This window comes from Nostoc sp., from assembly GCF_036917355.1.
Classification (GTDB): domain Bacteria; phylum Cyanobacteriota; class Cyanobacteriia; order Cyanobacteriales; family Nostocaceae; genus Nostoc.
The window spans coordinates 1-50,543 of sequence record NZ_JBALDP010000076.1 but is presented as its reverse complement, the minus strand read 5'-3'; the positions used below and the strand labels follow the sequence as shown (position 1 = coordinate 50,543).

Annotated in this window: 44 protein-coding genes and 2 pseudogenes; 23 read left to right on the top strand and 23 right to left on the bottom strand. The window is 40.9% G+C overall.

Features of this window, described 5'->3' with window-relative positions:
- Positions 1-198 precede the first annotated feature (198 nt).
- From V7K53_RS25030 to petN, 4 genes are all read right to left on the bottom strand, one after another.
- Positions 199-525 carry a hypothetical protein gene (locus V7K53_RS25030; RefSeq protein WP_322697434.1) on the bottom strand — a complete coding sequence of 109 codons (327 nt, stop codon included), beginning with the start codon at positions 523-525 and terminating at the stop codon, positions 199-201.
- A gap of 416 nt (positions 526-941) precedes the next feature.
- Positions 942-4,091, bottom strand: coding sequence for a GAF domain-containing protein (locus V7K53_RS25025; RefSeq protein ID WP_335200227.1), 3,150 nt, complete (start codon positions 4,089-4,091; stop codon positions 942-944).
- A gap of 152 nt (positions 4,092-4,243) precedes the next feature.
- Entirely contained in the window at positions 4,244-4,405 is a 162-nt protein-coding gene (locus V7K53_RS25020) for a hypothetical protein (protein ID WP_094350864.1), read from the bottom strand.
- 7 nt (positions 4,406-4,412) lie between these two features.
- Positions 4,413-4,502, bottom strand: coding sequence for a cytochrome b6-f complex subunit PetN (gene petN / locus V7K53_RS25015; RefSeq protein WP_012408302.1), 90 nt, complete (start codon positions 4,500-4,502; stop codon positions 4,413-4,415).
- Between the two features lie 258 nt (positions 4,503-4,760).
- On the opposite strand from petN, the gene V7K53_RS25010 reads away from it, so the two are divergent.
- The 5 genes from V7K53_RS25010 (at position 4,761) to V7K53_RS24990 (ending at position 10,584) form a co-directional block, all read left to right on the top strand.
- The gene (locus V7K53_RS25010; protein ID WP_335200226.1) at positions 4,761-6,647 is read left to right on the top strand and encodes an ATP-binding protein; all 1,887 of its coding nucleotides are present in this window, start codon (positions 4,761-4,763) and stop codon (positions 6,645-6,647) included.
- A gap of 30 nt (positions 6,648-6,677) precedes the next feature.
- On the top strand, positions 6,678-7,940 hold the full coding sequence (locus tag V7K53_RS25005; RefSeq protein ID WP_335200225.1) for a sensor histidine kinase: 1,263 nt from the start codon (positions 6,678-6,680) through the stop codon (positions 7,938-7,940).
- Between the two features lie 320 nt (positions 7,941-8,260).
- Positions 8,261-8,695: a hypothetical protein gene (locus V7K53_RS25000; protein ID WP_335200228.1), complete on the top strand. Its 435-nt coding sequence runs from the start codon at positions 8,261-8,263 to the stop codon at positions 8,693-8,695.
- 189 nt (positions 8,696-8,884) lie between these two features.
- Positions 8,885-9,448 (top strand): 3'-5' exonuclease, encoded by a 564-nt coding sequence (locus tag V7K53_RS24995; RefSeq protein ID WP_335200224.1) that lies wholly within the window; start codon positions 8,885-8,887, stop codon positions 9,446-9,448.
- Positions 9,449-9,786: 338 nt separating this feature from the next.
- Positions 9,787-10,584, top strand: coding sequence for a superoxide dismutase (locus V7K53_RS24990; RefSeq protein ID WP_335200222.1), 798 nt, complete (start codon positions 9,787-9,789; stop codon positions 10,582-10,584).
- A gap of 299 nt (positions 10,585-10,883) precedes the next feature.
- On the opposite strand, the gene V7K53_RS24985 is transcribed toward V7K53_RS24990, so the two are convergent.
- The 4 genes from V7K53_RS24985 to V7K53_RS24970 form a co-directional block, all read right to left on the bottom strand.
- The gene (locus tag V7K53_RS24985) at positions 10,884-12,230 is read right to left on the bottom strand and encodes a hypothetical protein (protein ID WP_335200220.1); all 1,347 of its coding nucleotides are present in this window, start codon (positions 12,228-12,230) and stop codon (positions 10,884-10,886) included.
- Between the two features lie 104 nt (positions 12,231-12,334).
- Complete coding sequence (locus V7K53_RS24980) at positions 12,335-13,033, bottom strand: hypothetical protein (protein WP_335200219.1); 699 nt, start codon at positions 13,031-13,033, stop codon at positions 12,335-12,337.
- A gap of 1,164 nt (positions 13,034-14,197) precedes the next feature.
- A complete protein-coding gene (locus V7K53_RS24975; protein WP_099101964.1) occupies positions 14,198-14,470 on the bottom strand; it encodes a GlsB/YeaQ/YmgE family stress response membrane protein in 273 nt (90 codons plus the stop codon).
- Between the two features lie 409 nt (positions 14,471-14,879).
- Positions 14,880-15,380, bottom strand: a complete 501-nt coding sequence (locus V7K53_RS24970; RefSeq protein ID WP_335200218.1) for a DUF4174 domain-containing protein — start codon at positions 15,378-15,380, stop codon at positions 14,880-14,882.
- Positions 15,381-15,411: 31 nt separating this feature from the next.
- Here V7K53_RS24970 and V7K53_RS24965 point away from each other — a divergent pair, with 31 nt between their 5' ends.
- The gene (locus V7K53_RS24965) at positions 15,412-15,609 is read left to right on the top strand and encodes a hypothetical protein (RefSeq protein ID WP_292730559.1); all 198 of its coding nucleotides are present in this window, start codon (positions 15,412-15,414) and stop codon (positions 15,607-15,609) included.
- 172 nt (positions 15,610-15,781) lie between these two features.
- On the opposite strand, the gene V7K53_RS24960 is transcribed toward V7K53_RS24965, so the two are convergent.
- The gene (locus tag V7K53_RS24960; protein WP_335200217.1) at positions 15,782-16,762 is read right to left on the bottom strand and encodes an aldo/keto reductase; all 981 of its coding nucleotides are present in this window, start codon (positions 16,760-16,762) and stop codon (positions 15,782-15,784) included.
- 590 nt (positions 16,763-17,352) lie between these two features.
- Between V7K53_RS24960 and V7K53_RS24955 the strand changes: the two genes are divergently transcribed.
- The gene (locus V7K53_RS24955) at positions 17,353-17,535 is read left to right on the top strand and encodes a hypothetical protein (protein WP_292730563.1); all 183 of its coding nucleotides are present in this window, start codon (positions 17,353-17,355) and stop codon (positions 17,533-17,535) included.
- 81 nt (positions 17,536-17,616) lie between these two features.
- On the opposite strand, the gene V7K53_RS24950 is transcribed toward V7K53_RS24955, so the two are convergent.
- Positions 17,617-17,805 carry a hypothetical protein gene (locus V7K53_RS24950; protein ID WP_334703386.1) on the bottom strand — a complete coding sequence of 63 codons (189 nt, stop codon included), beginning with the start codon at positions 17,803-17,805 and terminating at the stop codon, positions 17,617-17,619.
- Positions 17,806-18,031: 226 nt separating this feature from the next.
- Complete coding sequence (locus tag V7K53_RS24945) at positions 18,032-18,265, bottom strand: NADPH-dependent FMN reductase (RefSeq protein ID WP_335200216.1); 234 nt, start codon at positions 18,263-18,265, stop codon at positions 18,032-18,034.
- Between the two features lie 412 nt (positions 18,266-18,677).
- On the opposite strand from V7K53_RS24945, the gene V7K53_RS24940 reads away from it, so the two are divergent.
- Complete coding sequence (locus tag V7K53_RS24940) at positions 18,678-19,961, top strand: MFS transporter (RefSeq protein ID WP_335200215.1); 1,284 nt, start codon at positions 18,678-18,680, stop codon at positions 19,959-19,961.
- 67 nt (positions 19,962-20,028) lie between these two features.
- Here the strand turns inward: V7K53_RS24940 and V7K53_RS24935 are convergent, their stop codons facing one another.
- From V7K53_RS24935 to V7K53_RS24910, 6 genes and pseudogenes are all read right to left on the bottom strand, one after another.
- Entirely contained in the window at positions 20,029-21,318 is a 1,290-nt protein-coding gene (locus V7K53_RS24935; protein WP_335200214.1) for a glycosyltransferase, read from the bottom strand.
- A gap of 8 nt (positions 21,319-21,326) precedes the next feature.
- Positions 21,327-21,965, bottom strand: a complete 639-nt coding sequence (locus V7K53_RS24930; RefSeq protein WP_335200213.1) for a YybH family protein — start codon at positions 21,963-21,965, stop codon at positions 21,327-21,329.
- A pseudogene (locus V7K53_RS24925) lies at positions 21,962-22,372 on the bottom strand (GNAT family N-acetyltransferase); the annotation flags it as partial. The pseudogene V7K53_RS24925 and the gene V7K53_RS24930, both read right to left, overlap by 4 nt.
- 128 nt (positions 22,373-22,500) lie before the next feature.
- Positions 22,501-23,199, bottom strand: coding sequence for a glutathione binding-like protein (locus V7K53_RS24920; protein WP_335200212.1), 699 nt, complete (start codon positions 23,197-23,199; stop codon positions 22,501-22,503).
- A gap of 71 nt (positions 23,200-23,270) precedes the next feature.
- On the bottom strand, positions 23,271-24,047 hold the full coding sequence (locus V7K53_RS24915) for a class I SAM-dependent methyltransferase (RefSeq protein ID WP_335200211.1): 777 nt from the start codon (positions 24,045-24,047) through the stop codon (positions 23,271-23,273).
- Between the two features lie 96 nt (positions 24,048-24,143).
- On the bottom strand, positions 24,144-24,287 hold the full coding sequence (locus V7K53_RS24910) for a DUF559 domain-containing protein (RefSeq protein ID WP_335200210.1): 144 nt from the start codon (positions 24,285-24,287) through the stop codon (positions 24,144-24,146).
- A 369-nt stretch (positions 24,288-24,656) separates the two neighbouring features.
- Between V7K53_RS24910 and V7K53_RS24905 the strand changes: the two genes are divergently transcribed.
- A complete protein-coding gene (locus V7K53_RS24905) occupies positions 24,657-25,346 on the top strand; it encodes a CPBP family intramembrane glutamic endopeptidase (protein ID WP_335200208.1) in 690 nt (229 codons plus the stop codon).
- A gap of 30 nt (positions 25,347-25,376) precedes the next feature.
- Here V7K53_RS24905 and V7K53_RS24900 read toward each other — a convergent pair whose 3' ends face one another.
- The gene (locus tag V7K53_RS24900) at positions 25,377-26,564 is read right to left on the bottom strand and encodes a helix-turn-helix domain-containing protein (protein ID WP_335200207.1); all 1,188 of its coding nucleotides are present in this window, start codon (positions 26,562-26,564) and stop codon (positions 25,377-25,379) included.
- A gap of 1,055 nt (positions 26,565-27,619) precedes the next feature.
- Complete coding sequence (locus V7K53_RS24895) at positions 27,620-28,912, bottom strand: hypothetical protein (protein WP_335200206.1); 1,293 nt, start codon at positions 28,910-28,912, stop codon at positions 27,620-27,622.
- A gap of 527 nt (positions 28,913-29,439) precedes the next feature.
- Here V7K53_RS24895 and V7K53_RS24890 point away from each other — a divergent pair.
- Positions 29,440-29,682, top strand: a complete 243-nt coding sequence (locus tag V7K53_RS24890; RefSeq protein WP_335200205.1) for a hypothetical protein — start codon at positions 29,440-29,442, stop codon at positions 29,680-29,682.
- A 249-nt stretch (positions 29,683-29,931) separates the two neighbouring features.
- Here the strand turns inward: V7K53_RS24890 and dps are convergent, their stop codons facing one another.
- Together dps and V7K53_RS24880 are read right to left on the bottom strand one after the other, a co-directional pair.
- Entirely contained in the window at positions 29,932-30,504 is a 573-nt protein-coding gene (gene dps / locus V7K53_RS24885; protein WP_335200204.1) for a DNA starvation/stationary phase protection protein Dps, read from the bottom strand.
- Between the two features lie 114 nt (positions 30,505-30,618).
- Complete coding sequence (locus V7K53_RS24880) at positions 30,619-31,668, bottom strand: aldo/keto reductase (RefSeq protein WP_335200203.1); 1,050 nt, start codon at positions 31,666-31,668, stop codon at positions 30,619-30,621.
- A gap of 441 nt (positions 31,669-32,109) precedes the next feature.
- Here V7K53_RS24880 and V7K53_RS24875 point away from each other — a divergent pair.
- From V7K53_RS24875 to V7K53_RS24845, 7 genes and pseudogenes are all read left to right on the top strand, one after another.
- A pseudogene (locus V7K53_RS24875) lies at positions 32,110-32,716 on the top strand (Uma2 family endonuclease).
- Between the two features lie 104 nt (positions 32,717-32,820).
- Positions 32,821-33,228: a thiol-disulfide oxidoreductase DCC family protein gene (locus tag V7K53_RS24870; RefSeq protein ID WP_335200202.1), complete on the top strand. Its 408-nt coding sequence runs from the start codon at positions 32,821-32,823 to the stop codon at positions 33,226-33,228.
- A gap of 270 nt (positions 33,229-33,498) precedes the next feature.
- Entirely contained in the window at positions 33,499-35,346 is a 1,848-nt protein-coding gene (treZ, locus tag V7K53_RS24865) for a malto-oligosyltrehalose trehalohydrolase (protein ID WP_335200201.1), read from the top strand.
- A 190-nt stretch (positions 35,347-35,536) separates the two neighbouring features.
- Positions 35,537-38,335: a malto-oligosyltrehalose synthase gene (gene treY / locus V7K53_RS24860; protein WP_335200200.1), complete on the top strand. Its 2,799-nt coding sequence runs from the start codon at positions 35,537-35,539 to the stop codon at positions 38,333-38,335.
- A gap of 145 nt (positions 38,336-38,480) precedes the next feature.
- Positions 38,481-39,992, top strand: coding sequence for a trehalase family glycosidase (locus V7K53_RS24855; RefSeq protein ID WP_335200199.1), 1,512 nt, complete (start codon positions 38,481-38,483; stop codon positions 39,990-39,992).
- 169 nt (positions 39,993-40,161) lie between these two features.
- Positions 40,162-41,040: a DUF6615 family protein gene (locus V7K53_RS24850; RefSeq protein ID WP_335200198.1), complete on the top strand. Its 879-nt coding sequence runs from the start codon at positions 40,162-40,164 to the stop codon at positions 41,038-41,040.
- A 61-nt stretch (positions 41,041-41,101) separates the two neighbouring features.
- A complete protein-coding gene (locus V7K53_RS24845) occupies positions 41,102-41,722 on the top strand; it encodes a Uma2 family endonuclease (protein WP_335200197.1) in 621 nt (206 codons plus the stop codon).
- A gap of 229 nt (positions 41,723-41,951) precedes the next feature.
- Here V7K53_RS24845 and V7K53_RS24840 read toward each other — a convergent pair whose 3' ends face one another.
- Both V7K53_RS24840 and V7K53_RS24835 read right to left on the bottom strand, forming a co-directional pair.
- Entirely contained in the window at positions 41,952-42,278 is a 327-nt protein-coding gene (locus tag V7K53_RS24840; protein ID WP_335200196.1) for a hypothetical protein, read from the bottom strand.
- 388 nt (positions 42,279-42,666) lie between these two features.
- The gene (locus tag V7K53_RS24835; protein ID WP_335200195.1) at positions 42,667-42,819 is read right to left on the bottom strand and encodes a hypothetical protein; all 153 of its coding nucleotides are present in this window, start codon (positions 42,817-42,819) and stop codon (positions 42,667-42,669) included.
- Positions 42,820-43,274: 455 nt separating this feature from the next.
- Here V7K53_RS24835 and V7K53_RS24830 point away from each other — a divergent pair, with 455 nt between their 5' ends.
- The 6 genes from V7K53_RS24830 to V7K53_RS24805 all read left to right on the top strand — a co-directional run.
- The gene (locus V7K53_RS24830; RefSeq protein ID WP_335200194.1) at positions 43,275-44,690 is read left to right on the top strand and encodes a nicotinate phosphoribosyltransferase; all 1,416 of its coding nucleotides are present in this window, start codon (positions 43,275-43,277) and stop codon (positions 44,688-44,690) included.
- An 88-nt stretch (positions 44,691-44,778) separates the two neighbouring features.
- Positions 44,779-45,378 (top strand): nicotinate-nucleotide adenylyltransferase, encoded by a 600-nt coding sequence (locus tag V7K53_RS24825; RefSeq protein WP_335200193.1) that lies wholly within the window; start codon positions 44,779-44,781, stop codon positions 45,376-45,378.
- Entirely contained in the window at positions 45,339-46,085 is a 747-nt protein-coding gene (locus V7K53_RS24820) for an NUDIX hydrolase (protein WP_012411955.1), read from the top strand. The genes V7K53_RS24825 and V7K53_RS24820 overlap by 40 nt, the downstream gene beginning before the upstream one ends.
- Before the next feature lie 87 nt (positions 46,086-46,172).
- Positions 46,173-47,891 (top strand): NAD+ synthase, encoded by a 1,719-nt coding sequence (locus V7K53_RS24815; protein ID WP_335200191.1) that lies wholly within the window; start codon positions 46,173-46,175, stop codon positions 47,889-47,891.
- 258 nt (positions 47,892-48,149) lie between these two features.
- A complete protein-coding gene (locus tag V7K53_RS24810) occupies positions 48,150-48,893 on the top strand; it encodes a toll/interleukin-1 receptor domain-containing protein (protein WP_335200190.1) in 744 nt (247 codons plus the stop codon).
- A gap of 38 nt (positions 48,894-48,931) precedes the next feature.
- On the top strand, positions 48,932-50,543 hold a 1,612-nt coding region (locus tag V7K53_RS24805), incomplete at its 3' end, for a tetratricopeptide repeat protein (RefSeq protein WP_335200189.1).

Here is a 50,543-nt window from a genome sequence, read left to right as displayed (position 1 = left end):
CCGCTTTTGATCCACCACAACATAATAAGTTTTTCTTTCTGGTTTCCCCAGTTGGCTGTTTGCAGACGTTTTTTTAGTTCTTCTTCGCTCTCTGCAATTTCAATCTCAAAAGGACGGCTCATGAGTATTCAAATTTATCAAGTTTGCTTCCCTCTATTATATGCAGCTTCATATTAAATTGGTATTACTCATCCTATTTTAAATAGAAATACCTTTCATAGATTCAATAATTTCTAAAGTTTGTTGTTGTTCTTCTTGTTCATCTAACTCATTCCATGACTCAAATATTTTTTTGATGTTTGTTTTCCTTTCTTGTTGTTTGACGGCATCACTCTGATTAATTTCATTAAGAGCATCTTCCCAGTTATTTAATGATGTCTGTTTCATCCTCACACTTTGGCGAAATAGACGTACAATTTGTAGTAATTCTGGTACATATTCTTCTGGAGTTTGTTGAATTTCTAATAATAGTTCAGCGCGGGGTGTAGTTGATGATTGTGCTGTGAGCGGTTGATTATTGTTCATAAATACCTTGCAAGTAGATAATTTAAAAACACGAGTAGATATTAATCAGTTTTAGCACTGGTAGTTATATTATATTTTAGCGTGAATAGCTATTTTAGTTTACTGAGAACGTCCCGACGCTTACATGGTATTGAACCGATCAAGAATCGGAATTGAGTGTGGCTATTGCGTGAGATAAAAAAGCATTACAGGGTTGATTCAGCTATCTGTAGGCGATCGCTTATGCTCAAGTTTGGGAGTCCTCGGAGAATTTCTTTAGTTTCCATATTAATTCATAGAGCAAATTATATTACTAATGTTAGTGAAATTATGATAAGCGATCGCCTGCAAAAATCTCTACAGTGCGATCGCCTTTTTCTCCTTCCTCTGTGTCCTCTGACGTAGCCTCTCATAGAGAAAGCATCGCCTATTTTTTCCTAACTAATTGTCCGTTTCATTGGAATTTGTATCGAGAACTCACAGCCATTACCAGGTTCAGAAACACATTTGATATTACCGCCGTGTTTTTCTACAATAATTTGGTAACTAATAGATAATCCCAAACCAGTCCCTTGTCCAGGTTGTTTGGTAGTAAAAAAAGGTTCAAAAATGCGCGATCGCACAATCTCTGGAATCCCACAACCATTGTCAGCAATCCAAATCAGAACAGTATTTTCTTCTATAACTTCTGTACGTATCCAAATTTTAGGATTGTCAATTCTTTTTCCACTAATTGCTGAGTTTTCCAGTGCATCAATCGCGTTGTTGAGAATATTCATAAACACCTGATTCATCTGGGCTGCATAGCAGACTACTGGAGGCAATTCACCATATTGCTTAACTACCTCAATAGCAAAAGAATTAGTTTGTGGTTGCAGTCGATGTTGTAAAATTAGCAAAGTACTGTCGATACCTTCATGAAGGTCAACGGGCTTCATTCCTGATTCGTCAAGCCGAGAAAAACTTCGTAACGACAAGACTAATTGAGAGATCCGCTCTGCACCCATCTTCATTGAAGCAAGAATTTTGGGCAAGTCATCATTAATGAAATCTAAATCTAATGCTGCTACTTGCTTTTTAATTTCCTCTGTTGTCTTAGGATACTGTTTTTGATAAAGGCGCAGCAATTTAAATAAATTTTCGGTATGTTCAGTCACATAAGTAATATTCCCATAAATGAAACTAATCGGGTTATTAATTTCATGTGCTACGCCAGCAACTAACTGCCCTAAGCCTGCCATTTTTTCACTTTGAATTAACTGGCTCTGAGTGTCCTGCAATTCTTTCAAAGTCTGGGTCAGTTCTTCTTTTTGACATTGAGTTTGTTCTAGTAATTCCGCTTGTTGAAGTCCTACCCCTAACTGAGTACCAATCTGCATCAGCAAATCTACCTCATCTTCTTGCCAATCACGGGGTTGGATATTTTGATAAGCTGCTAGCAATCCCCAAAGTTTCTCACCCTGAAAAATCGGCACAATCATATATGCCCTAGCTTCCATTAGTTCAATCAGGGCAATATAAGAAATAGACTCATCGGTGCTGTAAATATCCTTAATAACAAGAGTTTTACCATTAGCAAAATCCCCGCCTTGGGTTTCTTGCAAGTAATTACTTGCGTAGGTATAGCCCGTCGTAGACATCGCAGGTACAATTTCCTTTACTGGTGTCCAACCTTGGGCTAAAGACTCAGCAACAAATTTCCCACTCCAATCAGTTCCGAATCTATAGATTGTCACTCGGTCAACTTCCAACAACCGTCGGACTTCTTCTGTACTGGTTGCAAAAATGGTGTCAATATCAAGAGAGTGGCGGATTTTCTCCACTGTTGCAGCTAAAGCCTTCTGTCTTTCGGCTGCTTTCCGTTCTCGCTCGGCCGCTTGAGCCAGTTTTTGGGCTTGCACCTGCATCTGTGTCAAGGATTCAGCTTGCTGTAATGCTACCCCCAATTGAACGCCAACTTGTGCTAGCAAGTTGATTTCTTCATCTTGCCAATAACGGGGCTGGGAGTTTTGATAAGCTACTAGCAATCCCCACAGCTTTTCACCCTGAGAAATTGGTACAAAAACTTCATTACGTGCATACTTACCCGCTTGTTTTCCTTGCACAAGAACGCGTTCCGTTACTGGCTGCGGCTTAACCATTGGTGTCCAGCCATCAACGATGGAATCAGCCACAAATTCGCCACTCCAATCAGGATAGAAGCGATAAATTGCGACTCGTTCCACTTCTAATAACCGACGAACTTCTTGAGTAGTGGTTTTAAATATGGCTTCAATTTCAAGAGACTGACGAATTTTTTCTACTGTGTGCGCCAACGCTCTTTGCCTTTCAGCAGCTTTGCTGATATCTGCTGCTTGAATCTGCATTTGTTGGATAAATTCCGCTTGCTGCAAAGCCACACCTAGTTGGGTGCCCACTTGAGTAAGCAAGTAAACCTCATCTTTTTGCCAATCACGAGATCCAGCATTTTGGTATGCTGCTAGCAAGCCCCAGAGCTTCTGACCGTGGTAAATAGCAACGATCGCATAAGCTGTTGCTTGATATATCTCTAAAATTTTAATGTAGCAATCGCTAAAGCCTGAATTGTAAATATCATTACAAATTCGGTACACTTCACACTGAGTGAAGCTCCCACCTTCTGTATCTTGTAAATAGGTATCAGCGACTGGGGGTTTAGCTAAATCTTTGGCGCTACATTCGCTGACGTTCTCTTTCAATTCCGGGCGTTGCGACTGTTGCTCTATGAGGGAAACCCAACCCTCTGCCACTGATTCAAACACGAATTCACCACTCCAATCGGGATTGAAGCGGTAGATAGCGACGCGATCGGCATTTAGCAGCTGCCTAAGTTCTGCGGTGGTTGTGTGGAAAATACTTTCCAAATCTAGGGACTGGCGAATTTTCTCAATAGTGATAGCTATAGTTTTCTGCCATTGGGCCGCTTTTTCTCTGGCTTTTGCTTGTGCTAGTTCTGCTGATTGTAGTTTGACTTGTTCCAGGAAATCTGCTTGCTGTAAAGCAACTCCTAGATGTTCGGCGATTAATTGCACAAACTCAATTTCTGATGCTTCCCATTGTCGAGGATTACCACACTGATGAATACACAACAATCCCCATAAATCTTTACCTTTGATCAAGGGGGCAATTATACTGGCACGTACTTGGAATTTTTCCAGAATCTGGATATAGCAATCACTGGCATTAACTTGATAAATATCAGTTATTGCTCTAATTCGACCTTGCTGATAAAGTCCTGCGAACTCCTCACTAAAGCAGCGATCGCGCAGTTTGGCTGCTAATGCCGAATCCCATTCGGTTGCCACATCTTCATAGATAAATTCTCCTTCCCATGCCAATTCAGGATAAAAACGAAACACGCCAACCCGATCGCTTTTCAGAAGTTGGCGGACTTCAGTGACTGTAATTTTGAAGATAGTTTCTATGTCTAGAGACTCCCGAATACGGGCAATAACTCCAGATAAGGCTTTTTGTTGCTCATTCTGACGCAAGGAGCATGTTACATCTGAATGAGATTCTTGCCGTTCTGAATTTGGTTGTATGGGTTGAGTAGTAGAGGAGTTTTCCATTCCCAGTGGGACTTTAAATATTGAAAGTCTTCTATTTCATGATTCCCGTTGCGATCGCAAAGGTAACAGTTATTTCTTGGGAATGTCATAAAAACAATGTAGGGACACGATTGTATCGCGTCCCTACAAAAAGATTTTCAATCACGAGAAAATTATCGCCGCTTGGGAGTGGCGCTGCGGGTGGTACGTTTCTCTTCATCTCGACGACGGCGATCGCGCCAATCTGCCAGGGTCAAATAACCAATACCACCAGTGACTACTACAAGCAGCACTACAGCAAATAAAGCCAAAATACTCAAGAATGGACTTTCCACAATGCCTCTACAGTCCGTTACGTCCCCACACTACCATTGCAATTGACCAAGTAAACACAACTAGCAACGATACCCAACCTAGTGTCAAAATCTCCATAGTCCCATTTTTCAAATAATTACAAAAGGTTTCTAATATTTATCATACAGGGATTGGGCAGACTGAGATTTTTTTATCAATGACATTGTAAGTTTTGCGTGCGGTCGTAAATCAGATACTATCTTTTTTTGATACTTCAGTGCTGTACGTAATAATGAAAACTAATATAAATAAAGTAGCGATCGCGCTTTCTGATTTAATGCTTTGGGAATACTAGGGCTATGGGTATATATTTCCAATCCAGCAACCCTTAATATCATGCCGACATTTTTCAACCATCCTTTCCACTCCAACGGTTTTATTCCCCACGGACATTGTTATCTCTGGCAAACTGGATTAGTTTGGCTGCACATCATTTCTGATGCCACGATCGCTCTAGCTTATTATTCTATTCCTTTCCTACTGATTTACTTTATTTCTAAGCGTAAAGACGTTCCTTTCAATGGAGTATTTTTGTTATTTGGTGCTTTTATCATTGCCTGCGGTACTGGACACTTGATGGATATTTGGACGCTTTGGCATCCAGACTATTGGGTTGCAGGTAGTTTAAAAGCTCTAACTGCCATTATTTCAATATATACAGCATTTGCGTTATTTTATCTCATGCCTCAAGCTCTAACACTACCTAGTCCAACCCAGTTAGAAGTTATCAATCGAGCGCTTTCAACTGAAATTGTCGAGCGCAAGCGCATCGAAAAAGAATTACGCCTTGCAGAAGAAGTTGCTCAAAACTCCAGCCAAGCCAAGAGTGAATTTCTCGCCAATATGAGTCATGAACTACGCACACCTCTTAATGGTATTTTGGGCTATACACAAATTCTTCAACGCACAGAATCTTTGAGTGAGAAAGGACGTAAAGGGGTCAGCATCATTTATCAATGTGGTTCTCATCTTTTGACCCTAATTAATGATGTTCTGGATCTCTCCAAAATAGAAGCCCGGAAACTAGAATTGTATCCTGTTGATTTCTACTTACCTGCCTTTATAGATAGCGTAACTGAAATTTCCCGCATCCGCGCAGAACAAAAGGTGATCGCATTTCACGTCCAACTCGATCCTAATTTACCAACCGGCATTCATACTGATGAAAAACGCTTGCGGCAAGTACTGATTAATTTACTTAGTAATGCGATTAAATTTACTAATGAAGGTAGTGTCACCTTCAAAGTTAAGGTCATTGCTAAACAATCAAACACCAATGGACACACTAACTATAAAATTCGCTTTGAGGTAATAGATACTGGTGCGGGGATAATTCCTGAACAAGCGCAGAAAATCTTCCAACCCTTTGAACAAGTAGGAAATCAAAAACGACAATCTGAAGGTACAGGTTTGGGATTAGCAATCAGCCAAAACATTGTTTTATTGATGGGTGGTCAGATTCAAGTACAAAGTGAATTTGGCAAAGGAAGTACTTTCTGGTTTGAGGCAGAATTTCCAGAATCTAAAGATTGGGCAAAGGTTTCTAGAGTGGTTGAGCAAGGAACTATTATTGGTTATCAAGGACAAAGCCGTACCATTTTGATTGCGGATGACAAATGGGAAAATCGATCGGTAATTGTAAATTTACTAGAGCCAGTTGGGTTTACTGTTGTAGAAGCTAGTCAAGGTCAGGAAGGATGGGAAAAGGCTCTAGCTCACAAACCAGACTTGATTATTACTGACCTCGTGATGCCTATATTGAATGGATTTGAGTTGATCGAACGTTTGCGTCAGTCTGAGCAATTTAAAGAGATTGCAGTCATAGCTTCCTCAGCTAGTGTGTTTGCAGCCGACCAGTACAAGAGTATTGATGTAGGTGCAAATGCATTTCTACCAAAGCCTGTAGAAGCTGAAACGCTGCTGGAAATGCTACGACAGTTTTTGCAACTGGAATGGATTTTTGACGTGAAGGTAGATGAAATCAAAAAAACCAATATAGATGCTTTGGATCGACCAATTGAGATGATTCATCCTGCGCAAGAGGTTTTACAAGATTTACTCGAACTAACGCAAGACGGTGATATTCAAAAAGTTTTGGAACTGGCCGAAGAACTTTCTAAATCTGATGAGCATTTAAGCATTTTTGTCCAGCAAATCGTCCAGCTTGCTAGTAATTTTCAACTCAAGCGTTTGGAAACTTTTATTCAAGAATACATCAATTAATTTGAGTTAATTTTCAATTATTAATTCATTATGCTTAAGACCTCAGATACCGGATTTATTTTGATTGTGGATGATAATCCCACAAATTTATCTCTCTTGTGTGAAGCACTCAATAGTGAGGGTTTTCGTTTTCGGGTTGCAGTCGATGGAGAAAGTGCGATCGCTCAAGCCGAACGCAATCAACCAGAGTTGATTTTGCTGGATGTACAAATGCCCGGTATTGACGGATTTGAAACTTGTCGCCGTCTCAAAGCCAATCCTGTTACCCAAAACATTCCGATTATTTTCACCACTGCCTTATCGGATACAGAGAGCAAAACCAAGGGATTTTCCCTTGGCGCAGTTGACTATATCCCGAAACCATTTGCCCAAGAAGAAGTGATTGCAAGAGTACGCGTACATTTACAACTCAAACAATTGACTGAATCTTTGGAACAACAAGTTAGCGATCGCACCAGGGCTTTGCAAAAAGCCCAAGTCCAACTAGTACAGCAAGAGAAACTATCAACACTCGGAGAGCTAATCGCTGGTATTGGCCATGAAATCAATAACCCGATCAACTTTATTTCCAGCAATATTCCACCCTTGCAAGAACATATTACAGCAGTAACCGAGTTGCTTCTACTATATGAACAAGAGTATCCAAATCCAACAGCCAAAATTACCAATACTATTGAGAACTTGGATCTAAACTTTGTTCTCGAAGATATGGGAAAAATCTTGAACTCACTCCACATAGGAAGCGAACGAATTCAAAACCTTTCTAGTTCACTCCGTAGCTTCTCTCGCTCGGATAGTGATACCAAAATACCTGCTGATTTGCACCAAGGAATAGATAGTACACTGGTGATTTTACAACACCGCCTCAAGGCTAATGGCGATCGTCCCGGTATTGAAGTGATTAAAAGTTATGGAATATTACCAGAGGTAAATTGCTATCTAGGGCAGATGAATCAAGTATTTATGAACATTCTCGCAAATGCAATTGATGCCCTTGATGAAGCTATAATGGAAGGCAAAATGAGCAATCTAATTCCTAAGATTAAAATTGCCACAGAAATAGATTCTGAACAATCGGCTATAATTCGGATTGCTGACAATGGAATTGGTATTCCTGAACGGCTTAAAAAACGCTTGTTTGAGCCGTTGTTTACGACAAAAACTGTCGGCAAAGGTACTGGACTTGGCTTGTCGATTGCATATCAAATAGTTGTAGATAAACACAAAGGTGTATTAGAAGTGAATTCTCAACCTGGTATGGGAACTGAGTTTATTATCAAAATTCCTACATGAGAACAACATTTGATTAATTACAAAACAGCTCTAGCATTTATCATATTGGAGACTGGGGAAAAGTTTTCCCAATACAACTCTTGGAGAGGCTGCACTTCTCTACGAGACGCTGCGCTTGCTTCCACAAAGTGGTACGACTACGCCCTTCTCTACGAGAGGCTGCGCCAACGGCTACGCTCAGGACAAGCTCAGTGACCACGCCAACGGCAACACGGTAGTTGAATCTCGACTTCGCTCGATTTCCGTGCAGTCGAAACTCAGTACAAGTACCCAACCCCTAATTTATATATAGAGTGAACTTAACTTTAGATCCTCAATTAATGGCAGAACGCATAGAATCCCTCAAAGCTGGAATAATTGGGGGATTATCTGTGTGTTTTAGCTTCGCGATCGCCAATCTTTTAAATACTTTAGTACTGGCAAAGTATTTTCAGACACTCGCAAGTCTGCAAAGTGATGTTAATTGGCACTTATGGGTGAGTGGTGCAGTTGCAACTTTTACTGGTTTCCTATTTGGTGTCACCTATCGTTATATCATCCGCTCCGATCGAAATCCCCAACTCAAAGCTGGTGGCGTGTTAGCCTTTGGCTTAGTACGCGGATTAACTCAGATAGAACTTGGGTGGAATTCTGATAGCACAATTTGGCCTTTTTTGGTGTTGGCGGCAGAAAGTTTGTTATGGTTTGCGCTGGCTGCGATCGCTCTTGATATCGCTATCCAATTCCGTTGGGTTAAACCTTTTTCATCAATCTAAATTCCCTTTGCCTAAGTTGCGAAGTTGTGGTCTTACAGCTAGCTGTAGTTCAAATAAATCAAAAAGGCTGTAAGCATTACGTTTTTGTAGTATGATAAATACAATAAACCTACAAAATTACTTATGCAATTATTTAAACTTATGTATAAATAATTACTAAACTTAATAATTATTACTCTATTACATAATATGAATACTAAAATATCTGACTATTATCTGATAGTCGATTTGGAAGCTACCTGCTGTAACAATAAAACTATTCCCCGTCACCAAATGGAAATAATTGAAATCGGTGCAGTGATTCTCAATCGGGCAACGTGGGAAATTGATTCCGAGTTTCAGCAATTCATCCAACCTGTGAGACATCCGCAACTAACAGGTTTTTGCACTGAATTGACTAGTATTCGGCAGCAAGATGTTGACGAAGCACCAAAATTTTTCGAGGCAATTTCTCGCTTTAAAGAATGGATTAATTTATTTCCCGACTATATTTTTTGTTCTTGGGGTAATTACGACAAAAAGCAGTTTATTCAAGATTGCGCGTTTCATAATTTTCCTTATCCTTTTACTTCAGAACACATAAATATCAAAGAGGAATTTTCAGAATATCTTGGTGTCTCTAAAAAATTTGGCATGGCACAAGCTCTCGATGAGTTGGGGATAGAATTAAAAGGCACACACCATCGTGGCATTGATGATGCCCGCAATATTGCAGCGATATACAGACAGATTAAAAGCAAAAAAATCAGGTGAATAAATAATATAAAAATTGTAGTAGCGTAGCCTAGTTAAAATAGTGGATAAAATCTAGCTATTATGCTGTAAACAAGATGTTCATACAGGCGAATGAGACTTCGATAACATAATAAAATTAGAATTTGTATGAATAATTGTTATTCTTAGTCCAAGAGATTTATTGTGTGCAAGGTTTGAATTATCGGTTTAAAAAATAAAATTTCAGCTATATCTATTTTTGTTTTAATTAACTGACAGCTAAGGTAATATATATAATATTTGGCTTAATATAACTGCAAACTAACAGTCTAGGAGCGGGTTATAAGCCAATAATATTGATTTTGAGGCTACAATTTATGATCGGATTTTGGCGAAAAAAAATAGTTTTTTTCTTCACAACAATTGTGTTGGCAATTCTGCTAATTTCTCACGAACCAGTACCAATAGCTGAGGCACAAACTTCTACACCAACAATAGCTAGACCGTTTGCCACTGTAGCTTATCCTAATAGGTCATTAAGTGCTTCTCCCGCACAACTAGCACCATTGCCTTATGCTTATGGGGCACTAGGAAAAGCTATTGATGCTGAAACGATGAAATTACATCATGATGCACATCATGCTAGCTACGTCAAAAACTTAAATGATGCATTGAAGCAGTATCCAGATTTGCAAAAAAGAAGTGTTGAAGGTTTACTAGTGAATTTGAACAGCGTACCTGAAGTTATTCGGACAAAGGTACGTAATAACGCTGGTGGTCATCTCAACCATACGATTTTTTGGCAACTGATGAGTCCTCAAGGTGGTGGACAACCATCAGGCGCGATCGCTCAAGAAATTAACAAAACTTTTGGCAGCTTTGATGCCTTTAAAAAACAGTTTAATGCAGCGGGTACAGGTCGTTTTGGTAGTGGTTGGGTTTGGTTAGTACGCAATCCCCAAAAGCAGCTCCAGATTGTCACCACAGCAAATCAGGATAACCCGATTATGGAGGGTTCATATCCGATTATGGGTAACGATCTATGGGAACACGCTTATTACCTGAAATATCGCAACCGTCGGGCTGAGTATTTGGATAATTGGTGGAATGTGGTGAATTGGCCGCAGATTAACAGGCGATACCTTTCCTTCTCTACGGGACACTCCCCGAACTGAACGCTACGCGAAGGGCTAGTAATAGAAATTGACGAATAATTATGACAATCAATCTTGTTTTGCTGACATTGGAAAGAGTTGATAGATTTAATTACAACAACCCAATATGACAGCTTTCTCTTTGTCCGAATTACAAAATTGTAATAATAGCGATTCTCGTTTGAATGAGTTACACGGTTAGGGTAGCACAGCCAGCTGTGCTACCCTAAGTGGCTAATTATTTATTTTTAAGCCTGATGCTTGTAGACATCGCTGGAAACTAGCGCTCTAACTCTTCGCTAAATCCCCTTATGTAACAATTACGAATGACGGATTTTTAAAGTTCGGTGTTTGTTACCGACTATCCATAGTAGAACAATTAGCAATACAAGCGCTTTGATCGTTGATGGCTCCACTACTTTCTTCACTTCTGTGTGGGTTTGAGGAGTAACATTACACGGAACCTCAATGATCTGTGTGCGATCGGAACCATTACCACTAGGAGTCAGATCGCATTCGCCTTTACTGGTCAGAGACAAAGGTGTATTTTCTGGAGAAACAGGTACAGGTGGTTGAACTGGAGAAACAGGTGCAGGTGGTTGAACTGAAGAAACAGATGGTTGAGCTGAAGAACTATCGCCACTCAGTAGTAGAAGCAGAATTAAACCAAGACCCCCAACGCCGATTATTGGCCAAAGTGGAAAGGAATTAGAACTGTCTGGTACCAAGACATCTCCCGTAGAGCCAGGGAAAGCATCAAAAGCTATTGTTTCTCCATCCAAGGCTAGTGGATTGTCACTCAGCAAAGTATCTCCTGCGATATCTTCTCCTAAGAGCTGATTAAATTCCGCTGGAATCGCATTGTTGGGGCGTCCGAGCTCCCCACCTTCTTCAGAGTATGGAAAGGATAGGACTTCAAAAATCTTCTGTTGCAGTTGGTTCTGATTTCCAGAACTCAACGCATCTAAGCCTGTAGAGATTTTATCTAAATAAAAATTTGTCATCTCTGGCGACAGACCTAGAGACTGAATCTGCTCTTGAATATTGGAAATTTTTGAGGCCTCTTCAAACAGCAGTCGTCCGTATGACAATTTCAGGTCTAGTAATCCATTACGAAGGCTAACAGAGTCATTAACTCCTGAGTATGGTGCCCAGTAGAACTGCTTGGTTACAAGTCCGAGTCCTTCTACTGGATTACGACCAAAAGGTTGTCCAAGAAGGTATTGAGATCCATCCATGATTGCAGGAGATGCGTTTCTCCAAAATGAGGCGTAAGGCACCGCAGAGAGATTAGGATTATTGCCGTAGAAGCTAGCGAAATTCTGGAAGTTTTTTTCCCCACCGGCTGCTCGGATCAGAAGGTTTTGATAACTAGTCCCATTGTTTAACTCCACCAATCGTTGGATTACCGATCCAGTCTTATTGCAGGTCAGACCAAATCCTACATCACATCCAGGAATGACTCGCATCCGGCTCAAATTCTGGTTATTAAGTTGGTACTGGAGATACTCAGGCTCCAGTCCTTGTTGGATGCCATAGCGTCCAACATTTAGCTGTGCAAAAGCAGACTGACATGTAGTGAGTACTACGGCAACAGATGAAAATGCGATCGCTGCAAAGCGAACTACCTTCGGCATCGCAATTCTTTGAACAATTGATTTAGACAAGATGCACCTCCACTAAACGACAGCAATTTAATTGGGGATTGGGCACAAGAGGCAGAGGGGAAAGACTTACTGCTACTTCTCCCCTGCTCCCCTACTTCCCCAATTCAACTCTTAGGTAAATAAATATTGATCGTGATTCCCGTACCTCTAAGGTTTCCTGATGAGAGTGTGTGATACAAGACCATAGCCCGGTTTGGTTGGTCAAAAAGATACCCACGACGTGTAGGTTTGATCTTCCCTTCCTTGACTAAAGAAACGAAGGCTTGTAGATATCTACGTATACCTTGACGGTTCTCTTTAGTAGTATTCGTATGATGCTCAATCAGCATCATAAAGAAGTCCAAGCTACGATTTTCCTGACCTTGAATTAGACTGCCTTCATCTAGGAAAGAACTTGCTATGAGCCTGTTATTAACTTGTTTGACCTTAAATAAAGTAAAATAACGTCCTTCTTTTTTAGGATCGTTCGCATAACAGACCCAGGAACCCTCTTTATTTTGTGTAAAACCCTGTTCAGCAAGGTAAGAAAGCAAAGAATTACTTGCTTTAGTTTGTGGTGGAGGTAATAAATCTTCAATGGGATCTAAAGAGCAAATCCTCTGTGTTGTTTTTCGTGGATAAACAGCAGGAGTCTGCTGAGTATTGACGCGAAAAGGCTGTGTTGTTTTTCGTGGATAAACAGCAGGAGTCTGTTGGGTATTGACGCGAAAGGGCTTGTCATCAGACATTGCCATGCTAGACATTGCAGCCAACGCAGATACTTGGAGAACGATCGCTCCAAACAAACGAACTATGATATTCATGTTTTTCTTGTTACTCTTACTGACTTTGTGAATAATCGAATTTTTACTAGATCGAGATTATCTAGCAGTCCGAAATTATTTATTAAATTTAAGTGTTTGCCTGATTTGATTGAGGTAGCTTAAGTTTTCACTAATCAAATAGGACTTTTATATATAGGTAACAAACACAAAGAGAATCAATATCTAAATAAAACACACAATGCTAATGTCTTCTTGACAATACAAATTAGGCTTTTTGATATTTTTACATATACAAAAAACTATTGACATTGTGTCAAAACTTTTCTATTTACTCTTGTCTAATTTTTTGCCATCTTAAGAGGGTTTTATGCCTTTATCCTGGCTATGATGATTCCTAAAAAAGAGCTTTAGTTAGCTCTTTAGTACCTTATATAAGCAGAGTTTAAAAAGCTCTGTGCTTTGCACGTTAGGGCTTTTGTTGATTTCCTGGGTAGGTTGAATAATTTTTTGTTTTTTGGAGGTAGCGCACCTAACTAACTCTTTCAGCATGGTTACAAATTAATGTATAAATAATATCTCCCTGACAGTAAAATAATATTACCATGAGCTTGAGACATGCAACAGTATTGTGGACAGTTGTCAAAGTTGTACACTAGGAATCGTAACTACCTCTTGATTAAATTTAATAGCAAATAGGTGAAAGGCAAGCTTAATATATTTACACACTACTAGTATTTAAGAACTTAATACAAGTAGTGGGTAAACCAGTACTTGTATGTCTTAAATGTAACGTTAACTGAAATAAAACACGTGTAACTAATAGATTGCGATCGCTAACCCAAGTTTTTAATTATCCTGCCAAGTAATGCCTATGACGGGCTATGCCTATGCACCAAACAAAGTTAAGTTAGATTACAAGTATTAAAATTTGTGATTTAATGTGTTGTTGCTGTTGTTGCCGCAGAAATTATAAGTCTGTAAGGTAGAAATTTACGACTTATCTAATACCAATTCAAAAAATGTTTGCGACAGATAGGGCATCCAAAATAAAATTATAGCCTCAACATTATTCAGGTCGATAATGTTGAGGCTATGAGCATGACAAGCAGCAAATTCTGTCAAGAATTGTTGATAAATAGAACTTACGCATTGACAGTTAAGACAAAAAGTGCGTAAGTTCTAAATTAGTTAATTTTAAATTTATTACAAAGCACTGCGGCTAGTTAATGCGTTCCACAAGAAGACTGCAACAATTGCACCCAGAACTGCTACTGCAATACCGGGAATACTCAAAGAGGGAGCCGCTAGAGCAAAGCTTCCTGTACTGAAGAATACACCCAAACTACCACCAATAAAAGCACCAACGATTCCTAATAAAATAGTTCCTAAAATTCCGCCGCCTTGATGACCTGGGTAGATAGCCTTTGCGATCGCACCAGCAATTAGACCTAAAACAATCCAAGCAAGAATATTCATTGTTTTTATCTGATAAACGTTTTTTAGTGACAAATACACAATAGCAATCCAAATATTGACATTCAATCTACCAACAGAAGCAATGATCGATAGCCTTGAGGATGAACGCTATTACTTCTCATGATGAACTCTCTTAATTGAAATGGATAATAAAAAAAGCTCCTAGTAGGTCTGAAACCAGGAGCTAATAAATTCATTGCTTGATAATTGCAGTATATGCTTTTTTAATGATTGTTCTCATCTACTTGAAGAATTAAGCTCAGGTTTGAAAGCAGGTACTTTTGTAGGAACTTGTAGAATTCTAGCGCTTAAGAGGTTTGTGCTTAGGCATTGGCGTAGCGTTTGTAGTAAAGAGCAATTACCTGTACTTGCATTAGTGTTAAACAAGAAAACCAACTGCTTTACAAATTTATCGTTCTTGCATTTCTTGCTGACGCATGGGCATAGCGTCAATTTGCTCAAAAATTGCTGTCGCTTTGACTGGTGTACTTTCTTGGCGCTTAACACCACCATCTTTGCCGATCAAAATGACGCGAAAATTTTCTTTATCAACTCCAAAGCGATTTCGCAAATTGGCAACAGAAGACTCATCTATTAACTGTCCATTGGCATAGCTTTTATCTGTTGCCAAAACTTGAACGAGAACTAAATCCCGATCTTTAAAATCGTTTTGTTGCTGGTTAAATAACTGCATTTGTTGCTGATAGTTATGGTTATCAACAGATGGTGCAAAGACTAGCAGCACTCGATTTTGCCATTTTTGGGAACTGAGGTTAAATGAAGACATTTTGATCGTATGGGTTGAACTTTGGACAGTACCAGCAATACTAACAGGCGATAGGGCTATAGATGCGGCGATCGCTAGAGCGATTAATACTGAGTTATTCACTTCGGGGCTTGTTAGGCTCATAATGACAATGGCATAAACGAGGTTTGATGAAATGTCAGAAGCTTTTCCAGACTCTTCTCAACTACAACAGTGGCATCAAGGTATTGAAATGGCTAACCGCAATAACATTTTCTGTCATTGTCGTAGTTGTAGCTATGAATGGGTAGACTCTGTGATTGATGCAGTCTGTAGTAAATGCGGCAGCAAAGATATTGAACATATCTCGTGCTGGCAGTTTCCAGATGATTGAATGAGTATCCAGAGATATAGCCGATAAAATAGCGATGTCTACGACGGGCTGCGCCTACGCTACTTTTGACATTTCCTTAGATAATTCTGGGTGATTACTTTGTTAAGCTGCGGTAATGTCTGCTTGTGTATCTAAAACGGAATTTGAAAAAATACTCCAGCACTCAGAGGGATCAACGGTTAACAGTACTCATATCAGGATAGCGATCGCCAGTTGCCACATTTTTTGGTGCAACTGTTTCCAGTTGATTCAAATCTTGTTCAGTCAGGATAATTTCGGTAGCTGCAATATTCTCCTCCAAGTAAGTACGGCGTTTTGTACCAGGAATTGGGACAATATCTTCTCCTTGAGCCAATAGCCATGCTAAAGCAAGCTGACTAGAAGTTACGCCTTTTTCGCTGGCGATCGCTTTGACTTGCTCTACTAATTGCAGGTTTTTATAAAAATTCTCACCTTGAAAGCGAGGAGAATTTCTTCGATAGTCATCCGGTGCAAGATCGTCAGGGCTAGCGATCGCACCTGATAAAAATCCTCTTCCTAATGGGCTATAAGGAACAAACCCAATTCCTAATTCCCGCACGGTGGGTAGAATTTCATCCTCTGGTTCTCGACTCCAAAGAGAGTATTCTGTTTGCAGTGCAGTAATGGGGTGAACTGCTACAGCTCGTCGAATCGTCGCCGGGGCAGCTTCTGAAAGCCCTAAATAACGCACTTTTCCCAGCTTGACTAACTCTGCCATTGCCCCCACAGTATCTTCAATGGGGACAGTTGGATCTACTCGATGTTGGTAATAGAGGTCAATCACGTCCACTCCCAGACGTTTTAGCGAGGCATCGCAAGCTTGATGGACGTATTCTGGTCTACCATCAACCCCTTTAAAGCCACCATCTTCAGTACGGACATTGCCAAATTTAGTTGCTAAAACTACTCGATCTCGGCGATCTTTAATTGCTCTGCCTACTAGTTGCTCGTTGGTAAACGGCCCATACATATCAGCAGTATCCAGAAAATTCACTCCAAGTTCTAATGCTCGATGAATTGTCGCGATCGCCTCAATTTCATCACGACCGCTATAGAACTCAGACATTCCCATACAACCAAGCCCGATAGTTGAAACTTCTAAGCCTTGTTTGCCTAGCTTTCTGGTTCTCATAAAATAATTTCCTACTCAGTAATTGGTCTTAGAATATGACACCTTTCAGCATTATCCCTTTCCCTTTTACCAAGTCATCTATTATTAGAAGTATTTACTTATATAAGTACGTTGATTTGCGGGTACTTCACATTTATTTTACCAGCCGTGTTAAGACAGCTTTCTAGCCTACGCACTTTTACTATGGGTTTTCTAGTGAATTACTAGCCAGTTGTAGCGAGGCGATGACCAAGCGCTGTGAATTGGCTGCTGAGTTATTTTACAGCGTTGGGTCAACAACTGGCAATTTGTGGTTGTTCTGTTCTGTTGATATCTCATTTAAACTGCAAAATACAGAGTTGTAATGCCAAATTGCCAGAACCTTTGAACATGGTATCGTCATTTCAACTTTGTCTTAGAGGAGAAGTGGATAGAGTTAATGACAGTTTGGTCAAATACCTCCACCAATTCAAGAGACAACTTTTAGCAAAAGTTCGTTAAGCACACACAATAATGGTCGGTTGTTACATACACTAGTCTGATTGTGATTAGTCAGAATATAGTAGTGCGAGATATTGCACTCTTACAAAAGTTAAATTCAGAGGTAAACTATGTTTCCTTTTTGGGGCAATCCATGTTATGGAAGCGAACCCATTTCGCACAAAGCTAGCTTAGAGCGGAAATTAAAATTCTTGATTTGGCTACGAGATGATTTAGAGTCTAAACTGGCTGGTATTAATGCTTCTATTGATACCGTTCGTCAGCAAATAGAACGTTCAAACTCATCTACTTAGAACTTAGCTAATACAGCAATTCATCTCATCACCTACCCAATAAGCAGGTGATGAGATGAATTGCAAGTGAATTGACGACTATTAACCAGTCAACTTAATAACACCTTGGCTAACTAGAGATTCAAGCTGAGAATGATGCTGTGTTTGCTCTCGTAGCAACTTGAGTTGCTCGTAACTGAGAATGTGTAATCCAGGTCGGACAACATAACCTTCAATGGTAATGCTTTGTGGCTGCTGGCTGTCGGTGCGATTGTAGCTAATTGAAGGCATATTTACAAAGGGTAATTCAACTGATTAGTAGAGAATTTGATTCTTCACTCTCTTACAGCTTCACACAAGTTTCTCTTAAAGGGTGACTAAGGGTTGAGTTTGTCCCTCAGTATTGAAAGAACCTATGGCAGTTTTCGCCGAAGATATATAAAAAACTTTAGTTAATTAATCAGTTCGTCATAACTAATAATTGATTGCTGACCGACTCTTTTGGTTAAAGCAGCTATTAGTTATAACGGACTGATTCCTGTGTAGCACCTGCTTCATCCAGGGAGTTTCCAATTTTAGAAATAGCAAAAATGCTTGAAATAGTAGGCATTTCTATCTCTGACAGAAAAGCGCGTAACTGGATGGCTGCCCGCACTCCTCCAAAGCTCCCCGCTGAGTAGCAAACAATACCAGCAGCAATCCTGTCGGTCAACAAACCAATAAATACACTTTCAGTTTTCCTTCGACTCAACCCAAAGAGTCCAGCTTTAAATCAAACTTTATCAATAACTTTTAGGCGATGTCTACAACGATCTACGCCTATGCTTTAGCTATTTTATTGTCAAGTCATCTCTGTGATTAATAGGTGTGAGCTTTGTGAGGGCATCATCTCCAATTACGCACCACTTCAAGGTTAACCTACACCTGCCACTGACCCAGGACTCCGTTGCAGTCAAGTTCACCATCAAAAATTGGAATATTTTACAAAAATATTTTTCAACGGTGATTTGAGAACAACATTTGGGAACAATTTATGGAACTCAGATTTTTGTAGGTACTTAGGTAATTTCTAAGTATCTACAAAAAGGAGATAAACCTGTTCAAAATACAGCCTGAGTTTCCCCAAAAGGGAATAAATCACTAAACTGGCAATATCTATAAAAATGCTTAATTCTGAAATTCAAAAAGACCTTCGCCATAACTTTACTGTCAATATTATTGAAAGTGGATTTTTTGGTTTTGGGAGTGGTTTTGCTTCATTTTTCACGATTCTTCCGCTATTTGTTAGCACTCTTACCGATTCTGCATTGCTCATCGGCTTGATCCCAGCTATTCCACGCTTAGGCTGGCAATTACCTCAGCTATTAACAGCTAATAAAGTAGCTCGTCTACAGTGTTACAAACCAACTGTAATGTTGTTGACAATTCATCAGAAGCTTCCTTTTTTGGGATTAGCACTGGTGGCTTTATTACAACTAGAACTCAATCACCAAACTATCTTACTGTTGACATTTGCCATACTCATTTGGCAAGGGCTAGGTGGTGGGGTTAGCGCCACTGCTTGGCAAAGCATGATTGCTAAAATTGTTCCCTCCAGAAAGCTTGGTATTTTTTACGGTACCTTAGCAGCATCTGGTAATTTTATGAGTATTTGTGGTGCTGCGATCGCAGGTTTACTGCTTAAGGAAATTGCTCAACCATTTAACTTTGCTCTGTGTTTTTTGTGTGCCAGTTTGGCAATGGCTCTATCTTGGTTTTTTATGTCTAGGACGCGAGAGCCAGTAAACACCACATCATCAGCCTTTGAAACTAGACGTGAATTTTGGGACACTCTGGGTGTAATTCTCCGGTGCGATGAGAATTTCCGTTGCTTTGTGATCGCACGTATGATCTCACAGTTAGCACTGATGCCACTTCCCTTCTATACACTCTATGCCGTACATCAATATGGGATAGGAGAAGCTTCTGTTGGGTTAATTACGACTCTATTGATGGTTACGCAAACTATTGCTGGATTGGTTATGGGTTGGTTAGGCGATCGCACTGGTCGTAAGTTAGTCTTGGAAACTGGTTGTATCGCCTGTGCATTCAGTTCGGTTTTAGCTTGTTTAGCACCCAATGCAAACTGGTTTTACTTGGTATTTATAGGAGCGGGAATAGGTATGATGGCTCTGCAAAACATTGCTGCGGTAATGACTTTAGAGTTTGGCAACCAGTACCAACGACCAGCCTATATTGGTCTTGGTAATACCCTTGTTGCCCCTGCCACCATCCTTGCTCCCCTACTAGGTGGATGGATAGTGGAGAATATTGACTATAGAACTACCTTCTTAGTAGCAGCTATCGGTGCATTAGTTACAGTACTGCTTTTGCACGTAGGAGTAAGCGATCCACGCTATCTTGAAGAAAATTTTAGTAACGACTCAGTTAACGTTTTGCCTGAGTAGTAAGCATCTGATATTAGTTCGTAATCTCTAGTGCGAATAACTATGCTAAGACAAATTATCTGATTCTTTAACCATAATTTTTTCCACCACGATGCTCAGTTTTCACCCAGTGCGATCGCTCCCTTTGCACACACATCTTTAAAGTTGTCACAATCATCACAGGAATCCAATGCACCATGTATAATGACCCTTGAATTGTTGCCCACATCAAAGACCATCCTCGTAAATTTTGAAATTGGTAAAGTCCAGCAATAAAGGCAATTGTCAGAATGATGCTGAGTAGGGTTTGGAGGGGAAACAGAACTGGATGATGGCTATAAAATATAGTCCAAAGTAAGTCGGGAATTAGTCCAATGGGTAGAAGAAATTGCAATATAAAAAATAATAGTAAATCAATTTCTTTTGCCCAACCTAAAATCAGAATTTGCGGGAAATAATCTAGGTAACGCTGATAGCCACCTTCAGCCCAACGACAGCGTTGATTCCAAAGTTTTTCCCAAGTAGTTACCCCTTCTTCCTGAATTGATGTAACTGTAACAAACTCAATTTCCGCACCTGCTAAATACAGTTTGAAACAAAGATCCAAATCATCGGTGACAGTGTTCTCGTTCCAACCTTGACACTTTTCTAACAATTTCCGACTAACTAACATCCCATTACCCCGTAGTTCAGACATTCCACCAATAGCAATGCGATGGGTTTGCAGAAAGCTATCACAGCACATTTCCATTTGCTGGCAACGGGTTAAGAAATTAGTCTTAGCATTAGAAATCGCTTTTCGCACTTGCACTGCACCGATCGCTTGCTTCTGAAACAGAGGTACTATTTGCTGAAGAAAATTGGCTCTTAACTGAGCATCTGCATCGCAGACTAGGATAATCTCGCCTTGAGTAAAGGGAAACACCGCATTCAATGCGCCTGATTTACCACCTTTTGATTCCCGTTGATGAACTTGTAAAGATGGAAATCGAGTTTGTAATTCTTTCAAAACTTGGGGGGTTTCATCGGTACTGCCGTCATCAACAACCCAGATATCTAGGGAATCGCTGGGATAATTCAATTGGCATAAGCTGTAAACGAGATCGGGCAAGACTGAACTTTCATTTTTAGCCGGAACTAAAATCGAGACTGGCGGTAAATTAATCTCACTCTCCATCACCGCCGCCACTGGTTTTGCTAACAGCATCCGTAATGTTTGCACAGTCAGGATTGCCGTTAATCCGAGCATCAACCATTGTGTTTCTGGTAGCCAGTGCAGCAAACTCACGCCAGCCCAAACTAATAAAACTACTATGCTTGCTTTCAGACGACGATGAAAGCTAATATTTTTACTGGACTGATAAATACTTCTTCCCACTTTATTTGCTATATCCTTTCGGTTCGTTGCTGAGTGCTGCGACGTAATAGTAACATCGTCACTGCTCCCAGAAGGAAACCGCCTATACCTGCTGCAACTGCTAGAATCCGCCCCAATTGTTGAGCAGCATTTAGGACTGGGTTATTTAGCAGATTTGAGGAAAAATGCAGCGATTGAATCATCCATTTATCTTGGAGTTTTTGCAGCACTGCTGTCCATCGCAAGCCCATATCAGCTGCTTTGCCATCTTTGAAAGAGAAGGATGCGATCGCTTCTCCAGAGGCAACATCTATTTCTGAAGTAAGAAATGTTCTGATAGTATCTCCTTTTAGTTGCATTTGGATATCTTTAATGGAACTGGAAAACTGCTGATTCCAGTACTTTTCAAACTCAGGAACTTTGTGAAAAATCTGATTATCAACTGTTGTGATTGTGAAGTTTGGGTGCAAGTAAGGCTGTATTTTGGCAAAATCGCGAGTGTTTAGGGCTTGCAGGGCAATATCCCGCGTGCGAATAATTGCATTTATCTCCTGTGGGTTGACATCTGCTAGAGCGTATTGAGGTAGATTCCAAATTACCAATACTAACAAAAAACTCCCAAGTAGCTGAGTGCATTTGTATATGCTTGCCCATCTCTGTTGCATCATCTAAAAAACCTGTAGATTGGGTGATACTTACCGATAATTGTTTTAATCTTAATACCCACATTTTGCCACTTATATTGACTAGGGCTGATTAAATGAATTTTTACAAAGATGTTTCGACTACACTCAACAAACAGGCAGAAGGCAGTGTTTCGGCTACGCTCAACAATCAGATAGAAGGTTTCCGCAGATACCCACCGCAAATCTGGTACACTATCTTTTAGTTGGCGCTGTCGCAAAATCTCAACTCCCGCGACTGTCGCCACTCTATAAATTTTTTCCATCATATCTAGCATGACTTGGGCAACAACGAAACGCAAACTCATTTTCTGAAACCCAAATTGCAAGATAGTATCCAGCGCCTCAGTCATGATGCCTTGTCTCCAAAAAGTACTGACAAGCTCATAACCTACCTCAGCTGCGTGTTCTTAATTGAGGAAAGGAAGATGGTGAGAAATTTTTGCTCATAGTTGCAACTGGCGATCTGGGGTTAGAACTAATTTAGCGATCGCCACAGTGACAAGATAACTCAAAAAGCTCAAGGCTGAATAGTCTTCGCCGATTGGTTAAATAACAAATCTCGTAACTTATTTGGATCGAGCGCTTCAGTTTTGAATGCTTCTGCTTTTTCGTAGGCGCGAATTGTTGCTGGACGAGCTTTAATTGTCTCAAACCAGCGCTTGAGGTGAGGAAAATCCTCTAGGTTTTGACTTTGGAGTTCATGGGGCACTATCCAAGGATAAGCAGCAATATCGGCGATGGAATAATCGCCAGCCACAAATTCTTTATCTGCTAGTTGCTTATTTAGTACTGCATATAAACGTCCTGTCTCATTCACGTAGCGGTTAATGGCATATTCAATCTTTTCGGGAGCATAAGTACTAAAGTGATGATTTTGTCCCGCCATTGGTCCTAATCCTGCCATTTGCCAGAACAACCATTCTAAAACTTGAGTACGATTACGTAAATCTTGGGGAATTAATTTCCCGGTTTTTTCTGCCAAATATAGCAAGATTGCTCCAGACTCAAATATCGAAATTGACGCACCTCCATCTGCTGGTTCGTGGTCAACGATCGCAGGCATACGATTGTTAGGAGATATCTTCAGAAATTCTGGCTTAAATTGATCCCCAGCCGCAATATTTACAGGAATTATAGTGTATGGTAAGCCGACTTCTTCCAAGAAAATTGTGATTTTATGACCGTTTGGAGTTGCCCAATAGTAAAGTTCAATCATGGTTATTTTCCTAAAATTGCGCGATTGTTTTGTAGGTTAATAGTGTGTTACAGACATCTCTTAATTACGAATTACGAATTAGATTGTGGTGCTTTTGCGATCGCAGCCCAAACTCTATGGTGAACCTGAAGAATTGGTGTAGGATATTGTGTTTCGAGCAATGTTGCCAATTCCTGGTCAAATACTTCTACTTTTTCTGGTGTCAAACTGGCTCCCACACCAGCACTCGCTCGAATTCGTCCCCGCCAGTCTTCGTGTGTATAAGAGACAAATACATCGTAAGAAAATGTGCGGATTTCTCGGAATCCTCCTTCGCCAATATCTTGTAACCACAGGGGATACAATCCATTACCGCCGTCCAAATTCCACACGGGATTATGAGCTTTTATCAGTCGTTCTGTTGCTTGAACTACATTACCTTTTAAGGGTATCCAATCAAAATGTGCGATCGCGAGCAAGCCATTTCCTCTCAATATACGAGTAATTTCCTGGACAGCACGCGGGCGGTCAAACCAATGCCAACACTGTCCAGCTGTCACCACATCCGCACTGGCGGCTGGTAACTCGGTATCCTCAGCAGTTGCGACTCGATAATCTACTTTAAGTTGCACAGCTTCGCTTAACAGTCTCGCTTGTTCTAAAAGTGAGGCTGATGGGTCTATTCCAATTACATCAGCACCTCTATCGGCAAAGCCTCGTGCTAGTGTTCCTGTTCCTGTGCCGAGGTCAACAATATTCTGCCCTGGTAAACCTATACCATATTCAGAGAGTTTGTTAAATAATGAACTGGGAAAACCAGCGCGATGTTTTGCATAATCAGTAGCAGTTGCACCAAAATCAATTTTCATACCTACAAAACTATTCTTGTAACAATTGTTTAGGTTAGAAGTTCTCTACCCACGGACGTAGTTCTACTTCCCTTTCTCCCCAAGGGAGAGGAGGGGTTAGGGAATGAGGGCTTGAGCAATTGTATGTAAAACTAACTCGATATCATTAAATATTTGCTCATTACTAAAGCGAATCACAGTAAACCGATCAGATTTTAACCAGTTTTCTCTGATAAATGCGATCGCAGGAATATTACACACAAATTTATACAAGTTTTAGTATTAAATTTATGTGGCAATATACAAAGTGTCACTTTATTCAAGTCTGATTACGATCCTCATGTTTTATAGTTTGCATATAAAAATTAATAGCAAAACCAATACGGTTTTGTTAAGGTTTTTTGATGAAAATTCTAGTTCGCAAAGACGCAAATCGCCGTCTCTCAAAAGACTAATTATTGTAGAGACAGCGATTCATCGCGTCTCTTGCTTAACCGAACAGTATTGATAGTAAACCTCGTTAATATAGATTTTATTATAAGTAATCATCCTAACTTGATATAAAAACTATGGATTTAAAACTAGATGTGTTTAAAAGTTAAAACCATCGAAATACAATAAAATCTCCCCATGCTAAAAGCTAACCAAAATCAAAATGCACTACTAGCTCTGTTGTTACTTGTGCCAGTTCCGAGCATTGGTATTACAACTCAACTATACATACTCCCTGGCTTTCAAGGACATTTAGTAGCTTTATTAGCTAAAATCTGGTTGTTGATACTACCCATTATTTGGTTATTATTTGTTGATAAAGAGAGCTTAAAATTTGAATATCCTAAAAGACGCGATTTATTGGCTGGAGTCGGATTAGGGCTATTAATGCTAGGCATCATCTTGATTGTTTATTGGTTGCTAGGAGCAAAATGGATAGATGTTGAATATGTTCGCGATCGAGCAACGCAAGTTGGATTGAACAGTTTTGTGATTTACTTAGTAGGTGCAGTGTATTGGATATTTGTCAACTCTTTACTGGAGGAATTTGTCTGGCGTTGGTTTGTCTATCGTAAATGTGAAATTTTGGTATCAAGTCCTTTAGCTGTAGTACTATCTGCACTGTTTTTTACGATTCATCACATTGTTGGTTTGACAGCTTACTTCGACTGGCGTGCGACAATGTTATGCTCATTGGGGGTGTTTATAGCAGGGGCGGTTTGGTCATGGTGCTACTTAAATTATTCCTCAATTTGGCCTGGATACATCAGCCATGTTTTTGCAGATATAGCAATTTTCCTGATTGGCTGGCAACTTATATTTGCTTAAGAAAAATGTAATCAATATACAGCGAACTAATTAATCAATATCTCTCAAGATGATGTGTTTTTTGAAGTCGAAACTGATTATACCTTCTTCTTGTAATTTACCCATCAATCGTGTAATTGTCACTCTTGTGGTGCAGCAGGCGCTAGCAAAATCTTCGTGAGTAAAACGAACACTTAGGCGAGTTCCCTCTGGTACAGTTTCACCCACTTCTCGTTTCAAAAGTTGTAATAGGTGGTGCAAGCGTTCTTGTACTTTCCGTCTTCCACAAATGACCAAAAAAGATTCTGTTTGCTGTAACCGCTGATTAATTTTTGGTAAAAGCGTATGGCTCAGTGTTGGAGAAGCTGCTATCTCTGCCGCGTAAATTGACACTAACTCAACATCAGCGAGAACTGTTGCTTGATAAATGTTTAAAGATGTCAAACTAGAACCAAAAATCATTCCTGCTGTTGCCAATCCTATCAGCACTTCTTCACCCGTTTCACAGTAGGTAGTGAGTTTGACTAAACCCTGAGAAACATACCAAATTACTAATGGGTTGAGGGGAATAGTTTCTCCTTTAGCATATTTATGTATGGGGCGTAGTTTACCACCGTAGGCATCGCTGAAGATGTGATCGTCGTTCTTGACTATTGTTGATTCTAAATGCTGACGCTCATTTATATTACGCACCATCCAGTGCAAAGAGATTGCCTTACCTTGGTGATTGCGGATAACTGCCATTGTCAAAGCCGCATCAAAGAACTCGCCATAACGTTGCTGCAAACGTATCAATAACTCTCTAACTCTGTCTGATTGCGATAGCTGCATCAGTTCGTTGCGAATTTGCTGACGTTCTTCTAGAAGGACAAAGTTAACTATTGGTTTACCTACTAAAAAATGCTTGGAAACATTCAACAACTTAGCTGCGGTGAGGTTAGCTTCTTGGATAATTCCTTCTGTATTAGTCACTAAATAGCCGTCTGGCGCCAACTCGAATAAATCTTGGTAGTGTTGGCGTTCTGCCTCTAGCCAATTTCGTGTTTTTATTAGTTCCTCGTTTTGCTGATAAAGTTCCTCCGCCGCTAACTGTACTATCTTTGAAGTGTTATAGAGTTCCTTGAAAGCTTGCGGCAGCAGGTCTGGGGAAATCCAAGGTAGTACGCTAGCAGTTTCGTATAAATCTGCTAAACGCTTGTGCAATACTTCTGCGCGTTGGATAAATTTTTCTATGTTCACCTTAAATACCCGCTACTTGCTTGCAGAGGTTGAGCAAAAAAATCTACTAGGTAAATCCTTAAAAAAATTGCACCATTCCTAATTTTATTGAGTAATAAATTTAACTGGTTGTAAACTACAATTTTTATCCAATTGAGCTTATAAAACTACATTTATTTGAGGTTTTCAACAATTTATATCCCACAGTTGCTACAGATGGGCTAGTTTTTAAATGGCACGTTTAGCATTCAATCTAGATGCTCAAAGTAAATTGAATCTAGCAAATGACAAAGTGTCCATTGATAACTTTACGACACCCAGATACTTTTTTACAAGGGATCTTACGGTGTTTTGCTAAGTATTACTTCTACCTTTGGTGGTAAACTCAGCTAAATATAAGTGCCAACATCTGCTGATTTAAGATTATGCTAATTTTTTACTAAACTGATAAGCCAGTCCAAATAATGACTAGCAAAGAAATTAGCTCGGATACCGCAGTCAAAAAGCCCTGTATCTCAACCTTAATTTCTGGCTGTTATTGTTTAACCTGCTTTGTCATTTCCCCAATGAATGATTTAGTGCTAATGATAATTGTTTCCATTGTTACTAAGAATAACTGATAAGACTTTCCCAAACTTCCATCACAAGAATCAAGCCAGTACCACCAAAGACATAGAATCTAAGTTAAGTTTGTTTGTGTTCCTGAATACCTTGTCTATTAATAAAATTCACAACTTCTTAAAAAGTTCGGAATCTGAGCCTTTAGATTTTCAAATTCATTATGGGGCTATCTGGCATAGGCAAGAGTAAAACTACCCAGAACAAGCAATAGTCGAACTACTATATCTAGAATTGCAAAGATAGATATTAATAAGTTAAAAATATTTGTATACAAAAGCACGTATTAACTTAATAATTATCCGCCTCTTTAGTTAGAGGATAAATGAAGTAGTAAGCTGGTGTAATTTAACAATGCGTAACAGCTAATCAACGCGCAAGTTATGAGGAGTGATGGGTGAGGTGTCAATGCTATAAAATCTCATCACTCCTTTTTACTTACATCAGTTTATGAGCTACTAACGAATGCCATCATTATCAATGGCGCTGTAGCTATCGCTGGGAAAAAGCCCCAACCAAGGGTCAGAACTAGGAGTTAAAAATAGTTGTCCGTATACTTGTTCGTTGAACGCTTCCACACTCCTTGTTTGCTTACCCTGCATAAACCATTGATGAATTTGGCTGTGCAGCATATATTCATTTCTGACTGTATCTAAAGCCATTGTGGCTTCAAATTTTTTCACTATTATCGGCAAATTATCTTCTTGAGTGTTGACAGACTGAGACTTTTTAGCTCTGATTAGAGAAATGCTATTTCGATCTAGCTTGACATCGGCGGCATAGAGTTGAGCAATTTTGTCCCAAACTTTCTGGTCAGTAATTTCAGCTAAGGCATTTTGATTCCGTTCAGCATTAGACTGGAGAGCAGTTAGCATTGGCGTTTCAACTCTCATTTTAGAAACTGCTAGAGAGCTTGCTATTTCTGCTGTCGGTGGTTGACTGGGATTGCTGGGAATTTCTACCAACTTAGGGGGAGACTGGATACCCAGGCGGGATAAATCCGCAACCCATTGGGCTTGAATAGAATTTAAGCGATCGCTGTGGTATTTTCTTAAATAAGACTCGCGATCGCTTGGTGTAAGTTTACTGTAATTTTTTACTGCTAATTCAGCCTGCTGTAGCTGTTGCAAAAATGCTTTGGGACTATATAACCCTGGAATAGCATCAATTGGACGACCCGATGCATCCAATACATAATGAATGCTATTGCCTGTAATCGTTCGCTCCAACTTGCGTCCGTCGCCAAAATCAATAGTTACTTTGGGTACAGGGCGCACTGATTGCCAATGCAAAATAAAGCGGTCTTGAAGCAGTTTAGAAATTTCAACATTCGGATACAGCGCTACCCTGAAGAACCTACTATTAGCACAACTCAAATCTTGATCCAACCTACCCAATAACCGCAGAGATAGAATGGGTTTACCACTGGTTCTAGCAGCAGCTTTGGCTTGTTCTATATCAGTGTACCAATACAAACGAGATGCGTAACAGTCTCGTTGTTGACAAAGTTCGTCTAAAGCTACCCGAAGTGTAGGAGAAGGTAGAACTGCTCCTGAAGAAGCGGAATTTAACGTATTAGCATGGGATTTAAGAAATACTTCTAATCCTTTTGGGCCCTGTTTCCGAAGTACAGAAACTTCTTGAGATAACTTGGAGGTTTCAGCTACAGGAGTTTGAGCATCAGCTATCTGCAAAAAACCGAAGCTGACTAGGATGAGTGCGAAAGGATATTTGCAGGTTCTAAATTTCATATATTTTCAGGTATTTTCAAGAAAAATAGGGTGTGTGAGTGGGGAGCATCCGGTTTTGGCAACAACAGAAAGAATTTGGTTGATACTCTCAAAATTCCACTGTTAGCCAGAAATTTTAATCCTAGCTTATCGCCTTTCTCATCGCTTGCATTAAAGTATTATTTTATACAAGAAAACTAATAATCCGAAAATGTTTACGACAAATCACCCCGTCTAAATTGCACTGTTAGGCGGGGTGGTGGGGAGTTAGACCTCTTGCAAAAATATATTTTTGCACTCTTAGGGAAAAGGGAAAAGGTTAAAGGGAAAGGATTTTGAGTTTTTTTACCCTTTTCCCCGCCCCTAATACCCAGAGGGGGCCTCACGTTCCCCTTTACGCCAACTTTTGCAAGAAGTCTACTCTTTAATTGGGGGCTAGAGACGAAACCCAAGATTGACGTTAGTTTGTTGGGTTGTGCTAAAGAGCGCGATCGCTTATTTATGAGATGCTATCAGTAGCTTAGTTTCTTAATCTTCTTAATTGGGTTGTGCTGCACAAAAAAAAACCAACAAGTCGTTATATTGAAACCGAGAAAACTAGGAATCGTCTGACAAAAAGAACTGTCGAAGTTTTTGATGATTTGAATGGAATTGATCCGTTCTGGGTAGGAATTAAGGCTTTAATTCGAGTTGAAAGAACTGGAACGCGAGGCGGTAAACCATATCATGAGGTGTTTTACAATATAAAACTATCCCTCTCCAACTCGGAGAGGGATAGTTTTGGACTTTAGTTCTAGTAGTCCGCTAACTCAACAATGCTTGGTTTGTAGTGAGCGCTAACCTGGGGAAACGCTTCGCGAACAGCGCTCAAATCAAGGACTAAAGTCCTTACTACGAAGTTATTCACCCATTAAAGTTAGTGTGGTGGACTACTAATTAGAGAGTTTTGTCGAACTCACATTAAGATACCGTTATCATAGGGTGCTTTAAACTTTAGTGTAATGCACCCTATTAGTAAATCAAGTGTCTCTCAAAAGTGCTTATTTTACAGCAGCAGGGATCTTTTGAGTTTTAGTAGTACCCGCTTTGCCATTCTCTGCTTTAATTTCTGCTACTTGCAGATGAGCTTCTAAGAACCAGAGTCGTTTGTCAATGGTACGAGAAACTTCGGTGTAAAGATCGGCGGTATCAGCATCGCCTAATTCATCAGTTTTAGCGATCGCTTCTCTAATATGTTTAGCATAGATTCCAAAGCGATCTGACAACGCTGTTACATGGTCTTTACCATCCAAAATATCTAAAGGATATTCTGGCAAAATGGAATTACTAGCTGCGGCGCGGGCTGTTCCGAAAGCGTATCCGCCTAAAGCTGTGACGCGTTCAGCTATCAAATCGATGAACTCTTCTAATTCCCCAGCAATTTCATCAAATAATAAGTGTAGCTGATAGAAGTCAGTTCCTTTAACATTCCAGTGCGCTTGCTTTGCTTGGGTTTTTAGATCCGAAGTAGCTGCCAAGCTTTGGTTGAGAAGTACCACGATTTGCACTCGCGCTTCAGCGGGAATGTCAATACGAGTGGGATACAAACGTGATGTAATGGTGTTGTCGCTCATAGTTCTACGTTAATGCCTTTTGCATCTAACTTTACAGATTTTGGTTGGCTGTGCGAAACTCTCTGACGACAGATTATATTAATGGCTGAATGTGTTACTGTTTATGACTATTGGTCAAATACGATGGTTTTCTATGGTATTGAATGTACCACCGAAAAGGCGATCGCGAATGACATCATTGTGCAAAAAGTCATGGGGAAAACCTAGTTCAATTTGACTAACTTCATCTAAGCGTTGCAGATGTTCTGGCGAAAGTGTGACTTCTATTGAAGCTAAGTTATCTTGAAACTGCGTTAACTTACGTGCCCCAATAATCGGAATAATCACACCACTTTGAGCGCGTAACCAAGCTAATGCTACCTGTGAAGGTGTATGGCCAATTTCTGCCGCAACTTGACTAACAACTTCAGCTATTGCTAAATTCTTCTTAGAAATCCCTCCGCCCAAAGTTTCGAGTCGTCCTTGTTCAGCGCCTCCTTGAGGAGAGCGATTATATTTACCTGTCAACACACCACCACCCAAGGGCGACCACGGTGTTACTGCTAAATCGAAGGCTTTAGCCAGTGGTAGCAAATCTCGTTCTGGTGTCCGCTGAATCAAACTGTACTCAATTTGTAGGGCTACAAACTGCGTCCATCCTTGATAATGGGCGATGGTATTAGCTTGGGAAACAATCCAGGCGGGTGTATCAGAAATGCCGATGTAAAGTACTTTACCTTGACGCACTACATCATCAAGCGATCGCAAAACTTCTTCAATCGGTGTTGTGAAATCCCAAGCGTGCAACCAGAATAAATCAATGTAATCGGTATTCAGCCGTTTCAGGCTACCTTCCAAAGACTGAATCAAATTCTTGCGATGGTTTCCACTGGCGTTAGGGTCGCCTTTTTTGTCATTCATCCGCAAGGGAAAGGAATATTTTGTTGCAACTACAAAGCGTTCTCGTTCTCTAGCAATCAACTCGCCGACAATTTTTTCACTGCTACCATCGGTATAACCGTTGGCGGTATCAATGAAATTTCCCCCTGCTTCTGCATAGCTATCAAAGATTTTCCGACTTTCGTCAACAGATGCACCCCAACCCCAATCTTCACCAAAGGTCATGGTTCCCAAGGAGAGTTCAGAGACTCTTAACCCGCTTTTGCCCAAGAGTTTGTATCTCATGAATATTTTCTCATTAATGAAAAAACTAAGCAAATACCATTCCAAAGGCATGATAACTGGAAACTGGGAGCGATGTTTGACTTAATACATTGACCTGTTATGTTAAAACATCGACCTGTTATGTTAATGCATCGACCTGCTATGTTAAAACATCGACCTGTTATGTTAAAACATCGACCTGTTATGTTAAAACATCGACCTGTTATGTTAAAACATCGACCTGTTATGTTAAAACATCGACCTGTTATGTTAATACATCGACCTGTTATGTTAATGCATCGACCTGTTATGTTAATACAGCCTCGTTTTACTTCGCACTTGTTTAGTCAGACAAGAGCGATGCCTACGGCGGGCTATGCCTACGCAATTAATTCGCTACCTCATGGTAGTTTTGCTTGATAATACCTTCGTTACAATAAGCCTACGTCAAGTCAAAACATCATGACCTACACCTCGCCCAAGCTACTCACCTTTGAGGAATTTATTGCTCAATATGGTGACAATACACGCTACGAATTAATCGACGGGCAATTAAGAGACATGGAACCTACAGGGCCACACGAAGCTATTGCAGGTAATATTGCTGGTAGAATCTATGTCGAAATCTTTTAATTCTAATTTCAACTGGCTAGTTCCAAAAACTTGTCTGATTAAACCACCTGCGGCTGAAGCCACAGTACTGCGTCCTGATGTAATTGTTTTAGATAAAGCAGAACTTAGTAAAGAACCACTCTGGCAAAAAGAACTAATTATTTGTAACGGTAATACAATCAAACTTGTTGCTGAAGTTGTGAGTACTAATTGGCAAGACGATTATGCAAGAAAAGTGGAAGAATACGCTTTTCTTAACATCCCAGAATATTGGATTGTGGACTTTCGTAGCTTGGGTGGTTTGCAGTTTATCGGCAATCCCAAACAACCAACCTTTACCGTTTGTCAGTTAGTTAATGGTGTGTACCAGCAACAACAATATCGCTTAGGAGATACTATTTATTCTGAGGTCTTGCCAAATTTACAACTTAAGCTAGACGACATTATGCATATTTGAAAAATGAAATTTTTTTGGCGATCGCTACGGTTTTCTAAGCTAGAATACCAAAGTTGTGTTTTAGATACATCCGAAAATTCAATTGCCAAAGAGCCGTTATTTTTATGAATTACTACGTAATCTACGACGGGAATTGTAATCTCTGCGTTACCCTAGTGCAATTGCTAGAAACCTTAGACCAAGGAAAGCTGTTTCGCTACAGTCCCATGCAAGATGAGCAGACACTTTTACAGTGGGGAATTTCAGCCCAAGATTGCGAACAGGGAATGATTTTAATTGATGGCAATGCTCCTCAGAGACGTTGGCAAGGCAGTAATGCAGCTGAAGAAATTGGGCGCTTATTGCCAGCAGGAAGTATATTTGTAGACGCTTATCGAGCATTACCGGGAATGAAATGGGCAGGCGATCGCTTTTACGAGCAAATCCGCGATAACCGCTACGCAATCTTTGGTAAACGTTCTAATACATATCAATCATCGTACTGTGTAGATGGTAGCTGCAAGCCAACTTAAGTTAAATAGGTAGCTAGAAACCTTAGCTACACGAGGCTTTACCTACCTCCTGTCCCCTGCTCCTCTGCCTCTTTGGTCATTAGACAGAGTTTATTTTAGTCAAAAATCCGCCTCCAGATGCTAGCAAAAAGTCTGCTAGACCAACCATTATGCTATCTGGCGTGTTTGTAAACATTGTGCAATCAATGACATTTGCGATCGCCTACGGCGGGCGGTTACGCCATCGCGCCACAATTTGGCACAACAAAGAATCTGACGGGAGGATACTGCGTGAAAATAGGTGCTCAATACTTGGGGAACGGAGAGTGTGAATTTACAGTTTGGTCTCCGCTATTAGATAGCGTCACAGTAAAAATTTTGACGCCAGAACAGCAGTTAATTCCGCTCAAGCCTCAATCTGAGGGATACTGGCACACGAAAGTCAACGATGTGTATCCGGGTACGCTTTATCGGTATGTCTTGAATGGCCAAGACAACTTTGCCGATCCGGCATCGCAGTATCAACCGGAAGGGGTGCATGGGCCGTCGCAAATTGTCGATCCTTCTTTTGAGTGGACTGATGAAGGATGGGCGGGTATTCCTGTAGAGTCGATGATTTTCTATGAAGTTCACGTTGGGACATTCACGCCGGAAGGAACTTTCACCGCCATCATTCCCCGTTTACCAGAACTGAGGGAACTGGGAATTAACGCCATTGAAATCATGCCCATCTCCCAGTTTCCGGGAGACACTCATGTTGAGGCAACTCTTGCATATCGCAACTGGGGCTATGATGGCGTTTATCCTTATGCTGTCCAAAATTCCTACGGTAGTCCAGCCGAACTCAAGCAACTGGTAAATGCTTGCCACCAAAATAATATTGCTGTTGTGCTGGATGTGGTATATAACCACTTTGGGCCAGAAGGCAACTATATGAGTCAGTTCGCGCCCTACTTTACTAAAACCTATAAAACGCCGTGGGGCGAAGCGCTGAATTTCGACGATGCCCATAGTCAGGGTGTGCGAAATTATTTTATCGAAAATGCGCTTTACTGGTTAGGCGAATTCCATATAGATGCATTGCGGTTGGATGCCATTCAAGCAATTTACGATTTGGGAGCCAAGCATTTTTTATGGGAATTGGCGGAAGCAGTTCATCATTTCTCACAACAAGGGCAAAAATGGAAGCGCCATTTAATTGCCGAAAGTGACTTGAATAATCCGCAAATAATTCGTCCGGCAGAATTGGGTGGATATGGTCTTGATGCTCAGTGGAGTGATGATTTTCACCATTCATTGCACACACTGTTGACAGGCGATCGCCAAGGATATTATCAAGATTTTGGGAAATGTGCTGATTTAGCAAAAGCTTATAGCGATACTTTTGTCTACGATTGGAAATACTCGCCCGATCGCAAACGATTTCATGGCGTATCTTGCCGCGATCGCTCTTTGTCACAGTTTACAGTCTGCATTCAGAATCACGATCAAATCGGCAATCAAATGAAAGGAGAACGCCTCACTCAGCGGATCTCTTTTGAAGGATTAAAGTTAGCCGCTGGCGCTGTGCTGCTATCGCCCAACTTACCCTTGTTATTTATGGGAGAAGAATACGGCGAAACTGCACCCTTTATTTACTTTGTTAGTCACTCCGATCCCGATTTGATTCAAGCAGTTCGAGCCGGACGCAAACAAGAATTTGAAGCATTTCACTATGCAGACGATCCCCCAGATCCAGAATCGGCAGAAACTTTCCTTAAGTCTAAACTTAATTGGGAATTACGCAATGAAGGAAAGCACAAAGTTCTCTGGGATTGGTATCGTCAGTTAATTAATTTACGCAAGACACATCCAGCACTTCTCAACCAAGACCGCAATTTCATCGAAGCGACTAGCGATGAAGAAAAGGAAGTGGTCATCGTGCGGCGTTGGTGCGAATCGAGTGAAATAATATTTGTGATGAATTTCAATTCGTCTTCGGTGACAGTAACTTTGCCAAGTCAACACGATGTCCATAAAATATTAGACTCAGCAGATACCTCATGGTCTGGGCCTGGTTCTAAAGCTGCCGAACATCTATCTGCGGGACAAGAACTGACAGTCAAAGCTACCAGTCTAGTCCTGTATGAAGGGGGATGAGGGAGTTAACAATTCAAAATTCAAAAATAAAGAAGATAAGGGGGAGAGTTAGAATTTAAAATTTCAAGCTCAAAGGTTCAACGTTCAAGCTCAGAGGTTCAGCGTCCCTTATCTCCCTCATCCTCCTCACTCCCCAGTAGAGACGAGATTAATCGCGTCTCTTCCCACTCCCCATTAGAAACAAAAAAATATGCGAATTCCCACCGCCACTTATCGAATTCAGTTTACACCTCAGTTTGGCTTTGACAACGCTAAAGCGATCGCAGCTTATCTAGCAGATTTGGGTATTTCTGATTTATATGCCTCCCCCATTTTTAAGGCAAGATCGGGGAGTACACATGGCTACGATATAGTAGATGCCACTCAACTTAACCCAGAACTGGGAACTAATGAGTCCTTTGATGCATTAGTGGCTGAAGTTCAATCCCTTGGTATGGGCTGGTTACAAGATATTGTGCCCAACCACATGGCCTATAGTAGCGAAAACGATTACTTGATGGACATATTGGAACACGGCCCAGATTCCAGTTATACCGACTACTTCGACATTTCTTGGAATGCTCCCTTTGGCGATCGCCAAGAGCGAATTCTCGCGCCACTACTGGGAGATTTCTATGGTACATCCCTAGAAAACGGACACATTCAACTGCAATACGAACAGAACGGTTTAACTGTCAACTATTACAGCTTGAAATTGCCACTCCGTTTAGAATCTTACACAAAATTTATCACCTATAATTTAGGAAAACTCACCCGCACACTGGGACGCAATCACCCCGATTTTATTAAGCTTTTGGGGATTCTCTACATTCTCAAAAATGTCCCTTCAGAAGTGGCGGGTAAACAGCGACAAGACCAGATTGCATTTATTAAAGGATTAGTTTGGGAACTTTACACCACAAACGATGCCATCCGTGAGTTCATTGACGAAAATATCGAAACTTTCAACGGAGAACCCGGTAATTCCGAAAGCTTTAACCTCCTAGATGAATTACTAAAAGACCAGTTTTACCGTCTTGCTTTCTGGAAGGTTGGCGCGGAGGAAATGAATTATCGCCGTTTCTTTACTGTCAACGAACTAATTTCCGTTAAAGTTGAAGAAGTGCGGGTTTTTAATAATACTCATAGCCTAATTCAAAAGCTAGTTGAGGAAGGCAAATTTACAGGTTTACGCATCGATCATATTGATGGACTTTATAACCCAATTCAGTATCTCGAAAGGCTGCGAGAAAAAATGGGTGATGTTTATATCACTGTGGAAAAGATTTTAGAACTGACCGAAGAACTACCAGAAAATTGGGGAATTGAAGGAACATCTGGATATGACTTTCTAAATTATGTAAATGGCGTATTTTGTCAATACGAAAATCAATCACAGTTCGATAAAATATACCATAACTTTATCGGCTCACGAGTAGATTATGCATCAGTAGTCAAGGATAAAAAGCACCTGATCCTCGAAAAGAATTTAGCAGGTGATATTGACAGCTTGGCTCTTTTATTAAAAAATATCTCCAGCAAATATCGCTATGGCAATGATTTTACGCTAAATGGATTAAAAAGAGCGATCGCTGAAGTTTTGACACTGTTCCCGATTTACCGTACCTATATTACGCCCGATGGAATTGGAGATAGCGATCGCGCTACCATTCAAGAAGTAATCCGCCAAGCTAAAGAAGAAACGCCCCTGTTGCAGCACGAACTGACCTTTATTGAAAAGTTAATGCTGCTAGAGTTTGATAACTCTCTGACTCAAACAGAACGCGAACAGTGGATATATTTTGTCTTGCGAATGCAGCAATACAGCGGCCCCCTAATGGCAAAAGGCGTCGAAGACACGACATTATATGTATACAATCGCTTGCTGTCGTTGAATGAAGTTGGGGGTAATCCCGGTCATTTTGGGATTCCAGTCACCAAATTTCATGCCTTTAACCAACAGCACCAAACAACCTGGCCCCACACAATGAACACCACCGCCACCCACGATACCAAACGCGGCGAAGATGTGCGGGCCAGATTGAATGTCCTCTCAGAAATCCCCGATGAGTGGGATCGGCAGGTAAATACTTGGAGTGCCATTAATCGCGGACATCGTAGCCATCGCCACGGCTTCGCTATACCCGATCGCAACGATGAGTATTTTCTTTATCAAACCCTGGTAGGGGCGTTTCCTTTTGCCGAACACGAACATGCATCCTTCGTGGAACGAGTGAAGGATTATATAATAAAGGCAATACGAGAGGCGAAGGTGCATACAGCCTGGTTACGACCCGATAGCGAGTATGAAGAAGCTTGTACCTCCTTTATTGAGAAAGTACTCGATCCTGCTATATCCGGGGAATTTCTAGAAGCCTTTCGTCCATTTCAACAGCGAATTGCAGAGTATGGTATCTTCAATTCCCTTTCCCAAACTCTACTAAAGATTACCGCGCCCGGCGTACCCGATTTATACCAGGGAACGGAACTTTGGGAACTGAGTTTAGTCGATCCAGATAATCGCCGTCCCGTGGATTTTGAACAGCGACGTACTTACTTAAGCGCCATCCGCGAACAGGTAAAAACAGACATACTCGGATTAATTCAGGAGTTACTAAACGACAAAACAGACGGTAGAATCAAACTGTTTTTAACGGCTCAATTACTCCAAGCCAGAACAAACTATGTCTCATTATTCCAGGACGGTGATTATTTACCCTTAGAAGTTCAGGGAACCTACGCCAATCATATTATCGCCTTTGCACGGCGGGAGGGAAATCAAACAGCGATCGCGATCGCGCCTCGCTTTTTAACCAGCCTCATCCAGCCAGGAGACAATCCCTTGGGCGAGTCAGTTTGGCAAGATACGCACCTCCAACTACCCCCCGGAACTTCCCCCACCTGGAAAAACATCCTAACTCAGCAGCCCTTACACACCACAGAAACCCTATCTATCGCAACAGCCCTCACCCATTTCCCAGTTGCCCTCTTAATCAGTACTGCCGAGTAAAAACAAAAATCTCGTCCCACGCAGAGAGAACCCTGTAAAACCTCAGCGTTCCTCTGCGCTTCCCTTTGCGACGGCAGTCGCTCATGGGGGAAACCCCCAAGACCGCGCTGCCTCTCCTTTGCGTTAAAAAAACAATTCAGAATTTATGACCCCAACACTGACCACTGCGCAGATTGAAGCTGTGCGCCTCCACATCAAAAAAACGTGGAAAACCTTAACGCGATCGCACGAACACTTATTACAATCTGCCAAGGATACCAAACTAGACCACAAAACAGGAACTCCTTGGATCGTTTACATTTCCCCCTCAGAAGATTGTCCTAACATTCAGACTGTGTTGGAGCGATCGCTATCTCCCAAAGATATGCAACAGCTAGAAATTCGCACTTTGCCATCAGAAGTAGAAGCGATTAAACAGCATGGCTTATTATACCTACCAGGGCCTTATGTCGTACCAGGTGGTCGCTTCAACGAAATGTATGGCTGGGACAGCTACTTTATATTGCTAGGACTTTTGCACGATGGAGAATTGGAGTTAGCACAAAGCCAAGTCGATCAATTGCTGTACCAAGTGGAACATTACGGTACTATTCTCAACGCCAACCGGACTTATATGCTGTCGCGATCGCAGCCTCCAGTCCTCAGTATGATGGTTTTGGCGTTATTCCAGCACACCCAGGATGAAGAGTGGTTAAAGGCAACCGTACCACTGTTAGAGCAATTTTATTATTACTGGGTAGTACCGCCCCACCTGAATGCTGCAACCCGCTTATCCAGATTTTATGCCTTTGGCGAAGGCCCAGCGCCAGAAGTTTTGTTTTCCGAGCGAGATGAAGAGGGAAAAAGCCACTACGATCGCGTCAAGGAATATTATCAAACCTTTGAGGTTGAAGATTACGATGTCAATCTTTACTACGATCGCGAAAATGACGAACTGACCAATCTATTTTATAAGGGCGATCGCACTATGCGCGAGTCCGGTTTTGATATCACCAACCGATTTGGTCCCTTCAGCGCTGATATCCTCCACTACGCTCCTGTGTGCCTCAACAGTTTCCTGTATCAGGTGGAACAAGATTTAGCGAAAATTAACTATATTTTCGGTAACGAAGAACTAAGACAACAATGGAGCGATCGTGCAGATATGCGCCGCGATCGGATCGATCAATTTCTCTGGGATGAAGAAAAAGGATTATATTTCGACTATCATTTCCAGAGTGGAAAACGCCGCCGCTACGAATTTGCTACCACGTTCTATCCTCTGTGGCTGGGAATTGCTTCTCCAACTCAAGCCAAACGCGTCGTAGAAAATCTCTCTTTGTTTGAAGCACCAGGCGGAATTTTTACCAGTACTCGTGTCACCGGCAACCAGTGGGATGCTCCCTTTGGCTGGGCCCCATTGACATTAGTTGCCGTCCTGGGGCTTCGCCGCTATGGGTATCATGCAGAAGGCGATCGCATTGCCAACAAATTTCTCGCTATGGTAGTTAAAGAATTCGAGCGTCACAATACCTTAGTTGAGAAATATGATGTTGAACGCTGTTCTGCCAATGTTTCCGACGAAATCTGCTTTGGATATAGTTCTAACGAAGTTGGTTTCGGCTGGACAAATGGAGCGATTCTGGAACTCTTAGCGATCGGTGACAAAAAAGTTTAAATAAAAGGGTGTGAGAAAAACCTCACGCCTTAAACTTACTTGATTTTTTCAATGTAATTGTTTTGCCCACCATAGCAAACACCCTACAATGAATCCCCAAATATAAATGATTAAGTTTAGGCTTGTTTAGGGAATACTAAAACTGTCTATTACTTTTTGAATTTTCAATATGCTCTCAACCTTATGTGATACTTTCAGAAACTGCTCAAAAGAAACGTGGGATATGCTCGCCAAAGGGCGTGATTTAAATCATCAGATCGGAGAAGAAACTTTAACAGATATAAATATTCTTAAGCTAAAATCTGAGAAAACACTGGAAATTTATAATCATAAATTTACTAAACATAAAGAAGGATCAAACGGTGCAGATTGGGAGTGGTGGTTTACTGGTGCTAGCGATAAATGGATAGGTTTTCGAGTGCAAGCTAAAGTTATAGATTTTAAAAACAATTCTTTCAATCATCTGTATCACTACAAAAAAACTAAAAGTAAAAATAAAGTATATCAATGCGATCTTCTCATAGAAGATGCTTCAAAAGAAAAGAATTCGCCTATCCCATTATATTGCTTTTACTCTAACTGGAATGACTCAATATTTAGTAAAGAGTATCTAAAATATAACCCTATAGACAAAGAAAATAGCTATGGTTGTTCAATTATTTCTGCTTTTATTATTAAAGCTTTACAGAGCAAAAAAGAATCAAAATATCTTAAAGATTTACTGAAATATATGAAGCCGTGGCATTCTTTAGTATGTTGTCATGGAGATAGCTCAGACGATTTACCAATTAGAGTTTTGGAATCTTGGAGAAAATCTATTATTCAAAGTGAGAGTTTATTTCTTGAAAAATTTAACGTAAGTATTTCTAAAAATTTAAAGAATATGCCAAACAATTATCAAAGAATTTATGATAATTTGTACCTAAGTGATGTGCCACCTAAACATGTACAGCTACTACTTAAAAATGATGTATTAGAGCTACCTGACTCCAATCTGGGACAGGTTACAATCATAAAAGAACGGAAGGAGCTACATGAACTACTTTAATATGTTGGGTGAAATAATTACTTGGGAACTAGCAAGCACCAAATCATGAGGAATAATCACAATGGTTAAATCAGCCCCAAAAGTTCTAACCGTTGATGAATTTATTAGCCATTACGGTGAGTGCGATCGCTATGAACTAATTGATGGTGAATTAATTGAGATGGAACCAACCGGGCCACACGAGCAAGTATCTGCATTGATTGGGCGAAAGCTGAATGTAGAAATTGATCGTCAGGATCTAAGCTACTTTATTCCCCATCGCTGTCTCATCAAACTCTTAGGAACAGAAACAGCTTTTCGTCCCGATGTGATTGTGTTAGACCAAACTCAATTAATTAATGAACCATTATGGCAACAACAACCTGTAATTACATCAGGAAACTCAATCAAACTGATTGCGGAAGTTGTCAGCACAAACTGGCAAAACGATTATGCCCGTAAGGTTGAAGATTACGCCTTATTAGGAGTTCCTGAATATTGGATTGTTGATTATCTGGGTATTGGTGGCAGAGAATATATTGGCAAACCCAAACAGCCAACGGTAACAATTTGTACCTTAATAGAGGATGAGTATCAAAAACAGTTGTTTCAAAACAACGAGCAACTTGTTTCCTCAATCTTTCCCAACTTGCAACTAACGGCCCAACAAATTTTTAATGCTGGGCGATCTGTCATTGAGTGAATTGGTAGATGCGATCGCTTTGAGTAGTTTGTCAACTTAAAATTGCTGGGTTTGAGCTGGTGAAATGTTAAAGGGGAAAGAATAAAACACTTTTCCCATTACCCCGCATTCGTTTCTTTGGCAAACTACTAGCCTAAATAACTATTCACGCCATCAATTTTATTTTGACAGATGTCAATCGGCTGTTGAAATTCTCAAAGCCTGTATTTGGTTTCAACTGTGGAAAAGCTTAATTGTAGCAGCTTACATAATCAATATCTGCCAGACCGCCGCGATAAGTAGTCCAAGTAACCGCACAGGTTTTTCTTGAAGAATAACTCTCACGAAGTAAATCACTAATTTCTTGATACAAAGCATTATCTTTCCACAAACATAGCCAACCACCACCAGTTGGTAATGTAGGGTTCATTTGAATACATACACCCCTTCCTGCTACCTGAGGATTTAGATGATATTCCCTAATTGTACCAGATGCACTGTCAGCCAAAGCTGATGTATTACCCAGCATAACTAAAGCACAGGGTAAACCCAAATACTTCAAAAGTTGTGCCTTCATGAACTTTCACTCCTTTGCTATATGATTAAATGTCTAGAATAGATAAAACAAACATGTAATCTTAAACCCAAAGTAGTTTTGGTTATTCTTTTCTAATACCAAGCCCAAATATAGCGTTGCGGCTTGAATTTTGAACGCCTAAAGAGACTAAAACTCTGATTGCTATATAATTTTTGCAATATATCTATTTGTCAGGAGCCAAAATGCAAAATAAATTGGAATAGTGGCGTATCGAAATACGCCACTACTTTTAAATAAAGGGGTTTAATTACGAAGCTAAATCTACAATTTCGTGGTTTTCAATTATATGGTTTGCCTAAACTACCCAGTAATTGCCCTTGTCTGAATTCTGAATTTTGACTCCTATTTATCAATGCCCTATCGGCACCTACCAATTATCATCTGTATCTTCATTGTAAGGCTCACCTGTAAAAGGTTGTACGCCAACAGCAGGATAAGCATCATCCGTAGGACCAAAAATCCGCATTGCAGCTTCAGAAATATACTGGGTTATGTTCGCAATGATTTTGGAAATATCCATAATATTTTGACTCCTTCTTTTTGAGTCGCTTTAATGGTGATGCTTATAGTGTAATCCTAATATTCAAGCCTTGTTCATCTTCTCAATATATTGAGAATATATGCAATGTTTATTCAGATAACTTTGCAATACTTTAGCTCGTCAAAAAGTCAAACTTTTCTCTTCGATTCTAATTGTAACATGATTGTTTCTTTCAACCCATTTGGGAAAATAGCGAAGCAAAACAAACTTTCTCTGACAGGATATTGTTTTCCTTGATTAGCCAGCCGCTCTAATTAACATTATTGCGCGCTCTCACTATTAAAAAATATTAAGTATTTGATGAAGTTAGTATTAAGCTACCGATAAATCTACTGCTCTACGGCAATCTCAAACAATATACTTGCAGGGAGTTGACATTATTTATGGTAAATATTACCATAAATAAAAGAAGCATCTTGTAAGGAAGCTCTTGCATGACAACTTTGCCAGATTTGGACTATGTATATAAACAGCAAAGCCAGCAGAACGAGGAACTAAACCTTTCTGCCGATGACTACAGCTTGCTGACCGACCTTTACCAGTTAACAATGGCAGCTTGTTACACAGGCGAAGGTATAGAACAACGACGGGCAAGCTTTGAATTGTCTGTCAGACGATTGCCAGAGGGTTTTGGTTATTTAATTGCAATGGGGCTGACGCAGGCATTGGAATATTTAGCCAAAATCCGCTTTAGTTCCGCGCAAATTGCGGCATTACAGGCAACGGGAATTTTTGCTCACGCAGGCGATCGCTTTTGGTCACTTTTAGCTGAGGGAAAGTTTACGGGTGATGTCTGGGCAGTACCAGAAGGGACAGCTGTGTTTGCTAATCAACCACTGTTGAGAGTAGAAGCACCTCTTTGGCAAGCCCAACTAGTAGAAACTTACCTTTTAAATACGATTAATTACCAGACTTTAATTGCCACAAAAGCAGCAAGGTTGCGGGATGTCGCGGGAGAAGAAGCAACACTTTTAGAATTTGGGACAAGACGAGCATTTAGTCCCCAAGGGTCTTTGTGGGCGGCGCGGGCAGCGTTGGCGGGTGGGTTAGATTCCACTTCTAATGTGTTAGCAGCGCTACAACTGGGGCAACAGCCAAGTGGTACGATGGCACACGCCTTAGTGATGGCGTTGTCAGCAATAGAAGGCACTGAAGAACAAGCTTTTAGTGCATTTCATCGCTATTTTCCGGGTGCGCCATTACTGATTGATACTTACGACACCATTGCTGCTGCCGGGCGCTTGGCCCAAAAAGTAAATTCCGGGGAAATGCAATTAACAGGAGTGAGATTGGACTCAGGAGATTTAGTTACCTTATCAAAACAGGTGCGATCGCTCCTTCCCGGTGTACCAATTTTTGCCAGTGGTGATTTGGATGAGTGGGAAATTGCCAGATTAAAAGCTGCTGGGGCGCAAATTGATGGTTACGGACTGGGAACGCGACTAGTTACAGGTTCGCCCGTAAATGGAGTCTATAAACTTGTAGACATTGATGGCATCCCAGTAATGAAGCAGTCAAGTGGTAAAGTTACTTATCCAGGACGCAAGCAGATTTTTCGCTCGTATACGGGAGGGAAGGTAAAAGCAGACAGGTTGGGACTCTTAGGTGAAAGTCTTCTGGACGAAGAACCTTTGTTGCAATTGGTAGTGCAGGAGGGTCAACGGGTACAACCGTTAGAGTCTTTGGCAACAATTCGTCAACGTACCGCCGCATCAGTCGCCAGTTTGCCACAACAAACACGGCTTTTGGATCGTCCGGTGGCTGTAGAAGTGGAGATTTCTGAAGCGTTACGGGTATTGACTGAAGAAACTAAGAAACGAACCGCAGAGGCGCTGAGTACACAGAGGTAATAATTGCTCTTTCGGTATGTCTTAATTACGACCTACGTTAGCGCAGCGTTAGCGAGTCATCGAGCGTCACTACGAATTACGAATTACTATGAGAGTTGCTTTGTTTGGAACTAGTGCCGATCCACCAACTGCTGGACATCAAGAAATTCTGAGTTGGTTGTCTGAGCGTTATGATTGGGTAGCGGTTTGGGCAGCAGATAATCCATTTAAGTCCCATCAAACACCCTTACAACATCGGGCGGCAATGCTGCAACTGTTAATTGCGAATATAGACGCGCCACGGCACAATATTGCTTTGGAACAAGAATTGAGTAGCTTCAGAACACTGGAAACAGTGGAAAAAGCAAAGCTTGCTTGGGGTGAAGATGCTGAATTGACGTTGATTATTGGTTCAGATTTACTGAGTCAGCTACCACGTTGGTATCGCATTGAAGATTTGTTACAGGAAGTGCAACTACTGATTGTACCGCGACCCGGATATGCAATAGATGAATCTAGTTCAGAGGTAGTGCAAAAGCTGGGAGGGAAAATTGCGATCGCTAGTCTGACCGGTCTAGATGTTTCCTCAACAGCGTACCGCGAACATGGAGATCCCCAAGCCCTCACAGCCCCTGTAGTTGCCTATATTAATCGAGAGCATTTGTACGAATGCCAGGACGTTCACAAAAAAAGATACCAACTCCGTTAAACCAACAACCTTTGGCCGATTTCAAGGTTGGTGTTGATAATGTAATTTTTTCTGTAGATACTGTACAAAATCGGCTGTTAGTTCTACTAGTAATGCGGCAGCAAGAACCATTTTTAAATCATTGGAGTCTTCCCGGTACTTTGGTACGTCCAGGAGAGTCTTTAGAAGATGCCGCTTATCGCATTATGGCGGAGAAAATTAAGGTAAACAATCTCTATTTAGAACAACTGTATACCTTTGGCGGGCCGAATCGCGATCCACGGGAAGCAACTGATAGTTATGGTGTGCGTTATTTATCAGTTAGTTACTTTGCCCTAGTGCGATTTGAAGAAGCCGAATTGATTGCCGATCGCATGACTGGCATCGCTTGGTATCCGGTAAAACAAGTGCCGCAATTAGCTTTTGACCATAACGAAATTCTGGCTTATGGGCACAGGCGATTGCGAAATAAATTAGAGTATAGTCCGGTGGCTTTTGAAGTCTTGCCAGAAATGTTCACCTTGAATGATTTATATCAGTTATACGCCACAGTTTTAGGTGACAATTTTTCCGATTATTCTAATTTTCGAGCGCGTCTACTCAAGTTAGGTTTTTTATGCGATACCGGAATTAAGGTATCACGGGGTGCTGGTCGTCCGGCTAGTTTGTATAAGTTTGACGCGGAAGCTTTTGCTCCCTTAAAAGATAAACCTTTGGTGTTTATTTAATCAATCACTTTTCAGAGTCAAAAATCCTGAGTAACCTATTTTGACTCTTGACAAATGACTAATGACCAATGACAAACGACAAATAATATGAAAATTGCGATCGCTCAAATTAATCCGACAATTGGTGATTTGCTTTTAAATGCCCAAACAATCCTGGAGGCGTCACAACGAGCAGCATCTAGTGGTGCGCGTTTGTTGTTGACACCAGAACTTTCTTTGTGTGGCTATCCACCAAGAGATTTATTACTAAATCCTAGTTTTGTGGAAGCGATGGGCATCACTTTACAAAATTTGGCCCAGGATTTACCACCAAATTTAGCTGTGTTGGTAGGAACTGTTGAACCGAACCTCAATGCATCTATTAGTGGCGGTAAAACTTTATTTAACAGTATGGCTTTGTTAGAGAATGGCCAAGTTAAGCAAGTTTTTCACAAGCGACTTTTACCTACTTACGATGTCTTTGATGAACGTCGCTATTTTGAACCAGGGTTACAAGCTAATTATTTCACTTTAGATAATATCGATATTGGCGTAACTATTTGCGAAGATTTATGGAACGATGAGGATTTTTGGGGCAAACGTAGTTATGCAGTAAATCCGATTGCTGACTTAGCAATTTTGGGTGTAGATTTGATTGTAAATTTGTCTGCTTCTCCCTACACTGTTGGGAAGCAGCAGTTTCGGGAAACTATGCTCAGACATAGTGCAGTACGTTTTCAACAACCGATGATTTACACTAATCAGGTTGGGGGAAATGATGACCTAATTTTTGATGGACATAGTTTTGTCTTAAATCGTCAAGGTGAAATTATATCTCGTGCCCGTGGTTTTGATACCGATTTAGTAGTTGTTGAATTTGACGAGACACAACGAGATTTTCAATTAGGTTCTGTAGCACCTGCATATCAATCAGAAGATGATGAAATTTGGCAAGCTTTGGTTTTAGGAGTACGAGATTACGCTCGTAAGTGTCGCTTTTCTAAAGTAGTGTTGGGTTTAAGTGGCGGGATTGACTCGGCAATAGTAGCTGCGATCGCCACGGCTGCACTTGGTAAAGAAAATGTCCTCGGTGTTCTCATGCCTTCCCCTTACAGTTCGGAACATTCCATCAGTGATGCTTTGGCATTAGCCGAAAATTTGGGGATTAAGACTAATCTTTTACCAATTGGCGAGTTAATGCAAGGCTTCGATCAAACTTTAGGTGATTTGTTTGCGGGTACTGAGTTTGGACTGGCTGAAGAGAATATCCAATCGCGGATTCGCGGTAATTTATTAATGGCGATCGCTAATAAATTTGGCTATCTGCTTTTATCTACTGGTAACAAGTCAGAAATGGCTGTGGGTTACTGTACTCTCTACGGCGATATGAATGGCGGGTTAGCGGTGATTGCAGATGTACCTAAAACCCGTGTGTATTCACTTTGCCAATGGTTAAATCGCAATGATGAAATCATCCCGCAAAACGTTTTAACTAAAGCACCCAGCGCCGAACTCAAACCGGGCCAAGTGGATCAAGACTCTCTACCGCCTTACGAAATTTTGGACGATATTTTGCAACGCTTGGTTCACAACCACCAATCAGCAGCGCAAATTGTTGCAGCCGGTCACGATGCGGTGATTGTAGACAGAGTAATTCAAATGGTGGCGCGGGCTGAATTTAAACGGCGACAAGCACCCCCCGGTTTAAAAATCACCGATCGCGCTTTTGGAACTGGTTGGCGAATGCCAATTGCTAGTAATTGGGTTGGTGTCAAAAAGGCTTACCAGACTAAAACTACAGCTACACCTAACCTTAGTTTGTTGTGATGGACAAGATTCATCCGCAAATCAAGTAATTAGTTATCAAACCTCTCCCTGGCTTGAACTTTTATTAAAGTCTGTCCTTCTCCGATGCGAAGAGGGACAGATTTTGCATAGTAAAAATTTTTTTATTAGGCTGATTAGACTGACACTATATAACCCGTCGAACTCACGTTAAATAAAGATTCTCCGTTTGGGTTTTTATTCTGTAAAAATTAACTTATATACTCATATACAGCTATTTAATGAAGTAGATTTAAGAATATGTCTAATGCGGTTAAAGTATTTTTTTCCTACTCCCACAAAGATGAAGAATTGCGAGACGAGTTGGCAACTCATCTGAGTATGATGAAACGTCAAGGAGTTATTGAAGCTTGGCACGATCGCGAAATCACTGCTGGTAGTGAATGGGCAAATGCGATCGATGACAATCTTGAACTTGCAGATATCATTTTGCTGCTGGTGAGTGCTAACTTTCTGGCTTCAGATTACTGCTATGACAAAGAAATGACACGAGCAATGGAGCGACATGAAACGCGGGAAGCTCGGGTAATTCCGATTATTCTCAAGCCGTCAGACTGGAATGGTGCGCCTTTTGGTAAACTGCAAGCACTCCCCAAAAATGCTAAACCTGTCACCACCTGGCCAGACCAAGATGAGGCTTTTTTAAATGTCGCTCAAGGGATTCGCAGAGTAGTTGAAGATATTGCTAAATCAAAACCCTCCTCCTCAACAGCTTCTGGAACTACTACACCTGCGACTTCTAACCCTGCTGCAACGAGTGGGGGTTTAACTGAACGCCAGCGTCGCCGATTCGAGCAAGAACGGGATTCACTACAACAACAGTATGACCTGGCTAGCACAAAATTAGGTCGGCTGCGCCAAGCATACGGCATTGAAACAGATACAGCGACAAAGTTTAAGCTAGAAGCGCAAATTCAGGAAGCCCAAACAGAACAAAATAGATTAGATCGGCAGCTTGAGGAAATCGAGCAAAAGTTTTTGTAGTTTTCTTTTAAACCAGCCAACGTCTTGCCATATTTCCTATGAAGTCTATTGAAGTTTTTATTTCTTATCACCAAAAAGATGAAGAACTGCGCGAAGAGTTAGAAAGGCATCTAGTAACTTTGCTGCGGGAAAAACTTATTACCAGTTGGCACAAGCGCGAAATTATCGCTGGGCAAGAGTTTCAAGATGAAATTAATAAGCACCTCAAACGGGCTGGGCTAATTCTACTGTTGGTGAGTCCAGATTTTATTGCTTCAGAGTATCACTGGACAGTTGAAGTTACACGAGCTTTAGAACAAAATGCCGCAGGTAAGGCTCGTGTGATTCCGGTATTGCTACGTTATGCAGATTGGGACAATCCTCCCATTGATAAATTGTCACCACTGCCTAGTAATCGCAAACCGATAAAAAGCTGGAACGATCGAGATGAAGCTTTCTTAGAAGTTGTCAAGGGAATTCGGCAAGAGGTGGCGCGATTAGTTGCTAGCTCGAATTACTCACCTCCCAAAGACAGTTCAGCAAACCAAAAGCCTCTTGCTCTCAAACCCGCAACAGATAATGCTCCATCTCAACCTAATAATCAAATTCAAACTGACCTAACGCTAGAACTCCCTCTGAGTATTGCTGAATTGACCTACGGTACAGAAAAGAAGATTGCACTGGATGATGGCTCAATTACTGTGACTGTTCCATCTGGTTTTAGTCCTGGTAAGAAACTGCGGGTTCGGGGTAAAGGTAAACTTAACTCGATAACCAATCAACGGGGAGATTTGTATCTCAAGGTTGTCAGTGTTCAAAAGATAGAGGTATCGCTGGAGGACTATCAGCAAAAGTTGCGACGATTTGAGCAAGAATTAATCAAAGTCCTGCAACGGGAGTATCCACTCAGCGAACACAGCCGTGAAGGACTAAAGAATTATCAGCAGATGTTAAAACTCAGGGATGAGGATATAACCCTGCTTGAGGAGCAAGTCATTGCACAAGAGCAAGAAAAGCGCCAAGATAAAGTCACAAGCCTGATAAACGAAGCGGATCGTTTCAGCGAAGCTAAAAAGTTCGAGGAAGCAGCCGTCAAGTACAAAGCAGCCCTCCGTCTTGACCCGAACTCTATAATCGCTCACAATAACCTGGGGAATGCACTGTCCGATCAAGGGAAGTTGGAAGAAGCGATCGCCGCCTACCAAGAAGCTCTGCAAATCGACCCAAACTTTGCAATCGCTCACTATAACCTGGGGTTAGCACTGTACGGTGAAGGGAAGTTGTCAGAAGCGATCGCCGCCTACCAAGAAGCTCTGCAAATTGACCCAAACTTTGCAATTGCTCACAATAACCTGGGTTCAGCACTGTCCGATCAAGGGAAGTTGTCAGAAGCGATCGCCGCCTACCAAGAAGCTCTGCAAATCGACCCAAATTATGCAGACGCTCACTATAACCTGGGGAATGCACTGTACGCTCAAGGGAAGTTGTCAGAAGCGATCGCCGCCTACCAAGAAGCTCTGCAAATCGACCCAAACTTTGCAATCGCTCACAATAACCTGGGTTTAGCACTGTCCGATCAAGGGAAGTTGTCAGAAGCGATCGCCGCCTACCAAGAAGCTCTGCAAATCGACCCAAACTTTGCAATCGCTCACAATAACCTGGGTTTAGCAC

What these genes read in the sequence shown, in the direction of transcription:
- V7K53_RS25030 (WP_322697434.1), bottom strand. Translation starts at nt 525, where the DNA reads ATGAACAATAATCAACCGCTCACAGCACAATCATCAACTACACCCCGC.
- V7K53_RS25025 (WP_335200227.1), bottom strand. Translation starts at nt 4,091, where the DNA reads ATGGAAAACTCCTCTACTACTCAACCCATACAACCAAATTCAGAACGG.
- petN (WP_012408302.1), bottom strand. Translation starts at nt 4,502, where the DNA reads ATGGAGATTTTGACACTAGGTTGGGTATCGTTGCTAGTTGTGTTTACT.
- V7K53_RS25010 (WP_335200226.1), top strand. Translation starts at nt 4,761, where the DNA reads ATGCCGACATTTTTCAACCATCCTTTCCACTCCAACGGTTTTATTCCC.
- V7K53_RS25005 (WP_335200225.1), top strand. Translation starts at nt 6,678, where the DNA reads ATGCTTAAGACCTCAGATACCGGATTTATTTTGATTGTGGATGATAAT.
- V7K53_RS25000 (WP_335200228.1), top strand. Translation starts at nt 8,261, where the DNA reads ATGGCAGAACGCATAGAATCCCTCAAAGCTGGAATAATTGGGGGATTA.
- V7K53_RS24995 (WP_335200224.1), top strand. Translation starts at nt 8,885, where the DNA reads ATGAATACTAAAATATCTGACTATTATCTGATAGTCGATTTGGAAGCT.
- V7K53_RS24990 (WP_335200222.1), top strand. Translation starts at nt 9,787, where the DNA reads ATGATCGGATTTTGGCGAAAAAAAATAGTTTTTTTCTTCACAACAATT.
- V7K53_RS24980 (WP_335200219.1), bottom strand. Translation starts at nt 13,033, where the DNA reads ATGAATATCATAGTTCGTTTGTTTGGAGCGATCGTTCTCCAAGTATCT.
- V7K53_RS24975 (WP_099101964.1), bottom strand. Translation starts at nt 14,470, where the DNA reads ATGAATATTCTTGCTTGGATTGTTTTAGGTCTAATTGCTGGTGCGATC.
- V7K53_RS24970 (WP_335200218.1), bottom strand. Translation starts at nt 15,380, where the DNA reads ATGAGCCTAACAAGCCCCGAAGTGAATAACTCAGTATTAATCGCTCTA.
- V7K53_RS24965 (WP_292730559.1), top strand. Translation starts at nt 15,412, where the DNA reads ATGTCAGAAGCTTTTCCAGACTCTTCTCAACTACAACAGTGGCATCAA.
- V7K53_RS24960 (WP_335200217.1), bottom strand. Translation starts at nt 16,762, where the DNA reads ATGAGAACCAGAAAGCTAGGCAAACAAGGCTTAGAAGTTTCAACTATC.
- V7K53_RS24955 (WP_292730563.1), top strand. Translation starts at nt 17,353, where the DNA reads ATGTTTCCTTTTTGGGGCAATCCATGTTATGGAAGCGAACCCATTTCG.
- V7K53_RS24950 (WP_334703386.1), bottom strand. Translation starts at nt 17,805, where the DNA reads ATGCCTTCAATTAGCTACAATCGCACCGACAGCCAGCAGCCACAAAGC.
- V7K53_RS24940 (WP_335200215.1), top strand. Translation starts at nt 18,678, where the DNA reads ATGCTTAATTCTGAAATTCAAAAAGACCTTCGCCATAACTTTACTGTC.
- V7K53_RS24930 (WP_335200213.1), bottom strand. Translation starts at nt 21,965, where the DNA reads ATGATGCAACAGAGATGGGCAAGCATATACAAATGCACTCAGCTACTT.
- V7K53_RS24920 (WP_335200212.1), bottom strand. Translation starts at nt 23,199, where the DNA reads ATGATTGAACTTTACTATTGGGCAACTCCAAACGGTCATAAAATCACA.
- V7K53_RS24915 (WP_335200211.1), bottom strand. Translation starts at nt 24,047, where the DNA reads ATGAAAATTGATTTTGGTGCAACTGCTACTGATTATGCAAAACATCGC.
- V7K53_RS24905 (WP_335200208.1), top strand. Translation starts at nt 24,657, where the DNA reads ATGCTAAAAGCTAACCAAAATCAAAATGCACTACTAGCTCTGTTGTTA.
- V7K53_RS24895 (WP_335200206.1), bottom strand. Translation starts at nt 28,912, where the DNA reads ATGAAATTTAGAACCTGCAAATATCCTTTCGCACTCATCCTAGTCAGC.
- dps (WP_335200204.1), bottom strand. Translation starts at nt 30,504, where the DNA reads ATGAGCGACAACACCATTACATCACGTTTGTATCCCACTCGTATTGAC.
- V7K53_RS24880 (WP_335200203.1), bottom strand. Translation starts at nt 31,668, where the DNA reads ATGAGATACAAACTCTTGGGCAAAAGCGGGTTAAGAGTCTCTGAACTC.
- V7K53_RS24870 (WP_335200202.1), top strand. Translation starts at nt 32,821, where the DNA reads ATGAATTACTACGTAATCTACGACGGGAATTGTAATCTCTGCGTTACC.
- treY (WP_335200200.1), top strand. Translation starts at nt 35,537, where the DNA reads ATGCGAATTCCCACCGCCACTTATCGAATTCAGTTTACACCTCAGTTT.
- V7K53_RS24855 (WP_335200199.1), top strand. Translation starts at nt 38,481, where the DNA reads ATGACCCCAACACTGACCACTGCGCAGATTGAAGCTGTGCGCCTCCAC.
- V7K53_RS24850 (WP_335200198.1), top strand. Translation starts at nt 40,162, where the DNA reads ATGCTCTCAACCTTATGTGATACTTTCAGAAACTGCTCAAAAGAAACG.
- V7K53_RS24845 (WP_335200197.1), top strand. Translation starts at nt 41,102, where the DNA reads ATGGTTAAATCAGCCCCAAAAGTTCTAACCGTTGATGAATTTATTAGC.
- V7K53_RS24840 (WP_335200196.1), bottom strand. Translation starts at nt 42,278, where the DNA reads ATGAAGGCACAACTTTTGAAGTATTTGGGTTTACCCTGTGCTTTAGTT.
- V7K53_RS24835 (WP_335200195.1), bottom strand. Translation starts at nt 42,819, where the DNA reads ATGGATATTTCCAAAATCATTGCGAACATAACCCAGTATATTTCTGAA.
- V7K53_RS24830 (WP_335200194.1), top strand. Translation starts at nt 43,275, where the DNA reads ATGACAACTTTGCCAGATTTGGACTATGTATATAAACAGCAAAGCCAG.
- V7K53_RS24825 (WP_335200193.1), top strand. Translation starts at nt 44,779, where the DNA reads ATGAGAGTTGCTTTGTTTGGAACTAGTGCCGATCCACCAACTGCTGGA.
- V7K53_RS24820 (WP_012411955.1), top strand. Translation starts at nt 45,339, where the DNA reads ATGCCAGGACGTTCACAAAAAAAGATACCAACTCCGTTAAACCAACAA.
- V7K53_RS24815 (WP_335200191.1), top strand. Translation starts at nt 46,173, where the DNA reads ATGAAAATTGCGATCGCTCAAATTAATCCGACAATTGGTGATTTGCTT.
- V7K53_RS24810 (WP_335200190.1), top strand. Translation starts at nt 48,150, where the DNA reads ATGTCTAATGCGGTTAAAGTATTTTTTTCCTACTCCCACAAAGATGAA.